The organism is Streptomyces mexicanus (assembly GCF_902506575.1).
Taxonomy (GTDB): Bacteria; Actinomycetota; Actinomycetes; order Streptomycetales; family Streptomycetaceae; genus Streptomyces; species Streptomyces mexicanus.
The window spans coordinates 1386330-1444000 of record NZ_LR732544.1 but is presented as its reverse complement, the minus strand read 5'-3'; the positions used below and the strand labels follow the sequence as shown (position 1 = coordinate 1444000).

At 68.6% G+C, this 57671-nt stretch carries 48 protein-coding genes and 2 pseudogenes (1 of these 50 only partly in view); 38 read left to right on the top strand and 12 right to left on the bottom strand.

The genetic code is table 11. The annotated features are described in order from the left end of the window. The 8 genes from GV126_RS06540 to GV126_RS06505 all read left to right on the top strand — a co-directional run. Positions 1 to 740, top strand: the 3' portion of a protein-coding gene (locus tag GV126_RS06540) for an SDR family oxidoreductase (protein WP_236569902.1). 181 nt of this gene lie to the left of the window's left edge; the window shows 740 of its 921 coding nt (coding positions 182-921); the start codon falls outside the window, past its left edge; its stop codon occupies positions 738 to 740. Beyond that, positions 737 to 1465 carry an SDR family oxidoreductase gene (locus tag GV126_RS06535; protein WP_159663505.1) on the top strand — a complete coding sequence of 243 codons (729 nt, stop codon included), beginning with the start codon at positions 737 to 739 and terminating at the stop codon, positions 1463 to 1465. The genes GV126_RS06540 and GV126_RS06535 overlap by 4 nt, the downstream gene beginning before the upstream one ends. Before the next feature lie 2 nt (positions 1466 to 1467). Further along, entirely contained in the window at positions 1468 to 2235 is a 768-nt protein-coding gene (locus GV126_RS06530; protein ID WP_159663503.1) for an SDR family oxidoreductase, read from the top strand. Between the two features lie 550 nt (positions 2236 to 2785). After that, positions 2786 to 4258, top strand: a complete 1473-nt coding sequence (locus GV126_RS06525) for an MFS transporter (protein ID WP_159663501.1) — start codon at positions 2786 to 2788, stop codon at positions 4256 to 4258. A gap of 339 nt (positions 4259 to 4597) precedes the next feature. Further along, positions 4598 to 5782: a cytochrome P450 gene (locus tag GV126_RS06520; protein ID WP_159663499.1), complete on the top strand. Its 1185-nt coding sequence runs from the start codon at positions 4598 to 4600 to the stop codon at positions 5780 to 5782. A gap of 209 nt (positions 5783 to 5991) precedes the next feature. Further along, positions 5992 to 6696: an ABC transporter substrate-binding protein gene (locus GV126_RS06515; protein WP_159663497.1), complete on the top strand. Its 705-nt coding sequence runs from the start codon at positions 5992 to 5994 to the stop codon at positions 6694 to 6696. Between the two features lie 137 nt (positions 6697 to 6833). Beyond that, positions 6834 to 8108 (top strand): NAD(P)-binding domain-containing protein, encoded by a 1275-nt coding sequence (locus tag GV126_RS06510; RefSeq protein WP_328707327.1) that lies wholly within the window; start codon positions 6834 to 6836, stop codon positions 8106 to 8108. 143 nt (positions 8109 to 8251) lie between these two features. After that, positions 8252 to 9400, top strand: coding sequence for an ABC transporter substrate-binding protein (locus GV126_RS06505; protein ID WP_159663493.1), 1149 nt, complete (start codon positions 8252 to 8254; stop codon positions 9398 to 9400). An 862-nt stretch (positions 9401 to 10262) separates the two neighbouring features. Here the strand turns inward: GV126_RS06505 and GV126_RS06500 are convergent. The 4 genes from GV126_RS06500 to GV126_RS06485 all read right to left on the bottom strand — a co-directional run bounded on the left by GV126_RS06500 (position 10263) and on the right by GV126_RS06485 (position 15147). Next, entirely contained in the window at positions 10263 to 12065 is a 1803-nt protein-coding gene (locus tag GV126_RS06500) for a flavin-containing monooxygenase (RefSeq protein ID WP_159663491.1), read from the bottom strand. Between the two features lie 410 nt (positions 12066 to 12475). Continuing rightward, entirely contained in the window at positions 12476 to 12841 is a 366-nt protein-coding gene (locus GV126_RS06495; RefSeq protein WP_159663471.1) for a putative quinol monooxygenase, read from the bottom strand. An 88-nt stretch (positions 12842 to 12929) separates the two neighbouring features. After that, a complete protein-coding gene (locus GV126_RS06490) occupies positions 12930 to 13949 on the bottom strand; it encodes an acyl-CoA dehydrogenase family protein (RefSeq protein WP_159663469.1) in 1020 nt (339 codons plus the stop codon). Positions 13950 to 13974: 25 nt separating this feature from the next. Further along, positions 13975 to 15147, bottom strand: coding sequence for an acyl-CoA dehydrogenase family protein (locus GV126_RS06485; protein ID WP_159663467.1), 1173 nt, complete (start codon positions 15145 to 15147; stop codon positions 13975 to 13977). Between the two features lie 88 nt (positions 15148 to 15235). On the opposite strand from GV126_RS06485, the gene GV126_RS06480 reads away from it, so the two are divergent. From GV126_RS06480 to GV126_RS06470, 3 genes are read left to right on the top strand one after another with little or no spacing between them, the layout of a single operon-like run. Beyond that, positions 15236 to 16786 carry a class I adenylate-forming enzyme family protein gene (locus GV126_RS06480; RefSeq protein WP_159663465.1) on the top strand — a complete coding sequence of 517 codons (1551 nt, stop codon included), beginning with the start codon at positions 15236 to 15238 and terminating at the stop codon, positions 16784 to 16786. Between the two features lie 17 nt (positions 16787 to 16803). Continuing rightward, positions 16804 to 18042 carry an MFS transporter gene (locus tag GV126_RS06475; RefSeq protein ID WP_159663463.1) on the top strand — a complete coding sequence of 413 codons (1239 nt, stop codon included), beginning with the start codon at positions 16804 to 16806 and terminating at the stop codon, positions 18040 to 18042. 44 nt (positions 18043 to 18086) lie between these two features. Then, entirely contained in the window at positions 18087 to 18941 is an 855-nt protein-coding gene (locus GV126_RS06470) for an alpha/beta fold hydrolase (RefSeq protein WP_159663461.1), read from the top strand. A 116-nt stretch (positions 18942 to 19057) separates the two neighbouring features. Here GV126_RS06470 and GV126_RS06465 read toward each other — a convergent pair whose 3' ends face one another. From GV126_RS06465 to GV126_RS06455, 3 genes are read right to left on the bottom strand one after another with little or no spacing between them, the layout of a single operon-like run. Continuing rightward, positions 19058 to 19855 carry an SDR family NAD(P)-dependent oxidoreductase gene (locus GV126_RS06465; RefSeq protein WP_159663459.1) on the bottom strand — a complete coding sequence of 266 codons (798 nt, stop codon included), beginning with the start codon at positions 19853 to 19855 and terminating at the stop codon, positions 19058 to 19060. A gap of 38 nt (positions 19856 to 19893) precedes the next feature. Then, entirely contained in the window at positions 19894 to 20871 is a 978-nt protein-coding gene (locus GV126_RS06460; protein WP_159663457.1) for a DUF7064 domain-containing protein, read from the bottom strand. Further along, the gene (locus tag GV126_RS06455) at positions 20868 to 22340 is read right to left on the bottom strand and encodes a phosphotransferase family protein (protein ID WP_159663455.1); all 1473 of its coding nucleotides are present in this window, start codon (positions 22338 to 22340) and stop codon (positions 20868 to 20870) included. The genes GV126_RS06460 and GV126_RS06455 overlap by 4 nt, the downstream gene beginning before the upstream one ends. Positions 22341 to 22375: 35 nt before the next feature. Between GV126_RS06455 and GV126_RS06450 the strand changes: the two genes are divergently transcribed. Genes GV126_RS06450 through GV126_RS06440 form a run of 3 tightly spaced genes read left to right on the top strand, consistent with a single transcriptional unit; the run spans position 22376 to position 25698 of the window. Then, positions 22376 to 23353: an SGNH/GDSL hydrolase family protein gene (locus GV126_RS06450; RefSeq protein WP_159663453.1), complete on the top strand. Its 978-nt coding sequence runs from the start codon at positions 22376 to 22378 to the stop codon at positions 23351 to 23353. 51 nt (positions 23354 to 23404) lie between these two features. Next, on the top strand, positions 23405 to 24520 hold the full coding sequence (locus GV126_RS06445) for an acyl-CoA dehydrogenase family protein (RefSeq protein WP_159663451.1): 1116 nt from the start codon (positions 23405 to 23407) through the stop codon (positions 24518 to 24520). A gap of 11 nt (positions 24521 to 24531) precedes the next feature. Next, complete coding sequence (locus GV126_RS06440) at positions 24532 to 25698, top strand: acyl-CoA dehydrogenase family protein (protein ID WP_159663449.1); 1167 nt, start codon at positions 24532 to 24534, stop codon at positions 25696 to 25698. A 611-nt stretch (positions 25699 to 26309) separates the two neighbouring features. On the opposite strand, the gene GV126_RS06435 is transcribed toward GV126_RS06440, so the two are convergent. Continuing rightward, positions 26310 to 27575, bottom strand: a complete 1266-nt coding sequence (locus GV126_RS06435) for an FAS1-like dehydratase domain-containing protein (RefSeq protein WP_159663447.1) — start codon at positions 27573 to 27575, stop codon at positions 26310 to 26312. 245 nt (positions 27576 to 27820) lie between these two features. Here GV126_RS06435 and GV126_RS06430 point away from each other — a divergent pair, with 245 nt between their 5' ends. The 15 genes from GV126_RS06430 (at position 27821) to GV126_RS06360 (ending at position 45231) form a co-directional block, all read left to right on the top strand. Then, positions 27821 to 28639, top strand: coding sequence for a FadR/GntR family transcriptional regulator (locus GV126_RS06430; RefSeq protein ID WP_201299805.1), 819 nt, complete (start codon positions 27821 to 27823; stop codon positions 28637 to 28639). Positions 28640 to 28711: 72 nt separating this feature from the next. Then, positions 28712 to 29338, top strand: coding sequence for a cysteine hydrolase family protein (locus tag GV126_RS06425; protein WP_159663445.1), 627 nt, complete (start codon positions 28712 to 28714; stop codon positions 29336 to 29338). Further along, positions 29335 to 30117, top strand: coding sequence for an enoyl-CoA hydratase/isomerase family protein (locus GV126_RS06420; RefSeq protein WP_159663443.1), 783 nt, complete (start codon positions 29335 to 29337; stop codon positions 30115 to 30117). The genes GV126_RS06425 and GV126_RS06420 overlap by 4 nt, the downstream gene beginning before the upstream one ends. Before the next feature lie 2 nt (positions 30118 to 30119). After that, positions 30120 to 30908, top strand: coding sequence for an enoyl-CoA hydratase/isomerase family protein (locus GV126_RS06415; RefSeq protein WP_236569901.1), 789 nt, complete (start codon positions 30120 to 30122; stop codon positions 30906 to 30908). 329 nt (positions 30909 to 31237) lie between these two features. Beyond that, positions 31238 to 32158 carry a TIGR03619 family F420-dependent LLM class oxidoreductase gene (locus GV126_RS06410; RefSeq protein WP_159663441.1) on the top strand — a complete coding sequence of 307 codons (921 nt, stop codon included), beginning with the start codon at positions 31238 to 31240 and terminating at the stop codon, positions 32156 to 32158. A 121-nt stretch (positions 32159 to 32279) separates the two neighbouring features. Beyond that, complete coding sequence (locus GV126_RS06405; RefSeq protein ID WP_159663439.1) at positions 32280 to 33065, top strand: enoyl-CoA hydratase/isomerase family protein; 786 nt, start codon at positions 32280 to 32282, stop codon at positions 33063 to 33065. 11 nt (positions 33066 to 33076) lie between these two features. Beyond that, positions 33077 to 34285 (top strand): cytochrome P450, encoded by a 1209-nt coding sequence (locus tag GV126_RS06400; RefSeq protein WP_159663437.1) that lies wholly within the window; start codon positions 33077 to 33079, stop codon positions 34283 to 34285. 18 nt (positions 34286 to 34303) lie between these two features. Further along, positions 34304 to 34495: a ferredoxin gene (locus GV126_RS06395; protein WP_159663435.1), complete on the top strand. Its 192-nt coding sequence runs from the start codon at positions 34304 to 34306 to the stop codon at positions 34493 to 34495. Further along, positions 34495 to 35280 (top strand): SDR family NAD(P)-dependent oxidoreductase, encoded by a 786-nt coding sequence (locus GV126_RS06390; protein WP_159663433.1) that lies wholly within the window; start codon positions 34495 to 34497, stop codon positions 35278 to 35280. Before GV126_RS06395 ends, GV126_RS06390 begins: the two co-directional genes overlap by 1 nt. Before the next feature lie 609 nt (positions 35281 to 35889). Next, entirely contained in the window at positions 35890 to 38622 is a 2733-nt protein-coding gene (locus GV126_RS06385) for a branched-chain amino acid ABC transporter permease/ATP-binding protein (protein ID WP_159663430.1), read from the top strand. Further along, on the top strand, positions 38619 to 39341 hold the full coding sequence (locus GV126_RS06380) for an ABC transporter ATP-binding protein (protein ID WP_159663428.1): 723 nt from the start codon (positions 38619 to 38621) through the stop codon (positions 39339 to 39341). The genes GV126_RS06385 and GV126_RS06380 overlap by 4 nt, the downstream gene beginning before the upstream one ends. A gap of 16 nt (positions 39342 to 39357) precedes the next feature. After that, positions 39358 to 40488: a serine hydrolase domain-containing protein gene (locus GV126_RS06375; RefSeq protein ID WP_159663426.1), complete on the top strand. Its 1131-nt coding sequence runs from the start codon at positions 39358 to 39360 to the stop codon at positions 40486 to 40488. A 119-nt stretch (positions 40489 to 40607) separates the two neighbouring features. Next, positions 40608 to 41468, top strand: coding sequence for a mycofactocin-coupled SDR family oxidoreductase (locus GV126_RS06370; RefSeq protein ID WP_202035338.1), 861 nt, complete (start codon positions 40608 to 40610; stop codon positions 41466 to 41468). Then, a complete protein-coding gene (locus GV126_RS06365; protein ID WP_159663422.1) occupies positions 41468 to 42313 on the top strand; it encodes an SDR family NAD(P)-dependent oxidoreductase in 846 nt (281 codons plus the stop codon). Before GV126_RS06370 ends, GV126_RS06365 begins: the two co-directional genes overlap by 1 nt. Positions 42314 to 42804: 491 nt before the next feature. Next, positions 42805 to 45231 (top strand): ATP-binding SpoIIE family protein phosphatase, encoded by a 2427-nt coding sequence (locus tag GV126_RS06360; RefSeq protein WP_159663420.1) that lies wholly within the window; start codon positions 42805 to 42807, stop codon positions 45229 to 45231. 68 nt (positions 45232 to 45299) lie between these two features. On the opposite strand, the pseudogene GV126_RS36270 reads toward GV126_RS06360, so the two are convergent. Both GV126_RS36270 and GV126_RS06350 read right to left on the bottom strand, forming a co-directional pair. Next, positions 45300 to 45443: pseudogene (locus GV126_RS36270) on the bottom strand (NADPH-dependent F420 reductase); the annotation flags it as partial. 21 nt (positions 45444 to 45464) lie between these two features. Further along, positions 45465 to 47009 carry a GMC family oxidoreductase gene (locus tag GV126_RS06350; RefSeq protein WP_268977487.1) on the bottom strand — a complete coding sequence of 515 codons (1545 nt, stop codon included), beginning with the start codon at positions 47007 to 47009 and terminating at the stop codon, positions 45465 to 45467. 458 nt (positions 47010 to 47467) lie between these two features. Between GV126_RS06350 and mftA the strand changes: the two genes are divergently transcribed. From mftA to GV126_RS06310, 8 genes are all read left to right on the top strand, one after another. Then, positions 47468 to 47596 carry a mycofactocin precursor MftA gene (gene mftA / locus GV126_RS06345; RefSeq protein WP_159663416.1) on the top strand — a complete coding sequence of 43 codons (129 nt, stop codon included), beginning with the start codon at positions 47468 to 47470 and terminating at the stop codon, positions 47594 to 47596. Between the two features lie 8 nt (positions 47597 to 47604). Next, entirely contained in the window at positions 47605 to 47883 is a 279-nt protein-coding gene (gene mftB, locus GV126_RS06340; protein ID WP_159663414.1) for a mycofactocin biosynthesis chaperone MftB, read from the top strand. Then, positions 47880 to 49130, top strand: coding sequence for a mycofactocin radical SAM maturase (mftC, locus tag GV126_RS06335; RefSeq protein WP_236569900.1), 1251 nt, complete (start codon positions 47880 to 47882; stop codon positions 49128 to 49130). Before mftB ends, mftC begins: the two co-directional genes overlap by 4 nt. 114 nt (positions 49131 to 49244) lie before the next feature. Then, positions 49245 to 50444, top strand: a complete 1200-nt coding sequence (mftD, locus tag GV126_RS06330) for a pre-mycofactocin synthase MftD (protein ID WP_159663412.1) — start codon at positions 49245 to 49247, stop codon at positions 50442 to 50444. A gap of 41 nt (positions 50445 to 50485) precedes the next feature. Beyond that, a complete protein-coding gene (gene mftE / locus GV126_RS06325; protein WP_236569899.1) occupies positions 50486 to 51274 on the top strand; it encodes a mycofactocin biosynthesis peptidyl-dipeptidase MftE in 789 nt (262 codons plus the stop codon). Further along, positions 51271 to 52752 carry a mycofactocin biosynthesis glycosyltransferase MftF gene (gene mftF, locus GV126_RS06320; RefSeq protein ID WP_159663408.1) on the top strand — a complete coding sequence of 494 codons (1482 nt, stop codon included), beginning with the start codon at positions 51271 to 51273 and terminating at the stop codon, positions 52750 to 52752. The genes mftE and mftF overlap by 4 nt, the downstream gene beginning before the upstream one ends. A 107-nt stretch (positions 52753 to 52859) precedes the next feature. Continuing rightward, positions 52860 to 53465 (top strand): mycofactocin system transcriptional regulator MftR, encoded by a 606-nt coding sequence (mftR, locus tag GV126_RS06315; protein ID WP_236569898.1) that lies wholly within the window; start codon positions 52860 to 52862, stop codon positions 53463 to 53465. Positions 53466 to 53636: 171 nt separating this feature from the next. Then, positions 53637 to 54401: a helix-turn-helix transcriptional regulator gene (locus GV126_RS06310; RefSeq protein ID WP_236570233.1), complete on the top strand. Its 765-nt coding sequence runs from the start codon at positions 53637 to 53639 to the stop codon at positions 54399 to 54401. A 10-nt stretch (positions 54402 to 54411) separates the two neighbouring features. Here GV126_RS06310 and GV126_RS06305 read toward each other — a convergent pair whose 3' ends face one another. Together GV126_RS06305 and acs are read right to left on the bottom strand one after the other, a co-directional pair. After that, the gene (locus tag GV126_RS06305) at positions 54412 to 54990 is read right to left on the bottom strand and encodes an adenylate kinase (RefSeq protein ID WP_159663403.1); all 579 of its coding nucleotides are present in this window, start codon (positions 54988 to 54990) and stop codon (positions 54412 to 54414) included. Further along, positions 54987 to 56918 carry an acetate--CoA ligase gene (gene acs / locus GV126_RS06300; RefSeq protein WP_159663402.1) on the bottom strand — a complete coding sequence of 644 codons (1932 nt, stop codon included), beginning with the start codon at positions 56916 to 56918 and terminating at the stop codon, positions 54987 to 54989. Before acs ends, GV126_RS06305 begins: the two co-directional genes overlap by 4 nt. A 190-nt stretch (positions 56919 to 57108) precedes the next feature. On the opposite strand from acs, the pseudogene GV126_RS06295 reads away from it, so the two are divergent. After that, positions 57109 to 57393, top strand: a pseudogene (locus GV126_RS06295) (Dyp-type peroxidase); the annotation flags it as partial. Between the last annotated feature and the right edge of the window lie 278 nt (positions 57394 to 57671).

Here is a 57671-nt window from a genome sequence, read left to right as displayed (position 1 = left end):
GACGCACCCTCGGCAAGACAGAGAAGGCGGCACGCCGGATCGCCGACGAGACAGGTGTCCGCGCGGTCGGCGTCTGCGGGGATGTGCGCAAGGCCGACGAGGTCGCGGCGGCATTCGAAGCCGTGGAGAACGCGCTGGGACCGATCTCGATCCTGGCGAACAACGCGGGAGCGAACTTTCCCGCGCGGTCGGCAGAGCTCTCCGCGAATGGATTTGCTGCGATCTCGCGGATCGCGCTGGAGGGCACCTTCATCGCGTCGAGTGAGTTCTTCCGGCGTTACCTCGCCGCGGGCCTGACGCGGGGTGCCATCGTGAACAACGGTGCGCAGTATCAGGCCACGGGATACCCCGGCGCCGCGGCGTCGTCCAGTGCGAAGGCGGGCGTGGCCACGCTCACGCGAGCACTGGCGGCCGAGTGGGCGGGCGACGGTGTCCGGGTGAACAGCATCGTGGCCGGATGGTTCCCGCACGACGGGTCGAGAACCGCTACGGCGGAGGAAGCCGACGCGAAGGTGGGGCCGCGCATCGTCGCCGGCCGGGTCGGGCGTATCCGGGAGTACGGCTGGCTCGCTGCATTCCTGGTCTCGCCGTACGCGGCCTTCGTGACGGGCGAGAATGTACACCTGACGGGCGCCGACCACCTTCGTCGACGACCGATCGGCTTCCCCTATCAACCGGTCTCCGAGCGAGAGAATCTCTGGGAGTCGGACCTTGCGGACAGGACAGGTGTGAGGCGATGACAGGACTTCCCACGCCGCCGGCCACCCTTGCGGCCATGCTGCCGCCCGACACGCTGGCCGGCACGGCAGCGCTCGTCGTCGGAGCCGGCTTCGTCGCCGAGACGGCGGCAGCCGGCCTGACGGAGATCGGCGCTGCGGTCTCGAAGATCGACCTGGCCGATGCGAAAGCTGTCCAGCACACGGTCGGTGCGACTGACGCCGAAGTCCTGGTGATCGTTCCACCGGACCTGACCGAGCCGGAGATCGCGGACGGTGTCTCGCTCGGGAGCTGGCAAGCCGGGCCGGGCAGCATGCTCGAGTCGGCTTTCGGAGCACTCGCGGCGTTCGGTGCCGCACGCGCGGAGAACGGCGGTGTCGCGCTGATCACGGTCGATCCGGTGGCGCTCCACGGGGGACCGGGCGCGGCCGCGGCGGCGGGCGCCCAGGCGGCTCTTGTCGGTCTGGTGCAGTCGCTCGCCGTGGAGTGGTCCCCGCGCGACCTCCGTGTCAACGCCCTGGCGGTCGGCCACTTCAGCGGTGCCGGCGGCGCCGGTCTGCCCGGCAACATTCCGGCACTTCGGCTGGGTGAGGCGCGGGAGCTGGCGTGGATGATCGAGTACCTGTGCTCGCCCTACGCGGCGTACCTGACGGGCACGACCATCACGGTGGACGGCGGCGACTCCCTCAAGCGCTACCTTCTGGAGCCCGTGCACACGAGGAACGAGTTCCTGCGCGGCGGGAGGTAGACGTGCGTTTCGAGGGCAAGGTCGCACTCGTCACCGGCGCCAGCCGTGGCATCGGGTTCCAGATCGCGAAGGACCTGCATGCCGAGGGGGCCCGGGTGGCGATCACCGGCCGACGAGAGGACGTGCTCAGGAGTGCGGCCGCCGAGATCGGACGAGATGTGCTCGCGATCGCGGGCAGCGCCGACGAACCGTCGCATCAGGCCGCCACGGTGGCCGAGGTGGTCGACCGGTTCGGAGCGGTGGACCACCTGGTGAACAGCGCCGGTGTGAGCCTCAAGCTCGGCAATCTCGTGGACGTCGATCTCGACCGGGGTCGCGGGATGGTGGAGCTCAACTGCCTGGCGCCCATCGGATGGGTGCAGCAGGTCTGGCATGCCGGCCAGATGAGCAAGAGGGGCGGCTCGATCATCAATGTCGCCTCGGGTGCGGCCTTCCGCTCGTCCAAGGGAAACGGTCTGTATGGCGCGACCAAGTCGATGCTGCTCCACCTCACACGCTCGATGGCCTTCGAGATGGCACCCACCGTGCGCGTGAACGCCGTGGCCCCGGGTCTTGTCCGCACCGACTTCACCAACGCCTACTTCGAGGGCGGCAACAACCCGGGCGAGGGAATCCCGATGGCCAGGGCCGGCGAGCCCGAGGACATTGCCCGCGCAGTGCTCTTCCTCCTGTCCGACGACGCCTCCTGGGTCACCGGGGAGACGCTTCTCATCGACGGGGGCATCGTCCTGGGCGGCAACCCCAAGCGTCCGCAGGATGCTCAGAAGTAGCACGCCGGTGGGCCCCACCGGGCAGAACTTCTCTGAGCTGATGGGCTGACATCACCCGACCGTGCCGTTCAGTCGCGGGGTGCGGGGCTTGATGCGGAGGGGCCCGATGCCGTCGCCCAGTCCGTGTCGGTGGGCCAGGCCCGAGGGCAGGATCAGTGCGACCGCTCCTGGCTGCCGCAGCATGAACCCAACTCGCGCGATCCGTGAAGGAGACGATCCGCCGGGCCACAAATTAGGTTTAATCATCTATCTGTACTTGTCCTTCCGTGACGGTTAGCATCGCACGAGCTGCCGGGCTGATCCCGGGCAGCCGATACGCCGAGGCACCTCGCCACGTGCCTCATCCGGCTGTGCGCTCCTTCGCGAAATCTCCTTCCGGTCAGCTTGTGTCCACGACCTCAGCCGGCCACTGACGAATCCGGTTCCTCCGGGCAGGGCCCGTCCGCCCACCGCCCGTCCCCTCAACACGTACCCGCGGCGACGGCATCGCCGTTCGCGAACCGGCACCGCATCAACACGGTTCATCAGCCGCTTGGTCCCAGGGAGGATCATGAGCGAGATATCGGTCGGCCTGCACCAAGAGGATCCCCACACGGCCGCCCCCGAAGAACGGTCAACGGCCTACTACATGTTCGTCCTGGTCGCGGTGTTGCTGCTGTCGGAGACCATGACCTTCACGGCGATCCTGTTCTGGAATGCACTGCCCTCCATGTCGGCGCTGTTCACGCCGGCCCAGCTGCCGTGGATCGTCAGCGTCAGCCTGCTGGTCGCCGCCGCCCTGCAGCCTCTGATGGGCAAGCTTGCCGACATCTTCGGCTTCCGGCGGCTGGTCCTGGCGGTAGCACTGACCTACGTCGTCGGATCTCTGATCGGGGCTCTCACCAGTTCGTTCCCGCTGATCATGGTGGCGCGTGTCCTGCAGGCCCCGGCCATCGCCATTCCGGGCGTCATCTACTCGTTCTTCCGCGGGTTCTTCCCCAAGCGGATGGTGCCGATCGCGATCGGCATGAGCTCCACCGGCATCGGGGTCGCCGGGATCGCCGCCCCACTGATCAGCGGCGCCCTGCTGGCGGCGTTCGGCTATCACGCGATCTTCTGGTTCTGCCTCATCTACATGGGCGTGTTCGCTCCGATCGTGTTCTTCGTCGTGCCCGGCGGCCCCCGGAACCGGCACCGCGTGGATGTGCTGGGATCGGTGTTGCTCACCGCCGGGGCGGGGCTGCTGCTGTTCGGCGTCAGCGAAGGCCCGGAACTGGGCTGGACCTCGCCCACCACCTTGGTGCTCCTCGTCGCAGCGGTGCTCCTGCTGGTGGCCTTCGCTGTCGTGGAGTACCGGGTCCGCGAACCCATGATGGACATGCGGCTGCTGTCCGGTCCCGCCCTGCGCGCCACACTTGGGGTCTCCCTGCTCGTCGGAGCCACAAGCGGCGGGTGGGGATATGTCATCCCCCAGCTCCTGGAGGCCGAGCGGACTGCCGGGATCGACTACGGGTTCGGCCTGTCCGCCACGCAGGTCGGCCTGGTGACCCTGTCCTCAGGCATCGTGGGCATGCTGTTCGGGCCGTTGGGCGGGTATCTGGCCCGGCGCTTCTCGCCCCGCCTGGTCATGCTGTGGTGCGGCTCGCTTGCGGTCATGGCGACCGTGGCCATGGCCTTCTGGCACAGCCGGCTGTGGGAGTACGTCGTCTTCGGCGTGCTCTACGGCGCCTTCAACGGGTTCTACTTCGCGGCCGGCCCGAACCTCGTCATCGAGGCCGTGCCCGCTCGGCTGACCGGCGTCAGTACCGGGATGCAGGCGTTCACCTCGGCCTTCGCCGGATCAGCGATGCCGATCGTGGCGACGGTCATCCTCTCCGCGAATGTACTGCACACCGACTCGGCCACGCACCAGGTGGTCTATGCCTCCCGCGGCTACACTTACGTCTTTCTCACCCTCGCGGTCGCAGGCATGGTCGGGTTCGTACTCACGGCATTCATGCGTCACGGCAGGCGGCCCGCCACCGGCGGGGCGGCCGCCCACTGACATCCTGCCGGAGGCGCACCGACCGGGCGGCAAAGGCGTGATTCCCTCACCGCTGCCGGACGAGCAGGCGGCAATGGCCGCGCAAACTGGCTTTCGCCATCGGACAGTTCGTGACGGCGCATCCTCCCGCTCTGATCCGCTGCTCGAGAGCACTTGAAGTCGCAACCTAGTGGAAGGGTGTGGCGTGCGCTACAGTCCCTAGCGAACTTATCTAACTAGTTCAACTGATACGGCGATTCGTACTCGTGCGAAGGGTGAAGCCGAAGCCGGAACCAGTAGCCGCCCTCCTTGTTCGTCGACCAAGAGAGACGAAGGCACATGACAGTCACGTGGCCAGTAATGCCGACAGAGCGTCCGACCAAGTTCGACCCACCCGTCATCTACGGCGAGCTGCGTGATGAAGCGCCGGTCACCCGGGTACGCTTCCCCGCCGGCATGGAGGGCTGGCTGGTCACTCGCTTCGACGATGTCGCCGCGGCGTTCCGCCACCCCGCGTTCGCGGCCGCGAGGCCGAGGTACGAGTCCCCGGACGCCGACCCCACGGGCAGGACGCCTACGCCGTTCAGCGGAACATTCGTGCACATGGACGGTCAGGACCACGCCGCGTACCGGCGTCTTCTGGGCGGTCGCTTCACTGTTCCCAGTGTGCGGCGGCAGCTCCAGCCCTACATCGAGCAGATCGTCGCCGAGCGACTTGACGCGATCGAGGCGGGGCCGGAGACATTCGATCTCGTCCACGAGCTCGCCCTGGCGATCCCGTGCCTCGTGATCTGCGAGCTGCTCGGCGTGCCCTACGCCGATCGAGACGCCTTCCACGCGGCGTCGCTCAAGATCATGGACTTCAGGTTGTCGCAGGCCGAGCGGGACAGCGAGCGTCAGTGGATCCTCGACTACATCCGTGATCTGCTCGCCCGCAAGCGCGCCAGCGGCGATCTGACCGGTCTGCTCGGAGAGATGCTCGGCCAGATCGACGGTGGCGACGCCTTCTTCACCGATGAGGACCTCGTCAAGGTCGGCGGACTCCTCCTCGTCGCAGGCCACGACACCACGGCGAACATGATCTCCCTCTCGGTGTTGACGATGCTGACCCATCCCGAGCACCGCCGGTTCGTGCTCGAGAACCCCGACAGGATCGACGTCGTCGTCGAGGAGCTTCTCCGGTTCCTCTCGATCGTCCACTTCGGGCTCGGGCGAACGGTCACGGAGGATACCGAGTTCCGCGGCGTTCGGATGAAGAAGGGCGAGCTCGTGGTGGTGTCGCTCGTGGCAGCGAACCGGGACCCGCGCAGGTTCGAGGACCCTGATGTGCTCGACTTCGATCGGCAGGCGCTGCGGCACTTGGCATTCGGCTTCGGGGCACATCAGTGCATCGGGCAGAACATTGCCCGTGCGGAGCTCAGGGCCGTCGTTCCGGCAATCCTGCAGCGCTTCCCGGATCTCCGCCTCGCCGTTCCGCTCGAGGATGTTCCGATGCACTCGCACTCGACCAACTACGGCGTCGAGGCGCTGATGGTCACGCGGTGAGCCCACCGGCTCGCCGGTCCTGCGCCGGGCCCCGGCGGGCATGCTCCGCGTTGCCTGCCCGCGGTTGCCGAGGGCAGGCAACGAGCGGACTGCTCCAGACACAGCCATACAGGTCAGCTGATCATCCCTGAGCCCCCTGGAAGTGACGTGCACGGCAACAGGGCTGCGGCAGGGATCCGCAGCCGGCATTTCAAGGAGAGGCAATGAGGATGAGGGTCACCGCCGCACTCGTGGCCTCTGGTCTGCTGCTCGCTGCTTGCGGGTCCAACAGCGGGCACGGCAGCGGCTCATCCGGAGCGATCAGGATCACGCAGATCGCGCCGTACCACTCGCGGACGACCTCGCTGCCGATGATGAAGACGTCAGTACAGGCTGCCGTTGACGAGATCAACGATGCGGGCGGCATCAACGGCCGCAAGCTGCGGCTGGAGACCTGCAACGAGGAACAGGACCCCAACGTCGCCCTCCGCTGTGCTCAGACAGCAGTCCAGGACAAGGCGGCGGCCGTCGTCGGCGGTCTGACGAGCGTCGGCAGCACCATGCTCCCGGTACTCGAGAAGGCCAAGATTGCCTGCATCGGCCCTGACGCCATCACGCCCTACGATGCCAAGAGCCCGGCGAGCTTCCTGTTCGACGCGGGCGTCCCCGGCTATGCCGCCATGCCGGCGGTCGCCAAGTCCGCGTTCGGAGCCACGAAGGTGGCCGCGATCCACACCGTTGCAGATGACGCGAACGAGTGGGGCAAGCAGTACCTCGCCGCGGTGGCGAAGTACCAGCCGGACGAGAAGGCGATGTCGGGTGTCGGTCTGCGCGCCTACTGGGCGGCTCACCTCTTCGCCGACGTGTTTCCGGCCGAGATCGTCGACGGCAGGATGGTCGTGAAAGCCCCGTTCGACCCGTTCATGCGGGGATGAGCCGCGGTGGGGGCGGCCCGAGGAGCCGACCCCCCACCGCCTCGGTGTCAGGCCCGCGCCACAGCGCAGCCACGAACAGTTGCCGTCGATGACGTCGGCCTCCTGACGGCATCGGCCGCGAACGCGCATCAGCTGCCGTGAACCAGAGAGGGATCAAGGTGAGTGAGAGCAAGTACGGCGTCGTCGGCCTGGGGCACATCGGTCGGCGCCTCGTTGCCGGTCTGAGGAACGGGGGACACCGCCCCGTCGTCCACGACGTCTCGCCCGAGGCCATCGCAGCGGTCGGCGCGGCCGATGCGGCGAAGTCGGCCGCGGACCTGGCGACGCAGACCGACGTCGTGTTCATCGCAGTCCTGTCGGCCGAGCAGGTGCGCGCGGTCGTCATGGGACCTGATGGTCTTCTGGCAGGGGCGCACCCCGGCTCCGCCGTCGTCGTCATGAGCACCATCGATCTGCAGTCCGTACGCGAGATCGCTGCTGAGTGCCATGCGAGGGGAGTCGTCGTCGCCGACTGCGGGGTGACCACCCTCCCGGGTTCGACGGACGACCAGGTCCGCAGTGTGGTTGCGATGGTCGGCGTGGGCGACGCCGCGCGCGACGACGTCGTGGCCGCGCTTGAGCTGGTGGCACAGTCGGTCGTCGGCTGCGGCGGGGTCGGTTCCGGCATGGCCACCAAGATCGCGCGCAACATCGTGACGTACGGCAGCTGGATCGTCTGCGCTGCAGCCGGCCGCCTGCTCGCTGCCGCAGGTGTCACCGACGAGGGCCTGCGCCAGGCGATCGCGGATGCCGACCCCGACGGTCGCACGATGTTCTTGCTTGAGGACGAGATCGGCTTCGCCCCGGAGAACCGCTCCCGACGTGAGCGGATCTCCGATCTCATCGAGAAGGACCTGGGTGCTGCCGTTGAGCTCGCGCGCACCGTCGGCGTGTCGGCGGCGTTCACCGAGTTCGTCATTCGGGAGCGTGCAGAATTGCTGAAGCTGGTCGAGCGAGGCGAAGCGCAGATCCGGGAGGACATGTCTCGCTACGACTGGGGTCGTCGGTGGATGGACATCGTCTACGGCCCCGGTTTCCACGATGCGAGCGTCAACCGCGACGGCAGTCCGTACAACCTGGAGACGGTCGAGCATCTCTTCGGAGACATATGGAGTCGGCCCGGCCTGTCACTCCGCGAGCGCCGGATGCTCGTCATGGGTGCATCCGCTCAGCTGGGCCGCGCTGACCTGATCGAGACTCAGGTGTACGGCGGCCTTCTCAACGGCGAGTTCTCCGAGGCGGAGCTCGAGGAGATGATGATCCAGCTCACGCCCTATGTCGGTTGGGGCAGGTCCAGTGCGGTCAACAAAGGGATCAAGGCGGCGGTCGGCCGGTGGAAGGCCGGCATCGGGACGTCGGTCACCGCGGACTGACCGGTGGGATCCACGCCGCGCTTCGACGCTTTCGGCCGCCCTGTGTCTTGGCTAAATGCTCACCGGCACATGACTTCGGTGGGGCGCGTAGCCCCGTATATCCCTTTGGAGGGAAAGTGAAGCGGTGCGTAATTTCGATAGGCATGGTGGGATCGCTCGCCTGCCTGACGGCCTGTGGAGGCAATGCTTCCGCGGGTGGCGAAGGCGATTCCACCGGTCCGATCAAGATCATGCAGATTGCCCCGTACCAGTCTCCGTCGTTCTCTCTCCCGTTCATGAAGAGCTCGATCGAGGCTGCCGCCGCGGAACTGAACGAGGCGGGTGGTATCAACGGCCGCAAGGTCACGGTGGTCCCGTGCGACAGCAAGTACGACCCGAACGAAGAGCTCCGGTGCGCGCAGAAGGCCGTCCAGGAGAAGGCAGCTGCTGTCGTCGGCGGGCTGATGATGAACGGTGCCCAGGCGCTCGCCGTTCTGGGCCAGGCGAAGATCCCATCGATCGGTGCCGACGCCATCACTCCGGATGATGCCAAGAGCCCGGCCAGCTTCCTCTTCGACGCGGGTCTGCCGGGCTACGCGGCGATGCCGGCGGTCGCGAAGGAGAAGCTGGGCGCGACGAGGATCGCGACCTTCAACAACGAGTCTGCGACCGTCAAGACGAACAACGACTACTTCAAGCAAGGGGCGAAGCTGGCCGGTGTGAAGATCGTCAGCAGCGTCACCATTCCTAATGACGCGGTGGACTACAGCCAGTTCGTGGCACGGGCGGAGGCTGACGGCGCCCAAGCGATCGTGTCCCCCATGACCTCGGAAAGCAACCTGAAGCTCTTCAAGGCACTGGGGACCGCGGGTTCCAAGCTTCGGGTCGTGCTGAGCGCCAGTTCCGTGACGCCGAATCTGGTGAAGGAGGCCGGCTCGGCTGCGAACGGCTCCTGGCTCGTCCAGGGCACGCCGAACGCGGCCGGCGACAACCAGTGGGGTGCTGCCTACGTGGCCGCCATGGAGAAGTACGAGCCGAAGGAGAAGGTGTACTCGGGCGTCGGCCTGCGCGCGTACTATGCACTCCGGTTGTTCGCGCAGGTGATGGAGAAGGAAAGCCGTCCTGCGACAAGTGCCAACGTCTGGGACGCGTTCTCCAAGGTTTCGAACATGAAGTTCGCGTGGATCGACGACCTCGACTTCACCAAACCGGGACCGGTGCCCAACCTGCCGCGGGTCGTGTCGTCGAAGGTCTTCATGCTCCAGATCAAGAACGGCAAGTTCGTCCCCGCCGGCGACATGAATCCGTTCTGAGATTTGTCCCGTCATCCGCGGTCGAACGGCGCGCGGCGTCGGATGCTGGGGGCACCTCCCACGCCTTTCAGGCAGTGGGGGATCATCGCACGGCGCAGGAGCGTCCGCATACGGGTGTATGCGGACGCTCCGATAACGCGGTGAGGTGCCGTAGCCGGCGTCGCGCGCCCGCCAGGGATGACGGGACTGCCCTTAGCCTGCTGACCGCTGCCGCCGGCGTGACCTGACCGCGGCCGAAGCCGATCACCGAGGCTGTCCGGCCCGCGTTCGACGAGCTCGACCGCACCGTCCCGCACACCCTGACCGGCCTGTTCGATGAGGAACGGAAGCGCCGCAACGGCCATCCGGTGCGCCTGGCCAAGAACCCCACCCGGCCCAAGACCTGGATCGCCACCGCCGACGACGCCTACCAGTGCTACTGGCACACCTACAGCAGCACGGGTCCGGCCGGCAAGCCGGTCTCCACGCCCGAGCCCGGAGAGCAGGTTCTCGTGCTGCCTCGACGCCGCACGCCGACTCCGCCGGCGCACCGCCGACGGGGCGGGGCCGCCCCGTCCACGATCACGGGGCGCTTCCGGCACCGCGGGTGCCGCCGTCGATGTGGTCCGCCCTCATCGGCCGACGATCCGCGCAAGCGGGGACACCCCCGGCGGGCGATCCTCCGCTCGCTCGAGCAGAGTCCGGCGTGGACGCGCGGGGGCACCACAGGCGTGGATCCCCACGTCCCTGCCGTCTCCTTGGTTCGGTGCCCGGCACGGGCCCGGGCGGTGGCTCCGGTGCCGGTGGCAGGAGCGGGACAGACCCGGCAGCCGCCATACGCCGGAGCCGGCGCGATGCTCGCAGATGAAGTCCGAAGGTCGGGTCAGTCCGGGACCACTTCCTCGGCGGGCCGGCCGTCGAACTCGATGCCGTCGAGACCGGCGGTGCGGCGCCACTCCTCGAGCATGTAGAAGAACTGCATCGTGGAGAGAGGGTAGTTCTGAGCAAGCGGAGAGCGCTCATCGAGGTGACCCTCGTTATTGAAGCGTGAGGGTGTGCACTTCTTCTGGAACTCGATGTCGCTGCGCGGCTGGTCGACGACCGTCTGCACCCAGGCCGCCTGCGCGGCCTCGGAGGGCTGGAATTCCTTGTGCCCCCCTGCCTCGGCGTTCCGGATGATGTGGCGCCAGTGCATCGTGTACTCGGTCATCACGTGGACCACATCGACGTTCATGGCGCCCTGCATGTTCGACTGAGGCATGAAGAACAGGTTCGGGAATCCGCGCGTCATGCAGCCCTGGAAGGTGTAGGGGCCGTCCTTCCAGTACTCGGACAGGACGAGGCCGTCGCGGCCGACGATGTCGAACCCGACCCGTTCGTGGTAGGGCGTCCCGTACTCGAAGCCGGTGGCGAAGATGATGCAGTCGACCGGGTACTCGACGCCGTTGACCAGCAGGCCGTTCTCGGTGATCTGCTCCACGCCCCTGCCCTGGGTGTCGACGATCTTCACGTTCTCGTTGTTGAACGCCTGGAGGTACTCGTCGTGGAAGGCCGGTCGCTTGCACAGGTAGTAGTAGTAGGGCTTCAGCGCCTCCGCCTTGGCCGGGTCCTTCACCAGTTCGGCGACCCGGTTGCGGATCATCTCCATGGTCTTGAGGTCGATGTCCTCCATCTTCGCCTTGACCTGGTCCGCGGTCATCTCCGGAGTGCCGGGGTTGCGGATGAGTTCGGCGTAGATGCGGGTCCAGGCGTCCTGGACCTGGTCCTCGTCGACCGGGTCTCCGGAGATGATCGACGTGAAGTTGCGCATGCGCTCGAGCTGCCAGCCGGGTTCGAGAGTCTCGGCCCAGGAGTAGTCGGTCGGCTTCTGGTCCCGCGGACCGACCGTCGACGGGGTGCGCTGGAAGACCAGCACTTCCTTCGCGCTGCGGCCGAGCGGCGGCACGATCTGGACAGCCGTCGCACCGGTTCCGATGACGGCGACCCTCTTGTCGGTGAGGTTCGTCATCACGCTCTCGGAGTCGCCGCCCGTGTACTCGTAGTCCCAGCGGCTGGTGTGGAACGCGTGGCCCTTGAAATCGAGGATGCCGGGCAGGTCGGGCAGCTTCGGGACGCTGAAGGTGCCCTCGCAGACCGCGACGTACTTCGCCCGCATGTGGTCACCGCGGTCGGTGTCGACCTCCCAGGCGCCGTCAGCCCAGGTGAGCTTGGTGACGCCGGTGTGGAAGAGCCCGAGGTCGTACAGCCCGTAGAACTTCGCGACGTGCTTCGCGTGCTCGTAGATCATCGGACCGAGCGCGTATTTCAACGGAGGCAACTTCGCGCCGGTCTCCTCGATCAACGGGAGGTAGATGTAGGACTCCACATCGCACATGGCACCGGGGTAGCGGTTCCAGTACCAGACCCCGCCCACGTCGCCGCCGCGGTCGATGATGCGCACGTTGCGCAGCCCGGCTTCCTTGAAACGGGCTGCGGCGAGGAGGCCGCCGAACCCGGCTCCGACGATGATGGCGTCCACCTCGTCGGCGATGGGTGCACGTTCGGTCGGCTTCATGTAGGGGTCATCCAGGTAGTGAGCCAGCTCACCTTCAAGCTTGACCAGGTCTCCGCGATGAGCGTCCGAACGCCGAAGCCGCTCCTGTTCGTAGCGCCTGCGTATCTCGTCGACATCGATGCTGGACTCCACGTGCTACCCCTTTCGATGTGATACCTAAAACAGCGTAATTATCTAACTCAATCTGGGCTAGTGGCATGCAGTGACAAAAAGATTCGGCCTTCGGGTCGGCACCCCTCCGCCGCCCGTCCTGACTTGCAGTCAGTGGCTCGGCCGGCGTGGAGCCTGCCGACCTCGCCGGTGGGAAGCTTTCGTGGTACGGGGGCCCTCACAGGCCCCGGAGCCCGCCGTGGCCGATGAAGCAAAGGGTCCCGCCGGAGTGCATACCTGTGGCGGGCGGGATGGTGACGCCCCTACCGGCCTGCATCGCGCAGGTGACGCGGCCGACCGACCATACTCCCCGGCGGAGCAGAGCCGGGCGGCGACCGGCGCCCGGGGCGAACCGCGCCGGGGCGCCGGCGGGGGGAAGATCGGCCGGTGTCTCAGGACGGGATGTGTCCGGGCGCCGAGGAGATACTGAAGCCCATGGCGGCACGGCGTTGGGCGTCGAGCGGCTCGGCGTCGAAATAGGTGCCGGAGGGAGGGGCCGACCGAATGATCCTGGTGCTGTCGGCGAGCGCGCGGATGAAGTCGAGGTGATGCGCGGCATCCGCGTGGGCGTTGAAGGTCTCGAGGTCGGCCCACTCCTCGATCCAGTGGAAGGTGCCAGGCCGAGTGATGTCCTCGGAACAGGTGTAGGCCATGCAGCCCGCTTCGGCGAGGCTGAGGGCGATGGTCCCCTTGGCCTCCTCGAGGAAGGCATCCCGGGACTCCGGTGCGACGTGGGTGGTGCCGTGGACGATGATCACAATGGCTCCGAATAGGCAAATGAGCTGGATGTTGTGCGGACGGTGATGCGCGTCATCCTGCGGTGTCCACCGCGGGGCTTCACCCGCGTCACCACTCGACGCGTTGTGCGCTCGCGATGTGCTCGAGCTGCCAGCGCTCGGTGCCCAGCGTCGTCTCCAGCACCAGGGAGCGCTGGGCGAACAGGTGAGCGTCGACCTCCTGGGAGAACCCCATCGCACCGTGGTTCTGGATGTTGTCGGCGCTGTTGGAGCGCGACGCGTCGGTGGAGACGATGCGAGCCGAGGCGAGGTGGTGTGTGCCGTTCGGGTCCCCGGAGCTCCACGCGAGTGCGGCGAACACGGTCTGGAAGTAGGCGCTCTCCGCCCGGACGGCCATGTCGGCGCAGCGGTGCTTCACCGCCTGGAAGGTCCCGATCGGGCGGCCGAACTGTTCACGCAGCTTCGCGTACGCGACCGACTGGTCGCGGGTCGCCTCGGCGATCCCTGTCGAGAGGGCTGCCGTCAGGGCGCAGCCCCTCCACCAGGTTCGGCTGGTCGCCGCGGAGCAGAGTGCTGTCCCGGACTCGATCACCCCGACGCCGATCTCGGTGGTCGGGTCCATCGTGGGGCTCGACCTCACCTCGACGGCCGCCGCATCGAGTATCGCCGCACCGTCGGGAGTCACTGCCAGCACGAGATCGGCCCCGCTCAGGTCCGTCACGCGGAACGTGCCCGAGACGACGCTGCCCGACATCGCAGTCGGGTCCCGGTACGGTTCGGCGAGCGCCACCCGAGCGGCACCACTGGCGATGCGCTCGGTGAGGGCGTCGTCTCCGGCTTCCTCGGCGAGGTGGGCGGCCAGCACGGTGCCCAGAAGAGGGCCGGGCGTCAGGGCGCGTCCGATTTCACGGAAGGTCAGGACCTCTTCCGCGAGACCCAGTCCGACGCCGCCGCGGCCCGGATCGATGCCCAGCCCGAACAGGCCCAGCTCGGCCAGCTGTGCCCACAGGCCAGAGAGGTCACCGGGAGCGACGTACTCGCGTACGAAGTCGAGGGATGCCTGCTCACGCAGCAGCTCGGCGACCGATGTGACGATTTCCGTCTGATCGACGGAAGGGAGGAGATCCATGAGAAGTCCTTTCAGTGCGCCGCGCTCAGCGGTCCTTCGGAAGGCCGAGCACCCGCTCGCCGATGATGGTGCGCTGGATGTCCTTGGTGCCTGCGGCGATCACGGCGCGGAAGCTGTTCAGGTATCCGCGGCTCCACTTGGCGGCGTTGCCGGCCTTCTCGGCCCTGCCGGGTCCGACGACCTGGGCGGCGAGGTGGAACACGCGCTGAGTGAGGAGCCCGTAGTAGAGGCGGACGATGGAGGCCTCCGCGCCTGGCTTGCCCTCCCGTGCCACGCGCGAGACCGTCGCGTAATTGAGCGCGCGCAGTGATGCGACCTCCGCGCGCAGGCGGCACAGCTCGACCCGCAGATGGTCGTCCGACCAGGCGGTGCCCTTGCCGTCCCACGACGGGGTCTCGCGTGCTGTCTCGACGAGCTCCTCGACCGTGCGGCCGAGTTCGACGATGTCCGCCATGAAGGCCGTGCCGCGCTCGAACGAGAGCGTCGACATCGCGACCGACCAGCCGTCATTGATCTCGCCGACCACGTTGGACAGCGGGATGCGCACGTTGTCGTAGAAGACCTCGCTGTAGTCCTGCACCCCGTTGAGGTTGCGGATCGGGCGGATGTCCATCCCGGGGTTGCGCATGTCGTTGATGACCCAGGTGATGCCCTTGTGCTTGGGGGCGTCGGGGTCGGTGCGCACGAGGAGCTCCTGCACGTCGGCCGCCTGGGCGTAGCTCGTCCAGATCTTCTGGCCGTTCACGACCAGGTGGTCGCCGTCGACGACCGCCCGGGTGCGCAGGCTCGCGAGGTCACTGCCGCTGTCCGGCTCACTGAAGCCCTGGCACCAGACGATGTCGCCCCGGAGGATCTTGGGAAGGTACTCGGCCTTCTGCTGCTCGGTGCCTCGGGTGATGAGTGTCGGTCCGGCGTGGGCGAGGCCGACGAAGCAGACGCCGACCGTCGGAGCACCGGAGCGCGCGTACTCCTCGTACCAGATGAGCTGCTGCATCAGGGAGAGGTTGCGGCCGCCGTAGTCCGACGGCCAGTTGATCCCGGCCCAGCCGGCTTCGAACTGACGGCGCTGCCACGCGGTGTCGAAGGGCCGGGCGACGACAGGATCGTCGGGCCGCGCCTCGCGCGGGCGGTTCTCCTCGAGCCAGGTCCGGGCCTGGTCGCGGAAGCTCTCGTCCTCCGGTGTGAAGTGCAGATCCACAGACTCTCCCTGTCGTAGCCGCTGCGTAGGGCAATAGAGTAATATTAATTAGCCGATAGTGAAGACCCGGTCGGACAGGGGCGGACGAATGACCTTGAGCACACCGAGCACTCTGACGGAGCTGATCGCACGCGCGGGCGGGGCGGACGCTCACACGAAGCTCGAGTTCGTGTCGTCGGATTCCATGCGCACGGTGACGGTGGGCGAGCTCCACGCCCGTGCCCGTCGCGTCGCGGGCGGGCTGCGGAAGCTGGGTGTCGAGCCCGGTTCCCGTGTGTCGGTGCAGCTGACCAACCGGCTGGAGTCGGTGGTCGTGCAGTTCGCCGTGTTGATGGCCGACGCGGTGCTGGTGCCGATCGTCCCCGTCTTCGGCGCCCGTGAAGTGACCCAGGTCTTCCAGGACGCGCGTCCCAGCGTCCACATCACCCAGCGCAGGTGGAACAAGTTCGACTACCTCTCCGTCGCCGAGGCGGTTCCCGAGGAGGCCCGGCCGCCGCGGATCGTGATGCTCGACGACACGCCCGAGGGCTACGTTTCCTGGGCGCGCCTCGAACAGGCCGAACCACTGGCCGACGAGCCGACCCATGACGAGAACGCCTGTTGTCTGGTCATCTACACGTCCGGTTCGACGGGCGTGCCCAAGGGGGTGCAGCACTCGCGGCGCAGCCTGCTGGCCGAGGCCTGCGACTACGACTACCGTGCCCACAACGACAGCGCCGTCGACGTCTATCTCCAGGGCTCCGCCGCCGGACACATCGGCGGGGACATGTTCCCCCTCCGTGCCGTGCTGTACCACATGCGCACATTGGTGATGGACGGCTGGAACGCCGAGCTCGCCTGCCGGCTCGTCGAGTCGGAGAAGGTCACCGCGATGGTCGCCACGCCGTTCCACGCGGTCGGCATGCTGGAGCTCGCGGAGGCCGGCAAGTACGACCTGAGCTCGATCCGGATGATGATGTGCGGCGGCGCGCCGGTCTCGCCGAGCCTGGTGCGGCGGGCCGATGCGAGCGGTGTCGGCCTGGTGCGCGCGTACGGCATGAGCGAGCATCCCACAGTCGCCCTCGGCCGCTGGCAGGACCCGCTCGACGTGCGAGCCGACCACGACGGGTATCTCACCGGCGGCAACCGGGTGCGCCTGGTCGACGAGAACGGCGCCGAGGTGCCGCGCGGTGCGCTCGGCGAGATCCAGCTGCAGGGTCCGGAGCAGTTCATGGGTTACACGAACGTGCCCGACGACCAGGTGTTCACCGGCGACGGCTGGTTCCCGACCGGGGACATCGGCGTGCTCGACGAGCGCGGCCTGCTCACCGTCGTCGATCGCAAGAAGAACATCATCATACGGGGTGGTGAGAACCTCTCGGCGGCCGAGATCGAGGGTGTGGTCGCGACGCATCCGAGTGTGGCCGAGGTGGCGGTCGTCGGAATCCCCGATGAGCGGTACGGAGAGCGTGCCTGTGCGTTCGTCGTGCTCAAGCCGGACGCGACGCTCGACCTGGAGCAGCTCGCCGCGCACTTCCTCGCCTCCGGTGTCGCGAAACAGAAGATCCCCGAGCGCCTTGAGTTCATCGAGGCGCTGCCCCGCACCGGCACCGGAAAGATCCGCAAGCACGAGCTGACCCGGATGCGTACCCAAGCGTGAGTCGGCGGCACGGATTCGTGGTGTGGGAGGTCCTGAGCAACGAGAACAGGTTCGGGATCTTCTTTCTGGGCGCGGCGGCGTCGAACATCGGAACCTGGTGCCAGAACCTTGCCACCGTCCTGCTGATCTACCGGCTGTCGGATTCGACCTTCGTGGTGAGTCTGGTCTCGGTCGCCCAGTTCGCGGCGCCCGCGCTGCTGTCGCCACTGTCCGGCACGGTCGCCGACCGGGTGGATCGGCGGATCATCCTCACGAGCACCCAACTGTCGGGCAGCGTCGTGAGTTGCGGTCTCGCGATCGCCACGATGACCGGTCACGTGGCGGTGCCCGGAGTGTTGGTGGCGGTCTTCCTGCTCGGGCTCATCCAGTCGTTCCAGTCGCCTGCCCAGCTGTCTTTGGCGCCGTTGATGACCTGCGACGCCCACCGGGAAATCGGGCTGTCGCTCAACTCCTCCCAGTTCAACCTCGCACGCGCCATCGGGCCGGTGGTGGCGAACATGATCGTGCTCGGATGGGGCATCGGGGCCGCGTTCCTCTTCAACACCGCGACGTTCTTCGTCTACGTGCTCGCCCTCCAGTTCCTTCGGCCGCGGCATCAGGAACCGGCGCAAGGACGTCCGAGGGTCCGGGAGACGTTCGCTTTGGTGCGCTCGGAGCGGCTCCTGCTGCCGCTGCTCCTCGTCGGCCTCGTGGTCAGCGGTGCCACGGACCTCGTGGCGACCTTGGGGCCGGCGCTCTCCGTCCGTCTGACAGGCTCGGACTCCGGCACGGGCTGGCTCATCACGTGCTTCGGCGCGGGTGCGGTCGTCACCGCGTTCCTGCTGGTGCCATGGCTGCGGCGGTTCCCACGGAGACTGGCCGCGCTCGTGGCCGTCCAGGCGGTCGGCATCGCCGTGATCGCCGTGGCGCCGGTCCTGTGGATCTGCTGCGTGGGGAGCTGTCTCGCGGGCGGCGCCTTCCTCGCCGCCTCGAACCGAGCGCTCAGTCTCGTGCAGGCAAGGGTGCCCGCCGCGCTGCTCGGCCGGGCCATGGGCCTGTGGGTCATCGCGTTCATCGGTGGGCGACCGGTCTTCGCGCTGCTGGAAGGAAGCGTGGCCGAGCTGGCCGGTGCTCGGCTCGCCTCCTTGGCGGTCGCCGGGCTGGTCCTGGCTGTCGCGACGACCGTCCGGCTGCGCGGAGCCGGATGGGCGCGTCCGCGTGAGGCCCCAAGGACTCCAGACCCGGCCGTGACCCGGGAACCGGGAAGAACAGCCTGATGAAGACGTCATGAAACGGTCCGCTCCGGACAAGGCGCGACCGTGTGACCTACGAGGTGAAGATGATGTGTGATCTGGGGCGGTCCCTCGTCGTCGAGGGGACGACGATCAAGTGGGACGTCGTCGGTGAGGGACCCGACCTCGTGCTCGTGCACGGGAACGGCGCCAACCATGCCTGGTGGGGGCCACTGGGGAAGTTGCTCGCGGACCGATACCGCCTGACCCTGATGGACCTGAGCGGGCATGGTGACAGTGATCACCGCGGCCAGTACGAGCCGCGGTTCTGGGTCAACGAGGTACGCGCCGTCATGGCGGCCTCGGAGGTGGTCGACCCCATCCTGGTCGGTCACAGCATGGGTGGGCGGGTGGTCCTGACGCTGGCGGCCGAGCACCCTGACGAACTGGCCGGCCTCGTGCTGTTCGACACGAGCATCCGTCCGGCGAGCCGGTATCGCAACTTCCGGCTCCTGGAGCGCAAACCGCCGCCGGTCTACGCGACGAAGGAGGCCGCGATCGCACGCTTCCGGCTGAAGCCGGAGCAACCGCATCCGGGCCCGGAGACGATGGTTCCCCTGGCGGAGAAGGCGCTGAAACGGACCGCCGACGGCTGGACGTGGAAGTACGACCATCGGGCGCTCACACGCTTCACCGACGCCGGAGTGGACGCCGCTGCTCGGCTGGTCACCGTGCCGATGGCGTATGTCTACGCCGGCGGAAGTGCCGTTGTCGACGACGACCTGGCGGACTACGTCCTGAAGGTCGTGCCGGGCCCGGTGACGAAGACACGAGTGGAGGACGCCTACCACCACGTCATCCTCGATCAGCCGAAGCTGTGCGCTCGCTCGATCGACGAGTTCGTCTGCTCGCTGCGGGGGGTGGTGGAGAGAGAGGCCGGCTGAGAGTCGGCAACCCGACGGAAACGGCCGCTGGGGGTTGTCGGGAACCTGACGTGGTTCCCGACAACCCCCAGCGGCCGTCCTGGTGCGGTCAGTTCACGGCCGACTCGCGACCGCTGTCACTTGATCCCCCCGTACTGGTAGAGGCGGCCGGAGCCACCGTCGACGACGAGTGTCTGACCGGTGACCCACTGCGAGAGCGGGGAGAGGAAGAACAGGATGGCCGAGGCGATGTCGCGGGGCTCGCCCACCCGCTGCAACGGCACGAGTTTGCCGCGCTCCTCGTAATAGCCGGGCTCAGGGTGACGAACGGCCATGCGCGGGGTGATCGTCTGCCCCGGGGCGACCACGTTCACGCGTACGCGTGGACCGAATTCGACCGCCGCGGTCCCGGCGAGATTCATGATGCCGGCCTTGGCCGCACCGTATCCCGCGTGGTTGGGGGAGGAGCGGAAGCCGGAGACCGAGCCCACAAGCACGATCGAGCCGGACTCCGCCATGGCCTTGTAGCCGAGCTGTACGGCCAGGAACGCGTGCTTGAGGTTGAGATCGAGGGCGCGCTGCCAGTCGTCGTCACTGCATTCGGCAAGCGGCGTCCACCCGGCCACGCCGATGATGTCGGCCAGCCCGTGCGGGGGGCCGAACCTCTCGACGGCGTTCGCGAACACGCGCTCCATGTCGGAGCGCCGCGTGGCATCGGCGGTGAGGGCCAGACCGTCGATCTCCTCGGCGACGCTCTTGGCGCGGTCGTGCTCGGCGTCGACGACCGTCACGCGCGCACCGACGCTCGCGGCTGCCAGACACGTTTGACGGCCGATGCCCTGACCGCCGCCGAGCACGACGACATGTTTGCCGTCGAGCCGGAGGAGGCCGGGGTAGTCGGGAGTCGACTCGACGTAGGTGGGGTTCTCGGACATGTGCGGCCCTTCTCGGAAAACGGGGAGCGGCGGAATCGCTAGCTGCGGGATCGCGCGGAATCGGCCAGGAGAGCGACCGGCCAGAGATCCTGGTCCTCGCCCCAGCCGACGTTCCCTGCGGAGTCCGTCCACTCCAGCAGGGTGTTGAAAGTGACACGGTGCCGGGAGAGCACCATGGCGCTGCGGGCCTCACCGTGCGCGTGCACGGTACGGCCGAGCTCGTCGTGAAGTTCGAGATCGATCGTGCGCACCATCCGCGTGACGGGATCGCGCGCGGACTTCCGGGAGCCTCCGGTGAGACGGGAGACCTCGCCGTCCATGAGGAGATATCCGGTCGTGACCGACTCGGTGTCGGTGAACGGATCGTCTCCGACCGGGTGGCAGAAGGCAAGCAGCCCGTTGCGGGCGTCCATCGTCGCGAAGGCGTAGCTCATGCGGCCACCACGGCCCCAGTGCTCGGGCAGGGGCCCCCAGGAGCGGTCGCGCAGCGAGAAGCAGTCGACCTCGATGCGTTCGCCGCGCAGATGAAGGGTCCCGGTGAGGCGGCCCGGCTGATCGAAGTGCGAGGAGGCGGAGAACGGCGGAGTGCCGCTGAGGTACGGGAACGGCGGGATGAGTCCATCGAAGCGCAGGGAGGCGACGAAATCGGGCTCGTCGCGGAAGCGGTACCCGAGGGCGTAGACCATGCCGGGCTCGACGCAGTCGACGCTGACACCGCTTGGCAGCCTGGCGTGTGTGAGGTCGAAGTCCGCCGGGAGTCGTTGGTGGTCGAACATGGCGTAGAAGGGCAGCTGCCACGGCAGGGGAGAGGTGGCGTCGTACACGAACGCGCCACCGGACGTGGTGTTCTGGTGCGGGCGTATCTGCACGTAGAGCCAGCCGGCCAGAGCACGTTCCGGAACGTTGAACGACCACCAGCTGGTCTCGGTCCAGCTGTGCTTCTCGCCCGGCGCGTGCAGACGGTCGTCATCGACGCCGAACGACGGAAGGGACGCCCGTCCGGTGGGGGCGGTCATGACGCACCCCCGTCCGCCGGCTGAGTGAGCGGGTCGAGATGCCGATCGCGAAGCCTGCCCATCGCTTCACCGCAGACCTCGTTGTCGAGCCAGGTCTTGAGCCAGAGGTACGCGCGCTGGTCGGCTTTGCTCCATCTGTCCTCGCGGATTCCCCTGACGACCTCCAGCCGTGCGGCGGTGAGATCGCCGACCGCCGTTCCCAGGAGTGCCTGCAGTGCCTGACGCTCGCGCTCCACGGGCTCACCGCCTGCGCGATCGGCCTGCTTCAGCCACTTCAGGGTGCGGGCCACGCCCTTCGCGCGCCGTACCGCGAGCGGGTCGTCCAGGTGCGGCACGACCGACACGCGCTGCTGGTCGAGGGCCATGTCGTAGACCCAGGTGCGGTCTGTGTCGGCGAACCGGATGCCTGGTAGATCGGGCAGTGTCTCGCCGTCGGCCTCGGCCAGCGCCTCGATGAGAAGCCTGCGGTGGAGCTGCTCGAAGACGAACGCGTTCCCGCGCTCGGAATCGCCGAGGCCCGCACGGCTCTTGAGGTGCCCGATGAGCGCGATGGTCCACTCGGCGAGGACGCGGTAATACCGCACGGCGTCGAGATCGAGCTCCTCGCCGAGCGCGTCGGCGTACTCCTGCAGGCGCAGGGCCAGATCAGGAAACGGGTCCTGGGCTGCGCGCATCGAGAGCCAGCCGAGGTCCTCGAACGGGTCGCCGAGATGCGACAGCTCCCAGTCGACGATGGCGGTGACGCGGTCGCCGTCGAACATGAAGTTACCGGGCCCGGTGTCGCCCTGGACGATCGCAAGCCGGCGGTCGGGATCCGGCATCCGCGAACGCAGCCACCGGAGCCCGTGCTCGAGAAGCGGGTCCGGACCGTTCCGGCCGGAGCGGTAGCGCTCGGCCCAGCCGTCGACGAACTCCGTGAGATGCCGGCGGATCGAGCCGTGTGGTTCCAGACCCGGCACCGGATCGTCCCACGGGTCGACCAGGTGCGCGGTGGCGAGGCAGGCCATGAAGTCGCGTGCCACCGCAACCTTGGTCGCGGTGTCGCCGATGCTCCCATAACGGGCGTGTCCGGGGACGTGCTCCATGAGCATGGCATCGATGGTGGGATGCAGCGCGAGCACCGGTGGCACACGTATGCCATCGCGGGCCAGCCGTTGGTACACGTGGAACTCACGCCGCAGGCCGCTGGGGCGGTCACCGGCTGTCGCGTCGCCTGGCTCCATCGCGAGGTAGAGCCCGCGAGTGGAATCGGCCCCGGCAAGGTCGACGGCGAAGCCGAGCCGCCGTCCGCCTGCGGCGACGCGAGTCACGGAGGTCACCGGGTGTCCGGCCTCGGCCTCGATCCAAGCGACGATCTCGGCGGACAGCGGGCTGTCCGGGCCGTGTTCGGCCAAGGGGCGGGCTTGGGAGGGATCAGTCGTCGTTGTCATCAGGTAAATTAATATAACGAAACTTCGGTCAAGCGTCATGAGGGCAGCGTGAGGAAGGGGCCGGGATGGCACCGATGAGCATCAGCGAGTTGAGGGGGCTGCTGCCTGGGGTGGACGCTGCGTCGGGCCAACGCATCCCGGCGCATGTCGCAGGCAAACTTCCGGCCGACACGGTCGGCGCAGGGCGCGTGCCCGCGGGAGTTCGGCTCGCGGTCACAGGTACCGCCCGTGGCCTGCGGCTGCGACTGGAGCCGGGCGAGCCGACGCCGGTGCCGGCCCCCACCGTCGGTGACGAGCTCGCCATCTGGGTCGGTGACGAACTCGTCAGTCGTGTACAGGTGACGACCGGGACGGTCGAGGTCGAGCTTCCTGACCGGGCCCCCGACGCGGTTGTCGAGATCTATCTGCCCGAAGGGAAGGCGTGGCGTGTCGCCGGGGCGACGCCGTTGGCCGGAGAGCTGGCGGCCGCCCCACGCGGACCGCGCTGGGTCGCGTACGGGGACTCGATCACCCAGGGCTGGTCCGTCTCCGCGCCGGGCCTCGCATGGCCGTCGGTCGTGGCGCGCACCCTCGGTCTCGACCTGGTGAACCTCGGATTCGCCGGCTCGGCTCGTGGAGAGCTTCCCGCGGCGGTGGCGGTGGCGGAGTCGCAGGCGGATGTCGTCACCCTGGCCTGGGGGACGAACGCGTGGTCGTCGATCCCCACCGATCCCGCCCACATCGCCGAGACGATGAGGCTGTTTCTCACGGCCGTCCGCCAAGGCCTGCCCGATGTCCCGGTCATCGTCGTCAGCCCGATCGTCCGGCCGGACGCCGAGACGACTCCCAACCGGTTCGGGGCCGGACTCGCACAGTTGCGGACCGCGATCGAGGCGGAGGTGCTTCGGTTCGCCTCACAGCACGGTGATGCTCGTCTGGTGCTGCTGCCGGGGCTCGATCTCGTCTCCGCCGATCAGCTCGTCGACGGCGTGCACCCGGGCGACGCCGGGCACGCCGCCTTCGCCAAGGGAGTCGCGGCCGTTATGGCCGAGGCGCTGGGATCCCAGCATTGAGTTATATTATTTAACTGTGTCTGTGATTCTTGTGGCGAAGGGAATGGTGAGATGGAACTGACCTGGTCAGTGGAGCAGGAGCAGTTTCGCGCCGCGCTGCGCGGGTTCCTCGACGCGAAGGCCACCGTCGAGACCTTGCGTCCGCACCTCGACGAGGACGATCCCGTCGCCGCGTTCGACCGTGGCGTGTGGGAGCAGTTGGCCGTGCAACTGGGCGCTCAGGCACTCGCGATCCCCGAGGAGCAGGGCGGCGCCGGCGCGTCCCTGGCCGAGCAGCTCCTGGTGCTGGAGGAACTCGGCCGCGTCCTGTACGACGGCCCGTTCCTGGCCACGGTGATCGCCACCGCGGTGCTCAATACCATCGGCCCCGCCGCGGCGGGAGCGTTGCTCCAGGGCATCGCCGAAGGCGCGACGGTGGCCACGCTCGCGGAGGCCGAAGGGGACGCGTTCTTCCGGCCACCCGCAGACACGCAGGTGCACATCGCCGGCCCCACGGCACGGGTGACGGGCGTGAAGCGGTACGTACTCGACGGCGGTGTCGCCGATGTTCTCCTCGTCACCGCGACCACACCGGAGGAGCCGGCGCTGGTCGCGGTGGAGACGTCCGCCGCCGGTGTCGAGGTGACCCCGGTCCGCACCCTCGACCGCACCCGGCGGATGGCCACCGTCTCCCTGAAGGACGCGGAAGGCACCGTGCTCGCCGTCGGAGCGGATGCCGCACGTGCCCTGGCCCACGCCTGTGACGTCGCGATCGCCGCGCTCGCCGCCGAGCAGGTCGGCGGAGCCGCCAGATGCCTCGAGCTCACCGTGGAGTACTCGAAGCTGCGCGAACAGTTCGGCCGTCCGATCGGGAGTTTCCAGGCTCTCAAACACCGCTGCGCCGACGTACTCGTCTCGGTGGAACAGTCGCGGTCCGCGGTGCTCTACGCGGCATGGGCATCGCAGGAGGACCCGGCCGAGCTGGGGACGGCCGCCTGTGTGGCAGGCGCACGGGCCTCAGAGGCGTACCTCCAGGCAGCACAGGAGAACCTGCAGATGCATGGCGGCATCGGCTACACATGGGAGCACGACGCCCATCTCTATCTGCGCCGGGCCAAGTCGTCGCACCAGCTCTTCGGGAGCCCTGCCGAGCATCGCCGCAGGCTCGCCGACCTGGTGAAGCTCTGAGGGGAATCGGAATGAAGCTGAACTGGACGTCCGAGGAGGAATCCTTCCGCGCCGAACTGCGGGGGTTCCTGCAGAGCGTGCAGCTGGGCAAGCCGCCCAAGGACAAGATCGGCCGGACCGACTGGGCGCGCCGCTGGAACGCCACGTTGTGCGACAACGGCTTCGCCGGGCCGGGCTGGCCCAAGGAATACGGGGGGATGGCACTCGACCTCCGCCACCAGGTGATCTACCACGAGGAACTCGCCCGCGCCCGCGTCCCCGCCCCTCCGGGCACCGGCGTCGCGATGTGCGGCCCGACGATCATCAAGCACGGCACCCCGGAGCAGCGCGAGCGCTTCCTGAAGCCGATGCTCCGCAGCGACGAGGTGTGGTGTCAGGCCTTCTCCGAGCCCGGCGCGGGCAGTGACCTGCCGTCGCTGACGACGACCGCCCGGCGCGACGGAGACGATTACGTCGTGAATGGTCAGAAGGTCTGGAACAGCGCGGCGGACGTTGCCGACATGGCCTTCACGCTGGTGCGCACCGGCGCCCGTGACAGTCGCCAGAAGGGGATCAGCTACCTCCTCATCGACATGAAGTCGCCGGGTGTCGAGGTACGGCCGCTGAAGGACATCACCGGGGGAGCGGCGTTCTGCGAGATCTTCTTCGACGACGTCCGCGTGCCGGTCGCCAACCGCATCGGTGAGGAGAACGAGGGCTGGAAGATCACCCGCACCACGCTCGGACACGAGCGGTCGGCAGGAGTGCTGAAGCAGGCCGCGTTCTACCGCAACATCGTCGACGAGATCTACGGCCTCCTCCGTGAGCGGGGTACGACCGAGGACCCGGTGTCACGCGACAGGCTCGCCGACCTCGAGGTGCAGACCCGCATCCTTCAGGTCAACGCGTTGCGGATCCTGTCCCACATCCAGGAGTACGGCGAGCCCGGCCCGATCGCGTCGGTGAACCGGCTGATCAACTCGACCTTCGAGCAGCGCCTGCACGAGATCGCACTGGAACTGCTGGGGCCGGCCGGCCTGCTCGACGGGGCGGACGGTGTGCAGGGACGCCGGTGGACCTACGGATACCTGCGCACGCGGGCCTCGACGATCGGCGCGGGCACGATGGAGATCCAGCGCAACGCGGTGGCCGAGCAGGTCCTCGGCATGCCCTTCGACCCGGCGATGCCGCCGCGGTGAGACATCGGCGCACGACTCGGCTTCGCGTGAGGAGCCGGAGAGGACAAGCCGCAGAGGACAGTCCGTGACGAGTCGCGTCTCGACACCGTGGTCGGCGCGGTGCTGATCGGGTTCGGTGGGACGGCCACGCGGCCGCGGCGCCGCGCACGATGAGGTGTCGGAGATCAGGATCCCGGCGAAGCCGCGCCCGAACAGGCCGACAGCACGTCACGCGTTGCCGGGCAGGTGTGGAACGGCCCCGCGGACGTGCGGGCGACAAAGGTTCGCCGCCGACCGTGCGTGACTGTCCGCGCACGACCGACTCGGGGGGCACCGGGGGGCTGTGCAACACCAAAGGCGTGAGTGCCCCGCACCGAAGTTCGGTGCGGGGCACTCACGCCTCCTACGTCCAGACGGCGATGCAGAACACCAGGACGCCGCACGGCGGTGAAGACCCGCCGGCGAAGGACGACGACTCCATTCCCGCCGGTAGCGACGGACGCCGGTTCGCCGATGAGGCGGTCGCTACCGGCACGGCAACACGAGTGGCCACGCGCCGGACGGTGCGTGGCCACTCGCGACGGCGCGCGTCGCTACGCTCACGGCCGCCCCGCCTCGGTCGTGTCGTGCGGTCAGCTCTTGGCCCTCTGGGCCAGGAGCTCGTGATGCCGGTCCATCATCTGCTGCGCACGTGCCGCGATGTCCGCCGGCACCTCCGGCAGCGTGACGTCGCCACCGGTCCTCGAGGGAAGCGCGATCGTCGCGGTCGCCGGGCACGTCACCTCGTCACGCTGGTTGGTTCCGCGCAGTTCGATGTCGACCAGGAAGTTCCCCTTGAGCTCACGCTTGCCGACGACCTCGCCGGTGAGCAGGTGGTAGTCGCCCATGTAGTTGAACTTGCGCATCTGGCTGCTGTAGCTCACCAGCCAGCCGTCGTCCCCCATCCAGTCCGTCAGGAGGTGGGTGAGCCAGCAGTCACGAAGCATGCCGTAGTCGTAGGGGCGAGGCACGCCGATCTCCCTTGCCCAGGCCTCATCCCAGTGAACACGCTGCGCGACATCTGGAACACCCTCCGCGTTGGGGACATAGAACGGCCCGATGCGCTTGCGGTTTTCGTAGGCGATCCGGCCGGTGCAGATCTTGTACGGGGTGAAGCCGTAGCCGCCGGCGTGGAAGACGACGATGTCGGTGATCGTCAGTGGTCCCTTCGCCATCGGTCCGAGCTTGTCGCCGACCTGGACATCCTCGAAGTAGCGCTTCTCCGCCCCCCGGGGTTTCTCGGAGGCGTAGATCTCTTCGATCGCCGCGATGTCCTTCGGCGTGTAGGTCTTGAACTCGAGACCGTTGTACTTGCCGTTCTCCCTGGAAGCCTTCCGCTCGACGTGAATCGCGATCACGCGCGCGACGGAGACGACCTCGGCGTCCTGGTTCATGCGTACGTGGCGACGGGTGATGATCACCGACCGGCCGGCGAACTCCGACTCCTTGACCTCGACGTTCTCGTAGCCCTCGAACTGGTACAAGGTGTCTGTGGGGACGACCGGTCGGTACAGGTCCCACGAGCTTCCCGAGACGAAGACGTGGATACCGCGGAACGACGGGCGTTTGTGCTCGGGTCTGCGGGGGTCGCCGAGCAGAGGCTTGTTCACCGCCACGCCGATGAGTGGTGGTGCGATCTGCGTGCCCCACCGGGTCGACAGTCCGTAGGACTCATCCGTGTACAGCGGGTTCGGGTCCCCGTAGCTCTCGGCGAAGTTCCTGATCGTGTCGAAGGTCACCGAGGTCAGGTGTTCCTGCGTCGTGGTGGCGAAGTCGAGCCCGACCAGGTCCTTCGCTCGTTGGATGTCGCGATCGAGGAAGGTCCCCGCTGCCTGCTCCACTGCCTGTGGCTGTGCCATCAGCCTCTCCGAACTTCTCTGCGGCAGCGGGAGCCGTTCCCGACCGCATCTCCCAACTCATGGCCGGTGCTTGGCCCGGCGTAGTCCGGTACTGTAGACTCAATCAGGCATACAATTCAACTTATTCGCCTGAATAGAGGGAGGTCTTTGATGTAAGCCGCGACGGCGCGGTGCATCGAGTCGCGGGTACGGGTCAATGAGTCGTACGATTGCGTTTTGGATGCGCCAAGTCCCGAGGAGTCGTTGTGACCTATGCCGCTCAGCCGGCCGATCCGGTGTCTCCCCAGTTCGCCCGGGCCCGAGTCCCGAAGACTGCGGAGATCATCGCGTCGAACATCCGCCGGCAGATCGTGTCGCGCGAGCTGAAGGAAGGTGACACGCTGCCTTCCGAGATCGACCTGATGCAGCAGTTCGGCGTCTCGCGGCCCACGCTGCGCGAGGCGTTCCGCATCCTGGAGGCGGAGTCGCTGATCAGCGTCCGACGCGGTTCGCGCGGCGGTGCTCAGGTCATGGCGCCCAGCCTCGGTGTCGCGGCTCGGTATGTCGGACTGCTCCTGCAGATGGAGGGCACGACGATCGGTGAGGTGTACGAGGCTCGTGCGCTGATGGAGCCGATCGCCGCCGGCATGCTGGCTCAGCGCCGGACGCGGGCCGATGTCGCCGAGCTCACCCGTATCGTCGACGAGCTGGACGAACTGACCTCGGCGATCGCTGAGGCGAAACCGGCGGCGTCGGCGGACCAGCTGCGGTGGGCGGGACTTTCCCGGAGCTTCCACGAGCAGGTCGTCGAGCGGGCCGGCAACCGTGCCCTCAAGGTCCAGTGGGGTGTCCTCTGCGACGTCACCGACACCCACATGGCATCGCAGCTCAACCAGAGCTGGTCGAAGCCGCCGACCCTCACGACGCTTCGCAAGTCGGTCCGCTCCTACGCACGGCTCGTGAAGTTCATCGAGGAGAAGGACGTGACCGGTGCCCAAGAGCACTGGCGCGCGCACATGAGCACCGCAGGCAAGATCCTGGCCGGCGCGGCGCAGGCGAAGGAGATCGTCGACCTCTTCGAGTGACCTCCGTCACTGCTGCATCCGGCGTGGGCAGAGGGAAACCTCCGGTGAATCCCCAACACGAAAGGACGCAGTGTGACGATTCGTGGACTCGGTACGCCGTCGACGACGGCGCTTGTGATCAGCGAGTGCCAGAACGGCATGACCAATCCGGAGCACGCGACGAACAAGCCGCTGGTGGAGCAGGTGACCAAGCGGCGCACGATCGACAACATCGCCGAGCTCGCCGATGCCTTGCGGCAGCTCGGTGTACCGATCGTGCACTGTACGGTCGCGGCGTACCCGGACTACCGCGGATGGCGTGCCAACAGCCTGCTCTCCGGCGTCTTCACCAAGCGCCCGCTCGTCGAAGGGCACCCCTCGGTGGAGATCCACCCGAAGCTGGCACCGCAGCCCGGTGACTACCGGGTGCACCGCCACGTCGGACTCACCGCGTTCCACGCCACCGAGCTCGACCAGCTGCTGCGCAATCTCGGCGTCTCGTCGATCATCATGACCGGTGTCTCGGTGAACGTGGCGGTGACGGGCAGCTCGCTGGAGGCGGTGAACCGCGGATTCTCCGTTGTGGTCCCAGAGGACTGCGTGGCCGGCGCGACCGACGAGACGCATGACTTCATGCTCGCCCACATCACTCGACTACTGGCGACGATCACCACGAAGGACGAGATCGTGAGCCAGCTCGCGGCGGCGGTGACAGCATGAGCGCAGAGGTGCTGGTGCGTGATGTCGAACGGCATCGCGAAATCACCATTAACCGCCCGAAGCGGCGCAACGCGCTCACCGTAGAGGTCGTGGACGCACTGGTGGCCGCCGTCCGCGGGGCCGAGGAAGCCGGCATGCGGAGCATCGTCCTCACCGGAACCCCGCCCGCGTTCTGCGCCGGGGGCGACCTGCCGTCCCTCTCGGCACTCGCCTCGCAGGGCAGTGCCGTCGCCACGGACGCGATCTACACCAGCTTCCATGGGCTGGTGCGCGCCTTGCGGGACTCGCCGCTTCCGGCGATCGCGGCAGTGTCGGGGCCGGCGTTCGGCGCGGGGCTCGATCTCGCGCTCTGCTGCGACCTGCGGATCGCTGCTCCTGACGCGTTGTTCGAGAGTACCTGGATCAAAGCCGGCCTGGTTCCCGGCATGGGGGGCGCGCACCACCTGCCGGCGCTGGTCGGCGGTGCCCGTGCCGCGCAGATGCTCCTGCTCGGGCAACGGCTCGACGCCGCATCGGCGCTCGCCTGCGGGCTCGTGGGCGAAGTGGCCGAGGAGGATCTTGCCGCTCGGGCAACCGAGGTCGCGGAGTCGCTCGCGGACCTCCCCAGGCTGGCACTCGCGCGGACGAAGGCGTCCTTGAGACGCTACCTCCACGTCGGCCTCGACAGCGAGCTGGCGGTGATGGGGGCACAACAGGGACAGTTGCTCGTCGGCGAGGAGTTCCTCGAGGCCACGGCACAGCTGACGGGGCGCAGGCCTGTGCCCGCAGGGGAGGAGTGACCGTGCTGTCGACCCACGGCTATGAGACGGTGCTGGTCGAGCACGGCGAGGACCATGTCGCCACCATCACGCTCAACCGGCCGGAGGCGATGAACTCGTTCAACCAGCAGATGTGCGACGAGTTCGCCCGGTTCTGGCAGGAGGTGAGGCTCGACGACGACGTCCGTGCCGTCGTCCTTCGGGCTCAAGGTGACCGAGCCTTTTGCACCGGCGTCGACGTGAAGCAGGGGATCGTGAAGCCGGCCAACAAGTGGTCGCAGGTCGACCCCGGCGACCGGCTCGGGCCGAAGGCCAACAAATGCTGGAAGCCTGTCGTCGCCGCGGTGAACGGCATGGCCGCGGGTGGCGCCTTCTACTGGATCAACGAGAGCGATGTGGTGATCTGTGCCGAAGACGCCACCTTCTTCGATCCGCACGTCTCGTACGGGATGGTGGCTTCGCTCGAGCCCATCGGACTCTCACGGCGCATTCCGCTCGGCGAGGCCCTGCGCATCGCGCTGATGGGACTCGAGGAACGAGTCACCGCCGACACCGCGCTGCGGATCGGGCTTGTGTCGGAGACCGTGGCACCGACGAAGCTCTGGGAGCGCGCCCGCGAGATCGCCGCGGCGATCGCGAAGAACCCGCCTGAGGCGGTGCAGGGTACGGTGCGTGCGGTCTGGGAGTCGCTGGACCACGGGCGTTCGGTCGCCATGGCGCAAGGACTCGCCTACACCCAGATCGGGAGCCCGGAGGGCATCCGTTCGGCCGCGCGGGCCGTCGCGGTGAAGCCGACTCCACGTTTCCGCTGACGGACGGGGCCGACCTGAAGGGCCGGTCTGGCCAGGCGGTTCCGTGAGTTGCTCGCGAACTTCCCACCATGTGGCGTCGGCCGGCCGCGATGGACGTGGCCGGAGACCCCGCCGGGCCGTCGGGCCGGTGCTCCACCTCGGTGTCTGTGGCGCCGCCCCTGGCGGTGTGGCCGCCGGCGCAGACGTGATCGCGCACCCGGGCAGGTGCGGGCGTCCTTCTCACGGATTCCTGGCGCCCGACGAGTCCCGGCGTGTACCGCGGGTGTTCGCCGCCTTCGCCAAGATGCCGCGAACACCACTTGCGACGTGATCCACGTGGAGGAACAAGGATGAAGTTCAACCTTTCGCTCCCGAACAACCAACAGGTCGCCGCGATCACCTACCCCTGGATGCGAAAGCTCGGCGGACCCGAGTTCCAACGCATCCTCGCCACCGCGGACGAGCTCGGCTACCACAAGGTCACGGTGGGCGAGCACCTGGCGATTCCCCACAACCACGTCGCCGACTCCGGCACTCATTACATGCAGGCGACCACCATCCTCGGATACCTCGCAGCGTGCACGCCCAGGATGCGGGTCGGGTCGAACATCACGCTTCTCGCCCTGCAGAACCCGATCGTCCAGGCGAAGATGTGGGCCGTCCTCGACTGGGTGAGCGGTGGCCGCGCCGACATCAACATCGGCGTGGGCTGGCTGAAGGAGGAGTTCGACATCCTCGGGGTCGACTTTCGCAAGCGGGGCCGGATCGTCGACGAGTACGTCGAGGCGATGATCGAAATCTGGACGAACACGAGCGCGAGCTACCACGGTGAGTTCGTCTCCTTCGAAGGAGTGGGCTCGGATCCGAAGCCGACGCAGAAGCCGTACCCGCCGCTGTGGTTCGCCGGCGACGCTCCGGCTGTGATGGAGCGGGTCGCCCGGTGGGGGAGCGGGTGGTCGCCGTACCAGACGCCGTTGGAGCGGTTCCCCGAGCAGATCGACCGGATCACCTCCAGCCGCCACTACCAGGGTCGGCCGATCGAGATCTACTACAACCTGCTCAACCTCGAGCTCGGCCTCAACCACGTCGCCAAGACATCGGAGCACAACCTGAGCGGGTGGAACGCCGACTGCATCGCGGAGCGGATCCACTGGCTCGGTGAGCTCGGAGTGACGGAGGTGTCGGCGCCGCTCACCAAGACCGACAGCATCGAGGAGTACCTCGATCGGCTGCGCTGGGTCGCCGAAGAGGTCTTCCCTCTCGTCGGGTGAACCCGTGGCCCCGTGGGCTTGCGTCTGCGGAACGCCGTCCGACGGAAGCGCGTCAGGCCTTGTGGCCCGCGCCACGCCCACTTATCTTATTGATCTAACTAATTGGTCGAGAGGGCCGAACATGGGCAAACCTGACTATTTCGACAGTTACCCCACGTTCGCGATGTCGCGTGACGCGGACGGTATCCTCCTCCTCAGGTTCAGGGCGAAAGACGGTGATGGGCCGGTCGCCTACAGCCCGCAACACCACACCGACTGGAGCCGTGCGTTCCTCGACATCGCCGAGGACAGGGAGAACCGCGTCGTCATCCTGACCGGCACGGGCGACTCCTTCATCGACGACTATGCCTGGGACCGGCCGACGGTCGATCCTCAGATGTGGGATCAGATCATCTACGAGGGCAAGCACTTGCTGCGCCGGCTCCTCGACATCGAGGTCCCCGTCATCGCGGCGGTGAACGGGCCGGCGACCGTGCATGCGGAGCTCGCCGTCATGTCCGACATCGTGCTCGCCTCGGAAACGGCCACGTTCCAGGACAAGGCACATGTGCCGAGCGGCTCGGTGCCGGGCGACGGTGTCCACATCGTCTGGCAGGAGTTGCTGGGGATGAACCGGGGCCGGTACTTCCTGCTCACCGGGCAGACCCTCTCGGCAGCCGAGGCCAAGCAGTTGGGCGTGGTGGCGGAGGTGCTGGCACCGGAGAAGCTGATGGACCGGGCCTACGAGCACGCGCGTGCGCTGGCGGCCCTCAACCCGCTGGCGGCCCGGTACTCCCGCGTCGTCCTCACCCAGCGGTACAAGCGGTTGATCGACGAGCAGCTCCCCTTCGGTCTCGCCCTGGAGGCCCTTGCCGGACTGGACAACGTGCGTCTCCGCCGGCTGGCGGGGAAGAGCACCGCACTTTAGGAGGAGAAGACATGAGCTACGCAGGAGCGGCTGCTCTCCCGGAACCCGTGCGCCCGGATCACGTCCCGGTGGAGCTGCTCCGGGACTTCGACCACCACACCGACCCCGAGTTCCTGGCGGAGCCGTTCGAGTACCTCGAGCGGTTCCGTGACCAGCGCGTGATCTTCAGTACGGCCTGGGGCGGGTTCTGGGTGCCGACGCGTGCAGAAGACATACGTGAGGCGTATCAGCGGCCGGATGTGTTCTCGAACTATCCCGGTGGCCTGCCGGTGCGGGAGGGGGCGCCGCCGATGATCCCCGAAGAGCTCGACCCGCCGGACCACACGAAGTACCGGCGAGCGGTCTCGGGCATGTTCTCCCCGCGACGGGTCAAGGAGCTCGAGGACGGCATCCGCAAGCTCGCCGCAGAACTCGTGGACGAGGCCAGCGGCAAGGACTCCATCGACCTGGTCGACGACTTCGCCGTGCCGCTGCCCACGCGCATCTTCATGGCCCGGCTCGGACTCCCGTTGGAGAACGCCGACCTTTTCGTCGAGTGGAACAACACGCTCCTGCACGCGCTCGGTGAGGACAAACAGCGCGCCAACCACGAGGTCGGCGACTTTCTGCGCAAGCTGGTCGCCGAACGGGCGGCGAACCCGCAGGACGACTGGATCAGTGAAATGCTCGCCACCGAGGTCGACGGCGTGCCACTCGACCCCGACACGGTCGTCGGAATCACCTTCCTGTTCTTCCTGGCCGGTCTGGAGACGGTGACCGCCGGTACGACCTTCGCGTTCAACTTCCTGGCCCGCAGCCCGGAGCACCGCGCCAAGCTCGCGGCGGATCCGGAGAGCGCTCCGAAGGCCGTGGAGGAACTGCTGCGCTACTTCTCCTTCACCAACATCGCGCGCCGGGTGACCCAGGACGTCCACTTCGCCGGCGTCGACATGAGGGCCGGAGACCGCATCCTGCTGTGCAACTCGCTCGTTTCCCGGTCCCCGTCGGAGAACGACAGGCACGACGTCGTCGACTTCGATCGTGCCGCTCCGCGCCACTCCGCGTTCGGCATGGGACCGCACCGCTGCCTCGGGTCGCACCTCGCACGGCTCGAGCTCGGCATCGCGCTCGAGCTCTGGCACAAGAAGATTCCCGAGTACACCGTCGCCGACGGAGCCGTCATCGACATGTGGGGCGGGACCAACATGGCGATCAAGCACCTCCCCCTCAAGCTCGGCTGACCAGAAGAGGATTGACTCATGAAGATCGAGATCGACCGGCCCAGGTGTGAGGGTCACGCCCGCTGCAACGCCATCGTCCCGGAGCTTTTCGTGCTGGACGAGGACGGCTACATCGACACCGACGGGTTCGACGTGCCGCCCGCGCTCGAGGACGACGCCGAGGTCGCCGCCGCCTCGTGCCCGGAGCGCGTCATCACGGTTGTCCGCTGATGGCGGGCGTCTTCCAGCTCGAAGGGAAGGTCGCGGTCGTCACCGGGGCCGCCAGCGGCATCGGTAAGGCGATCGCGACGACGTACGCGGCGGCGGGCGCCAAGGTTGTTTGCGCCGACCTGGACGCCGAGGGGGCGCAGCGCGTCGCGAAGGAGGTCGCCGACGGCGGCGGCACCGCGCTCTCGCACGGGGTGGACGTGAGTGATGCCGACCAGGTGACGGCCCTGGTGGCACGGGCCGTCGAGGAGTTCGGCGCACTCGACATCATGTGCAACAACGCCGGGATCCTGATCCGCCGGCCGGTCCTCGACATCACGCCTGAGGAGTTCCAGAAGGTGCTGGCGGTGAACCTCCACGGCGTCTTCTACGGATGTCAGGCCGCGGCGCGGGCGATGAAGAGGGGTGGGGTCATCATCAACATGGCCTCGGCCATCATCGACCGGCCGAGCACCGAGCGGGCGTCATACGCGGCGTCGAAGGGCGGTGTGCAGCAGCTGACGCGCGCTTTCGCGGTCGAGCTCGGTGGGCTCGGCATCCGCGTCGCCGGAATCGCGCCCGGCTGGGTGGTCAGCGGGATCACGCAGCAGGACTATGTCCGCGAGGACGGGGCGCTGGACGAGGCCCGATTCACCGACCGCGTCAACGACCGCGCTTCGACGTCACCGTTGAACAGGATCGTCGATGCGCAGGAGATCGCGCACGCCGCGCTGTACCTCGCCTCGGATGCCGGTGCGGCGCTGACAGGTCAGATCCTTCGCGTGAACGGCGGCACAGTGCTGGTTTGACGGGCCGGCTCGGCCCGGTGGGATGTGGCTGTCCCGCCGGGCCGCACCGTGCGACCGTGAGGCCGTCGCGCGGGTGGCCACAGGCCGTGGCCCCGGGCTGTGCGGCGGCGCGCGGATGGGGCCGCCGTGCCGCAGTCTTCGACGACGTGCGGCGGCTGCGCCACTTCACGCGCGGCAGGCCCCGCCGCGTTGGTCTCACGCGGGACAACCAGAAAGACGAGTGCCAGGACGGGGCCGGCCCCCGGTGCGCGGCGGCCACGCGGATGCGGTCGACGCAGTGAGCGTGAGCTGCGCGTGCGCCGGCAGCCGCCGGCGCCACAATCGTCGATCACCGGAGCACGACTCAGGTTCGAGTGACAACGGCGTCGAGACGACGGGCGTCGCCGGCTCCGGGCATGTCGCCATGGAAGGGGTTGCCCGGTCCGTGGGCTCATGCGGCCGGAAACCAAACCATGGCGGACCTTGCACATGTGTTGACACCAGTCGAATCATCTAATTAATTTGCCGGTTACTGCGTGCCCTGGGTCACTCCGGCCTCGAGGCCGTCGGAACGTCTCACTCCCGAGAAGGGGTCGACTCATGGAGACGATATTCATCGGCATCCTTTCCTTGGGGCCGGGTGCCATGCTGGGACTCCTGGCGCTGGGCATCGTGCTCGTCTATCGGGGCACCGGTGTCCTCAACCTCGGGCACGCCTCAATGGCCTCGCTCGGAGGTTTCGTCTACTGGGACCTGGCCACACGAGCCGGGGTACCGAAGATCCTCGCCCTGGTGGCCGCCATCCTGGTGTCCGGTCTGGTCGGCGTCCTGGCCCAAATCCTCGTCATGCGCCCGCTGCGCGACGCGTCGCCGCTCGCCCGCCTGATCGGCTCGCTCGGCGTGCTGGTGGTGGTGCAGTCGGTGCTGCAGGTGGTGTACGGCGCGGACGGTCGCAACGCGCCCTCGCTTCTGCCGACCGACCGGGTGTCTTTGTGGGGTGACAAGGCCATCGGCGTCGACCGGCTGCTGCTGATCGCGATCGCGGTGGTCGTGGCGCTCGGGCTGTGGGCCGTCTACCGGTTCACGAACTTCGGCACCGCCACGGCGGCGGTGGCCGAAAATCCGACCGCCGCCGCCGCGCTCGGTCACAACGCCGAACGCCTGGCCATCGGCAACTGGTTCCTCGGCGGCTCGCTCGCGGGTCTCGCGGGGGCGTTGCTCGCTCCCGTGAGCGGCCTCGACCTGGTCACGATGAGCAACCTGATCGTGCCGGCTCTCGGTGCCGCTCTGGCCGGCAGCCTGGTGTCGTTCCCGCTGACGGTACTCGGGGGCATGGGGATCGTCCTCCTGCAGTCGGTCGTCAGCGCCCACGTCGACGTGCGCGGTGCGGGTGCGATGTCGACGTTCGTCATCGTCGTCCTCCTGATGGTGCTGCACGGTCAGGGGATCGCGTCGCGGGGCTACATCGGCGCGCGCCTCCCGAGCCTCGGTTCCGGCCGGGTGCGCTGGCAGTTGGTGGTGCCGACACTGGTGGTCGCCATCGCGTTGGTGTGGTTCGTGCTGCCGGTCGAGTGGAACCAGGCGCTGCTGGTGTCGTTGCTCGTCGCGATCGTGATGCTCTCCGTCGTGCTGGTGACGGGGTATGCCGGCCAGCTCTCGATGGCGCAGTTCGCGATGGCAGGCGTAGGGGCGGTGATCGCTTCGGAGATCGCGTCCCGCAACCCGGGCATCCCGTTCCTCATCATCCTGCTGATCGCGGCGGTCGGAGCCGTCCCGATCGGCTTCCTCCTGGCTCTTCCCGCCATGCGGATGCGGGGTGTGAGCCTGGCGATCGTCACGCTCGCCTTCAACCTGCTGCTCTTCGCCGCGGTCTTCAGCCGTTCGCAAGTCGTGATGATCCCCACTCCGTCGATCTTCGGGCTCGACCTTTCGGCCCTGCTCGACCCGAGGCGCTACCTGATCTTCGCGATCATCGTCTTCGCCTTGCTCGCCCTGTTTCTGGCGAACCTCCGCCGCGGTCAGACCGGCCGTCGCCTGATCGCCACGCGTGGCAACGAGCGCGCCGCCACGTCCATCGGCATCCCGGTCGGCATGGCGAAGGCGATCGCGTTCTCGCTCGGGGCGTTCATAGCGGCCGTCGGAGGTGTGCTGATCGCCTACCGCACTTCGGCGGTCACCTACACCAATTTCGACGTCTTCTCGTCGGTCAACCAGCTCGTGTGGACGGTCATCGGCGGTGTCGGGTACGTGACCGGCCCGCTGCTGGGGATGAGCTTCACACCCGGCGGGCTCGGGACCGAGATCGCCGCCGCCGTCTACAGCGCGGACTTCCAGTACCTGCCGCTGATCGGTGGTGTGCTGCTCATCCTGACGATGATCCTCAATCCGAACGGTGTCGCGTCCGTCATGGTCGCGCAGTCCCAGGAACGGCAGAAGAAGCGCACGTCACTGAAGCCGATCACGCTCCCACCCCGGGAGAGCAGCGCGCGGCGGGCCCGTGCCGGCAAGAGCCTCTCGGTCACCGGCATCAACATGTCGTTCGGCAACGTGCATGTGCTCAAGGACGTCAGCCTGACGGTCGAGCCGGGCCAGGTCCACGGCCTCATAGGACCCAACGGTGCGGGCAAGACCACGCTGCTCGACGTCATCAGTGGCTATGTCAGGCCGCAGTCCGGCTCCGTGGCGCTCAACGACACGCCGATCGACGACAAGTCCACCTGGCGCCGGGCACGGCTCGGCCTCGGCCGCTCCTTCCAGAGTCTGGAGCTCTTCGAGGACCTGAACGTCTTCGACAACCTGCAGGCCGCATCGGAGATCCACCGCAAGGCCAACCTGTTCCGCGACCTCTTCTGGCCCTATCCGCCGACGCTGAGCGACGCCGCACGAGACGCAGTGGAACTGCTCGGCCTCGAAGACGACCTCGGCCGTAAGATCTCCGATCTCAACTACGCCAAGCGCCGGCTGGTGGCCATCGCGCGGGCGATGGCGACGAACTCCGACATCATCCTGCTGGACGAACCGGCCGCCGGCCTCGACGAGGTGGAGACGAGCGAGCTCAAGGACCTCGTCCGGCGGATGGCGGACGAGTACGGCATCGCCATCCTCATCATCGAGCACGACGTCGACCTGGTGATGAGCGTGAGTGACGTGATCACGGCGCTCAACTTCGGATCCGTCATCGCGCACGGTTCGCCCGAGCAGGTCCGCTCCCACCCGGCGGTCGTCGCGGCTTACCTCGGTGAGGAAGTCGACGACGCTCCGGTGGGGCCGGAGGCGGAAGTCGTGGGACTGGTCGGAGCACCGGCACCTGACGAGTCACAGCCCCTCACCGTCAAGCCTGCCGAGAAGGAGACCCGCGCATGAGCGCCACCGCAGCCCAGAAGACGCCCGCGACGCCGGCGACGGAGCTCGCCATCGCAGCCCGCGGCCTCTCGCTCGGGTACGGCTCCCTCCCGTATGTGACCGAGCTCGACCTGGAAGTGAAGCGCGGTGAGATCGTCGCCGTTCTCGGTGCCAACGGCGCCGGCAAGTCGACGACGATCATGGGTCTCGCGGGTGCGCTCAAGCCGTATGCGGGGCACGTCGAGATCAACGGCGAGGTCACCACGGCACCCATGCGGATGCGCGCCCGGCAAGGTCTCGCGGTGGTGACGCAGGAACGTTGTGTCTTCATGGGCATGACCGTGCGGGACAACCTCAGGGCAGGGGGCGTCACCGTGGAAGCGGCGCTGGAGTACTTCCCCGAGCTCGAGGAGCACGTGGGACGTACGGTCGGGTTCCTGTCCGGAGGCCAGCAGCAGATGCTCGCGGCGGCACGTGCGATCGCCCGCCGCCCCAAGATCCTGCTCGCCGACGAGCTCTCGCTCGGCCTCGCACCCAAGATCGTCGATCGCATCCTCGAAGTGCTGGAGCGCGCCTGTCGGGAGGAGAACCTCGGCGTGCTCCTGGTCGAGCAACAGGTCGTGAAGGCGCTCTCGGTCGCGCATCGCGGCGTGGTGCTCCGCCGCGGACGACTGGAGCTCGAAGGCACGGCCACCGAGCTCAAGTCACGTCTGGACGAGGTCCAGGCGCTTTACCTCTGACCGCGAGGAGAAGGCAATGAGCAGACTCACCACCCCGCGGATCGAGGCTGCGCTGCAGTCCGCCCTGTCCGCGGGGGAGGTCGGCGTCCAAGTCGCCGCCTGTCTGGGCGACCAGCTGGTCGTCGACACATGGGCCGGTGAAACCTCAGCAGGGTCGGGCGACCAGGTGACGGGCGACACCCTCTTCCCGGTCTTCTCGGTGACCAAGGCGCTGACAGCGACCGCCGCACATCTCCAGGTCCAGCGAGGCCGGCTACGGTACGACCAGCCCGTCGCCGAGGTCTGGCCGGACTACGCGCAGCACGGCAAGGACTCCATCACCCTGGAGCACGTTCTCGCCCACCGCTCAGGAGCGCCCCCCATCCCGGCCGGCACCAGTGTGCAGCAGCTGCTCGACTGGGAGTGGATGTGCGCGGGCATCGCCGCCGAGCCACCGGTCGCACCGCCGGACACGATGAACGCCTACAGCCCGTACGGGTTCGGCTTCGTCGTCGGGGAGCTCGTGCGTCGTACGGACGCGCGGAAGCGTTCGTTCCAGGAGTTCGTGCGTGCGGAGGTCCTGGAACCGGTCGGTGCGCACGACTTCCATCTTGGTCTTCCGGCGTCGGAACGCGGCCGCGTCGCGATCCTCACGGGGGAGGAGCCACCACTGCTCCACCCGGCCGGCTTCGGGCCCAGGGCCTCGCCGCCGGACCTGCCTTTCGGTCCGAGCCTCTACAACCTTCCCGAGGTGCAGGCCGCAGGGCTGCCGTCCGCGGGCGGGGTAGCGACGGCGAAGGCGACCGCGAAGCTCTTCGCGCTGTACGCCGGGCGCGGGCGCGTCGACGGCGAGCAGTTCCTGAGCGATGCGGTCATCGAGCAGTGCCGCCGACCGCGTCCGCTCGAGCCGGACCAGACCTACGGCTATGTCCTGCCGGTCGGGTACGGCGGGCTCTGGCACGTCGCCCCCGGCGTGAGCAACTCCCGTGCCGGTGGTGCGCTGACGGACGGGATCCTGTCGCACACGGGTGCCGGCGGCACGGTGGCCTGGGCAGAGCCCGATCGCGGTCTTGCCGTGGCGATCCTCCACAACCGAAGCTTCTTCGGTCCGCAGGCAATGGCGCCGTTCGGCGAGATCGGTGACGCGATTCACGACCTCGTGGGCTGACGACCGTTCATATCACCACCTGCGCCGCTGCCCTGGGGTGCCGTCTCACCGACGGCCCGTGCATGGCTCCGTGGAGGTGGTCGGACCGCTCGCATCCGAACAACGAAAGGAGCCCAGTGATGGGCAGGGTCGAGGGAAAGGTCGCGCTCGTTACCGGCGCGGCTCGGGGACAGGGGCGCTCGCACGCGGTCCGGCTCGCACAGGAGGGCGCGGACATCATCGCGGTCGACATCGCCGCGCAGATCGACACGGTGCCTTACAGCATGAGCACGCCGGCTGAGCTTGCCGAGACCGTCGCTCAGGTCCAGGCGACGGGTCGACGGATCGTCGCCAGCCGCACCGATGTACGTGACCTCGCCGCGCTCACCGCAGAGGTGGATCGTGCGGTGAACGAGCTGGGAGGACTCGACGTCGTCGTTGCGAACGCGGGCATCTCGCCCCTGGGCAAGCAGCCTGCTGCGGTTTTCCTGGACGTCGTCCAGGTCAACCTGAACGGCGTGGTCAACACGCTCTCCGCCTCGGTTCCTCATCTGACCGCCGGAGGATCCGTCATCGTCACCGGTTCGGTCGCGGGGCTTCGGCTCGGTCGGGCGGAGAGCGATCAGTCGGGCACGGGGCCGGGCGGTGCAGGGTACGGGTTCGCCAAGCGCACCGTCTCCTCGCTGGTCCACTCGTTGGCGCGCGAGCTCGGACGCGAGGGCATCCGGGTCAACGCCGTGCACCCCACCAACACGGCGACCCCGATGCTGCTCAACGAGATGATGTACGGGGTGTTCACCGGTGGCGCTCCTCATTCGACCCTGGCCGACGCCGAGCCCGCGATGCGAGGCATGCATGTGCTGGACACCGCCATGGTCCAGCCCGAGGACATCTCCGCTGCCGTTCTCTTCCTCGCCTCGGACGAGGCCCGCATGGTGACGGGTCAGCAGCTCAAGGTCGATGCCGGGTGCCTTGTGCTCGAACCCTACTCGGGCGTGTGATGGCTGCCGCGGTCGGACTCGGTGACGACAGTGTCTGGCTCGTCACCGGTGCGTCGACGGGTTTGGGAGCGGCGCTCGCCCATGAGCTGGTCACCCGCGGCCACAGGGTCGTGGTCACTGCCCGCGACGTCGGCAGGCTCAACGGGTTCCCCCGCAGCGAGCGCATCCTGCCGGCCGCACTGGATCTCACCAAGCCGCAGACCTTCCAGGAACTGCTCACCACGGTCGAGACAGAGTTCGGTCCGGTCGACGTCCTCGTCAACAACGCCGGCTTCGGTCTGCTCGGCGCGGTCGAGGAGACGAGCGAGGACGAGCGGCGCCTCGTGATGGAGACGAACTTCTTCGGGCCGACGGAGCTGACCCGGCAGCTGGTCGCCGGCCTGCGCGCCCGGCGTCGCGGTGCGGTCGTCAACCTCTCATCGGTGAGCGGGGTGAAAGGACCTCCGGGGTCCGCCTACTACGCGGCGAGCAAGCACGCGCTGGAGGGGTGGTCGGATTCCCTGCGCCACGAGCTCGCGCCCTTCGGGGTCCATGTCATGGTGGTCGAGCCGGGGGCCTTCCGGACCGACTTCTTCGGGCGGTCGCGCGTCCAGACTGAGGCCCGGTTCGGCATCTACGGCCCCGTGGAGCGGCGTCGGGACTCGCCGGCCGAGGCCTACGGGGCACAGCCCGGAGTGCCGGAGCTGGGGGCCCGGGCGATTCTCACCGCCCTGCTCTCCAAGGCGCCCCCCGACCGGTTGGTGATCGGACGGACCGCCGTCGACACCGTTCGTGACACCTACCTCGCCCGCGCCGAGGAGATCACGCGATGGGAAGCGGTGTCGCGCGCGACCGACAGCCGCTGAGAACGCGAGGCGCCGGACCGCTCGGGTCCGCTGGAACTGTGTGCGTCGGCGACCCGGGCGGCCTTCGTCGCGGGATCGAGCTCTGTCCTACGGCTCACGGGGGCTTCGGCCGAAGACGGCCGGCACGGAGCAGGGCGGCCCGTCTGCACCTGAGACGTTCGGCGCCGGACCTTTCGGGGAGCACGTCCCCAGGGGATGTCCGCTTCACACGACAGCGGCGGAACTTCGTCCGCCACCCCGCCCCGATCTTGGCGGCGGGCGTGTGTGAGACAGCCGAGCGCAACGTGACCGCGCCGTCCGTTGTAGTACGCCATCCGGCGGGCCGTTCCCCAGGTGAAAGGAGAGGGCGCCGCTTCACTGGCTGCGCAGTGGCGGAGAACCGGGAGCCGAGACCGCACCATGCCACTGAAGCACCGAGCACCGGGTTTCGAAGCGATCATAATGGGTGTAACGCATCATTTTGGCCCATTCGATTGCCGACGAGGAGCACCATGGGCGCGTCCACCGATCACGTCGGTGACTGGGCGTTCTCCTTCGGCGCCCTCACGGCGGTGATCCTCGACGGCGACGGCACCGTGCTGCGGTGCCCCCGCTCGGCGGCGGAACTGCTGGGGCGGACGGCCGCGGAGGTGTGCGGTCGCCCGGTCCGGGAGCTGCTCGCCGACGGTTCCGGCGGCGTACGCGGTGGGCCCGCACCGTGCAAGGGCGGGATTCCGGCGGCGGGCCGGGCGCGCCTGGGGCACCGGTCCGGCCGCGCGGTAGAGGTCGCCTTCCGGGTGGTGCGGCTGGAGGACTCCTCCGAGCTCCTTGTCCTGGCGGCTCCTGCCCACTGGGTGACGGAGTGGGGACAGAGCGTCTCCGTGCTGCGCGCACTGTTCTCCCAGGAGCGGGTCGGGATCGGCATCCACGACGCGGATCTGACCGTCGTGCGGACCAACGTCACCCCCGAGATGTTCGGCGGACCGCCCCTGTCTCCCGGCAGCCGACTGGCGGAGGTGATGCACACCGAGGACGCGCAGGCGACCGAGGCGGCGCTGCGAGAGGTACTGGAGACGGGCGTGCCGCTGGTCGGGAGGGAGCAGCGGATGCGGTCGCCGCTCCTCCCGGAACGGGAGCGGACCCTGGCGCTGTCCGCCTTCCGGCTGGAAGACGCGCGCGGGCGCCCAACGGGTGTCGCCGCACTGTTCATCGACGCCACCGGGAAGCGGCGTGCCCGCGGTCAGCTGGATCTGCTCCGCGAGGCCGCCGCCCGGATCGGTGGCTCCCTCGATGTCGTCCGCACCGCGCAGGACCTGGTGGACGTTCTCGTGCCCGCCTTCGGGGACCTGGCCTGGGTGGACCTGGCCGAGGCGGTGCTCGAGGGGGAGGAGCCTGCGAAGATGCTCGGCGGCGGAGAACCACACCAGCGCAGGGCCGCCGTGGCATCGGCCAACGGCACATGGCCGACCGGTCTCATCCAGCTGGGAGAGACGGTCCCCGTACTCCCGGACGTACCGAACCTCCGCATGATTCAGCGCGGCGCGGCCGTCATCACCGACCGTGAGGGGGCAGGCGCTCCCCTCGGCGACCCACGGCTGGTCAAGATGTACGTCCCGGAGGGCGGGCATTCGCTGGTGTCGGCGCCCTTGTACGCGCGGGGTCTGGTCCTCGGTGCGGTCGCGGTCTGGCGGACCGAGCGGCCCGAGCCCTTCGACGCCGACGATGCGGACCTGTTGACGGAGATCGCCTCCCGCGCCGCGCTGAGCGTGGACAACGCCCGCCGCTACACCCGCGAGCACCGCTCGGTGCTCGCGCTGCAGCAACGCCTGCTGCCCTCGGCCGCGACCGAGGCCTCGGCGGGGGAGACATCGGGCTTCTACCTGCCCGCACGGGGCGGGGCAGAGATCAGAGGCGACTGGTTCGACGTCGTTCCCCTGCCGTCCCTGCGGGTGGCCCTGGTCGTCGGTGACGTCATCGGCCACGGCCTGCAGGCCACCGCCACCATGGGACGCCTGCGTACCGCCGTCCAGACCCTCGCCGACCTCGAGCTCGACCCCGACGAACTCCTCACGCACGTCGATGACCTCGTCCAGCGCCTCGCGGCCGAGGCACCCCGCGGGCAGCGGGACACGGTCGGCGCCACCTGTCTGTATGCGGTCTACGACCCAGTGGCCTGTCACTGCACCCTGGCCAGCGCCGGCCACCCGCCGCCCGTGCTGGTCCGACCCGACGGCACCGCCAAGGTGATCGACGTCGCCCCCGGTCCGCCACTGGGGGTGGGCGGCATGCCGTTCGAGACCACGACGGTCGACCTGGAACCCGGCAGCCTCCTCGCCCTGTACACCGACGGACTGGCCCGACGCGGCGACCAGGACATCGACGGTGGAGTGCGATGGCTGACGGACCGCCTCGCGGCGCTGTCCGGTCCCGGCCGCACCCCGGAGGCCATCGGAGGCACGTTGCTCGCCGACCTCGGCGACAACCCGCGCGACGATGACATCGCCCTGCTGCTCGCCCGCACCCGGGCCGTCCCTCCGGAGAGCACGGCGAGCTGGGAGTTCCCCGCGGACCCGGCCGTCGTGGCCGACGCCCGCCAGGCCACCACCCGTCAGCTGGCCGCCTGGGGGCTGGAGGAGTTGGCGTTCACCACCGAGCTGATCGTCAGCGAACTGGTCACCAATGCCATTCGCTACGCCGGCGGCCCGGTCAGCTTGCGCCTGATCCGTGAGAAGGTGCTGATTTGCGAGGTCTCCGATCCCAGCAACACCCAGCCTCGCCTACGCCGGGCCCGCTGGGCCGACGAGGGAGGCCGCGGCCTTTATCTGATCGCTCAGCTCACCACTCGCTGGGGCAGCCGCTACAGCCGGCAAGGAAAGACCATCTGGACCGAACAGCCCCTCGCCGGATCTGTCCCGGGCCGTCCATCATGGGTGCATTGAGCGGAACAACTCGGTTTCCGGCCACTCTGATACGCGCTCAGGAGCGCGGTAGTACGTCACACGTCGGTGGCGGCCAGCGCCTGCTCGACATCGGTGTCCGCGCGTGTCTCACCCAACACCCCCACATCCGTGTCGATCTCGTTGATCGCCGGGTCCTGCAGCAGGACGGCCGACAGGTGGTGGAAGGCCGCTGTGACCCGTGAGTCCGGGACCGTTTTCCGGTGTTTCAGCTGTCACCCAAGGCCGCGACGCATGGCATCGGCGATGAACTCGCCGATCAGGACAGCGGTCGCCGCGGGTCCCCGCTGCGGAGCGTCGGGCAGGATCGAGGTGTCGGCGACGCGTAGGGCTCGCACGCCGTGGACGCGCCCGAACTGGTCCACGGCGCCGCCTCCGGGATCGTCCGCGGGTCCCATCGGCACGGTGCCGCAGGTGTGCTGGGCGGTGCCGACGTGTTCGCGAATCCAGTGGTTCAGGGCCCGATCGTCGTCCAGTACTTCGGGACCGGGGTCGAGCAGGCCGTGGGAAACGTCGGCGAAGGGTGGGGTGTCGATCAGGGCCGCGGTGACGCGGACGACCTGGCGCAGGCGGCAGAAGTCCTCGGCAGTGCTGAGGAAGTTGTAGTCGATGTCGGGTGGCGTGCCGGGATCGGCCGCCCGGATGCGCAGCCGGCCTGTCGGCCTGGGCGTTTGGACGGAGGCGAGGAAGGACAGGGGTGCTCCGGGGACGCTCACGGCACCGCTGACGAGCCCTGCCATGGGGACCAGGGACTGGAGGACCTCCAGGTCTCCTGGAATGCCGGCATGATCGAGGCCGCCTTCCGCGTGGGCGAGGTGGAGACAGCCGCCGAGCCAGGACTCGGCCGGGTCACCCATGTCCTCGTGGGGCGTCCAGTCGAGGACGACTTGCGGGTGGTCACTGAAGCAGGCGCCGACGGCGGGAGCGTCACGAATGACGGGTATGCCGAGTCGTTCGAGGTCGGCGCGCGGTCCGATCCCCGAGAGCTGCAGCAGATGCGGGGTGGACAGAGCGCCGGTGCTGAGCACGACGCTGCCGGCGTCGACGGTGGTGCGCAGGCCGTCGCGTTCGACGACGACCCCGGTGGCACGGCCGTCCTTGATGACGACACGGAGGGCCCGCCCGCCGCCGATGGCGGTCAGGGTGGGCCGGTCGAGGATCTCGGGGGGCAGATAGGCGAGGCCGGTGTTGTGGCGTACCCCGTCGACCGCGTTGGAGGGTACGGGGCCGAAGCCGGGCGGTGCCTGGTCGTTCTTGTCGGGCTCGGCGGGAAAACCGAGGCGCCGGGCGGCGTCGCGGAAGGCGACGGCCGCCGGGTGCTCGATACGCTGGTGCCGTATCCGCATCGGTCCCTGATCACCGTGCAGTTCGCTCGGACCGAAGTCGAGATCGTTCTCCAGAGTGCGCAGGAGCGGCAGCACTGCGTCGTAGGCCCAGGCCGGATTGCCCGCGGCGGCCCAGCGGTCGAAGTCCTCACGCCGGGCCCGTATGAAGTAGCCGCCGTTCACGGTGGTCGAGCCGCCGAGGATGCGTCCGCGGGTCACCAGCCACGGTCGCTCCGGCGTGAGACGTACCGGATGGGCCGTCGTGGCGGGGTGGTTCGGCTGTGCGCCCGGAACCAGTCGGGCATCCAGCAGCGCGGGGCCGAATCCGTCCGCGCCGCGCGGTATGGGCCCCGCATCCAGGAGCAGCACGTGCCGGCCGGCATCCTCGGTCAGACGCGCCGCGAGCACCGCACCGGCGGCTCCGGCACCGACCACGACGACATCCGGTCGGCGGCTCACGAAAGCCGTGCCGCGGCGATGCGAAAGGGGAGACGGATCTGTTCCATGAGCACGCAATCCTGCGGCCCCCGGTGGCGGAACGCAAGCCCTCGCGATCGTCGCGAAACGAAGTCGGCGGCCGCCCCTGCACCGGCGTCAGTTGGGTTTTCGCTGGTCGGACCGGTTGGGGAGAGGGGCGTGCACGCCCGACGTGCCGCGGTACGCGAAATTGCCGCTGCTCGACACCTTCCTTTTGGCACCCCATGCCAATATTCTCGCCGGTGTCTGAACGACGGGGTCGGCGAAGCTTCTCACCCCGAGCGGGCTCGGCTTTCCTGCCCGCAGTTCGCTCCACGCACGCGGACTGTGTCGCACGCAGGTTCCGCGATCACTTCCTTCCGCACCCCGAGATCGAGAACCGCCCGTACAACTTCCGCACTCCGAGGGAGAACCGCATGAACGAGTTCAACTCCGCCGAGGCCGAGCAGAACCACGCCGACCAGACCACCTCGCCCGAGGCGCTCATCGAAGGCGATGCCCTGATCGAGGAAGTCTCGATCGACGGCATGTGCGGCGTCTACTAGGCCGCGCGATGGCCACATTGGACCTGGATCGTGCCTGGGACCTGCACCCGCAGGTCTCGGTACGGCCGGAACCCTTCGGTGCGCTGCTTTACCACTTCGGTACCCGCAAACTCTCCTTCCTCAAGGACCGCAGGCTGCTCGCCGTTGTGCAGGCGCTTGCAACGGCCCCCAGCGCGCGAGCGGCCTGTCTGGCCGCCGGCGTCGACGACCGGGAAGTGCCCCGGTACGGGCAGGCCCTGACCGCGCTCGTCCAGTCGTCGATGGTCATCGAAAGGGAAACTCCATGACCGCAGCTCCGCAGAAGGCGATGCCCGCGCCGGCCGCGTCGCGCCTGGTGGACCTCTTCGAGTACGGCCTTGACGCACCGATCTGCCTGACCTGGGAACTCACCTACGCCTGCAACCTCTCGTGCACCCACTGCCTGTCCAGTTCCGGCCGGCGCGACCCACGCGAGCTGACCACGGCAGAGGCCAAGGCCGTCATCGACGAACTGGAGGCCATGCAGGTCTTCTACGTCAACATCGGCGGAGGCGAGCCAACGGTCCGCCCCGACTTCTTCGAACTGCTCGATTACGCCACCGCGCACCACGTCGGCGTCAAGTTCTCCACGAACGGCGTGCGGATCACGCCCGAGGTCGCACAGCGGCTGGCCCGCAACGACTACGTGGACGTCCAGATCTCGCTGGACGGGGCGACCGCCGAGGTCAACGACGCGGTGCGCGGCCCGGGTTCCTACGACACGGCGCTGCGCGCGATGCGCAATCTGGCCGACGCCGGAATGAAGAACTTCAAACTCTCCGTCGTGTGCACCCGGCACAACATCCCGCAGATGGACGAGTTCAAGGCCCTCGCGGACCGCTACGGTGCTCAGCTGCGGTTGACCCGGCTGCGCCCTTCCGGCCGTGGCGCGGACGTGTGGGACGAACTGCATCCGCTCCCGGAGCAGCAGCGGCAGCTGTACGACTGGCTGGTGGCACACGGCGACCGTGTGCTCACGGGTGACTCCTTCTTCCACCTGTCGGCGTACGGGAAGGCGTTGCCGGGTCTGAACCTGTGCGGGGCCGGCCGCGTGGTGTGCCTCATCGACCCGGTCGGGGACGTGTACGCGTGCCCGTTCGCGATCCACGACGAGTTCCTCGCGGGCAACGTTCGCCGGCCGGGCGGCTTCGCCGAGGTATGGCGGGAGTCGGAGCTGTTCCGGAGCCTGCGCGAGCCGCAGAGCGGTGGCGCGTGCGCCTCGTGCGCGTTCTACGACACCTGCAAGGGCGGCTGTATGGCGGCGAAGTTCTTCACCGGGCTGCCGCTGGACGGCCCCGACCCCGAATGCGTCCAAGGACATGGCGAGCACTTGCTGGCTCGACGCCCGAAGGAGCGAGGCCACCTTCCGAAGCCGTCCGGCGACCACTCGCACCGCACTGCACCCCAGCGGCGTCCCGGCGCCGTGGATCTGGTTCTCACACGCCGCCCGGGTCTGAACCGGCCGCCGGTCAGCGACTGCGCCGAGGACCCGCTGGCCGGCACGAGCTTCACCTAGGGGTCTCGTCGATCACGCCGGGCTCGCGACGCGTGGCACCGCTCCCCCTGTCGTTCGGGCAGGTCGCCGAATCGTCACTGCCCCGCACATCCACTCCCGAGAAAGAGCCGCATCATGGGCCGTAATCCCTGGTTCGAAACCGTCGCGGAGGCTCAACGCCGCGCCAAGAAGTACCTGCCGAGCACCGTGTACGGGGCACTGGTGGCCGGCTCGGAACGAGGCCGTACCCTCGACGACAACACCGGAGCCTTTGCCGAACTGGGCTTCGCCCCGCGCGTCGTGGGGCACCATGCGCAGCGGGATCTTTCCACGACCGTGCTCGGGGTGGAGTCCGCGATCCCGGTGGTGATCTCGCCGACGGGCGTGCAGGCCGTCCACCCCGACGGCGAGGTCGCGGTCGCCCGCGCCGCGGCGAACCGCGGCGTGATCATGGGTCTGAGCTCCTTCGCCAGCAAACCGGTCGAAGAGGTCGCCGAGGCCAACCCGAACACCTTCTACCAGATGTACTGGACCGGTACGAGGGAGGCCATGGCGCAGCGCATGGAACGGGCGCGGGCCGCCGGGGCGAAGGCGCTCATCGCCACCCTGGACTGGTCCTTCTCCCACGGTCGTGACTGGGGCAGCCCGGCGATCCCGGAGAGGATCGACCTCAAGACGATGGTCAAGCTGGCGCCGAACGTCCTGCCTCACCCGCGCTGGCTGTGGACGTTCGCCAAGTCCGGCCGGATCCCGGACCTGACCACGCCGAACCTGCAGCCGCCCGGTGGGAAGGCGCCCACGTTCTTCGGCGCGTACGGGGAGTGGATGCAGACGACGCCGCCCACGTGGGACGACGTCAAGTGGATGCGTGAGGAGTGGGGCGGCCCGTTCCTGCTCAAGGGCGTGTCCCGGGTCGACGACGCCAAGCGGGCCGTCGACGTCGGCGTGTCCGGCATATCGGTGTCGAACCACGGCGGCAACAACCTCGACACCACACCGGCGTCCATCCGCTTGCTGCCCTCCATCGTCGAGGCTGTGGGCGACGAGATCGAGGTCCTCCTCGACGGCGGTGTCCGCCGCGGCGGCGACGTCGCGAAGGCACTGGCCCTGGGCGCGCGGGCGGTTCTCATCGGCCGCGCCTACCTGTGGGGTCTGGCCGCCAACGGGCAGGCGGGCGTGGAGAACGTCCTGGACATCCTGCGCGGCGGACTCGACTCCGCCGTACTCGGCCTCGGGCACTCCTCGGTCCACGAACTGTCGCCGGACGACCTGGTCATCCCGGACGGCTTCACACGTGTCCTCGGCGCTCCACGCACCGCCGGCTCCGTGGGCTGACCATGCCGTCGCACCGGAAACCGCCGGAAGCCTCACGGCACTTGGCGCGCTCGGCGTGGCCGGCCGTCACAGCCGACGCGCTGGTGCTGGTTCCCGTCGGCTCGACCGAGCAACACGGGCCGCACTTGCCGCTGGACACCGACAGCGTCATCGCTCACAGCGTGGCGCAGACGACGGCGGAGCGGCTGACGGCAGGCCGACCGGACCAGCCCGTGCTGTCGGCACCGACCATCGCCTACGGCGCCAGCGGCGAGCACGCGGACTTCCCAGGAACGGTCTCCATCGGGCACGACGCGCTGCGCGTCGTCCTGGTGGAGACCGTGCGGTCGTTGTCACTGTGGGCGGGCCGCACCGTCTTCGTCAACGGCCACGGTGGGAACGTACCCACGCTCGACGCGGCCGTCGGCCAACTCCGCGACGAGGGCCACGACGTGGCGTGGCTCGGCTGCGAGACACCGGGCAGTGACGCGCACGCAGGCCGCACGGAGACCTCCGTGATGCTGCACCTGGCCCCCGGCGACGTCCTTCTTCACGAGGCGGTCATCGGCGACACCCGTCCTCTGGCCGTCCTCATGCCGGAGCTGGTGTCGCGAGGCGTCCGTGCGGTCTCCCCTTCGGGAGTGCTCGGAGACCCGACCGGTGCCACGGCCGAGGAGGGCCGGGCCTTGTTCGAGACGATGGTGACCACCGCTGTGCGTCGGATCGCCGCAGGCCGAACGGATGCGCGGGGCCGACTCACCGATCCCGCATCGCGCCGCACTCCGCACCGCGACCCGGCTTCGTACCGCCCCGCCCCACCTGCTCCATGCACGGAAGCCGCGCGCCCATGACACTTCCCCACGGATTCGTGGTCGTCCTCGACCGGCACACCCGTGTGCTCGACGACGGCCGGGCCCTCCTCGGCGGAAACCCGACCCGGCTGATCCGGCTCGCTCCCCGAGCGCGACCGCTGCTGACCGGGCGCACGGTGTACGTGCGGGATGCGGCGAGCGCGGCCCTCGCCGACCGTTTGCTGGAGTCCGGCCTGGCCCATCCGGCCGTCCACGCCCTGCCGTGCCACCCCGGACGCCGCGATGGCGACGATCCCAGCTGCACGTATGTGATCCCGGTCCGCGACCGTGCCCACCAACTGGCCCGGCTCCTGGACAGCATCCCCTCGGGCAGCCCGGTCATCGTCGTGGACGACGCCTCACGCCGCCCGGACCTGATCAACGCCGTCGCCGCACGGCACCACGCGCACATGGTCGCCCTGCCGGTCAACCTGGGACCGGCAGGTGCGCGCAACGCCGGGCTACGCCATGTCAGCACCCCCTATGTGGCCTTCATCGACTCCGACATCGTGCTGACAGCCGAGACGGTGCCCACCCTGCTGCGGCACTTCGCCGACCCCCAGGTCGCCATGGCCGTACCCAGAATCACAGGGCTGGCCACCACCGAGGCGCCCGGCTGGCTCGGCCGCTACGAGAGCACCCGGTCATCCCTCGACCTGGGGGCGCATCCGGCCGCTGTCCGTCCCGGCACACCGGTGTCCTGGGCCCCCAGCGCCTGCATGGTCGCGCGCGTCGACATCCTCACCGAGACCGGCGGCTTCGACGAACGCATGCGCGTGGGCGAAGACGTCGATCTGTGCTGGCGCCTGGTCCGGGACGGCTGGCCCATCAGGTACGAACCATCCGTCGAAGCCGCCCACGAACACCGGGCACACATGGGCGACTGGTTCGCACGGAAGGCCGTCTACGGCACCGGTGCCCACCCTCTCGCCCAGCGTCACCCACAGAACATCGCTCCCGTCGTGCTGGCCCCGTGGAGCACGGCACTGGTCCTCGCCCTGTTCGCCCAGCGCCGCTGGTCCCTGCCCGTCGCCGGCACCGCCTGGGCCGTCGCCACAGCCCGTATCGCCAGGAAGCTGAAAGACCCCGCCCATCCTGCCCGTCACGCCACACGGCTTACTGCCGACGGCACCGTATCCGCTGTGGCGCAAGGCTCTGCGCTGCTCACCCGCCACTGGTGGCCGCTCACCGTCATCGGCTGTCTGGCCTCACGCCGTATGCGCCGTGCCACGGTCCTGGCGGCGATCACTGACATCGCGCTCGAGTACCGCCGCGGCACGACCCGCCTCGACCCGATCCGGTACGGCATCGCCCGCCGCCTCGACGACCTCGCCTACGGCGCCGGCGTCTGGATCTCCGCCCTCAGGGGACGCTCCACAGCAGCCCTGCGCCCCCGCATGGTCCTGAACCCCCGGACGCCGCAACGGCAGCCCGCACGGAAGGCTTCTCCCCAGGGGCGAACGAGCCAGGCTCGGTAAGCTCACTCTGCCGGGAGGATGACAGCGGTCGCCGGATGCGAAGAGGCCGGGTGGAGCGTGGTCAGAGGGGAAGAGACGGGATGGCTGCGTCAAGATCGACCACGAGAGTGGGCACACCCGCGTCGCGGATCGGGCGGCCGTCCGTTACGTCTCGTGACCGGCTCGAGGCTCTGGCGTTCGAGCTGTTCGCGAGTAAAGGATTCGAGCAGACCACCGTCGACGACATCGCAGCAGCTGCCGGGATCAGCCGTCGTACCTTCTTCCGGTACCACGCGTCGAAGAACGACCTGGTGTGGGGAGACTTCGACGGCCAACTGGCGCGCCTGCGCGAACTGCTCGGCGCCTGCCCGCGCGAGGTTCCGATGATGGACGCCCTCCGTGAGGCGGTGGTCTCGTTCAACCGGTTCGACCCTGCCGATGTGCCCTGGCATCGCCGGCGCATGGAACTCATCCTTCGCGTGCCGGCACTGCAGGCCGACTCAACGCTCCGGTACGCCTCCTGGCGGCAGGTCGTCACTGCCTTCGTCGCAGATCGGACCGGTCAGCCACAGGACGCGCTGCTGCCCCGACAGGTCGGGTACGCCACCCTGGCCACGTGCATCGCGGCCTACGAGCAGTGGCTCGCCGACCAGAACGCTGATCTGACCGAGCTGCTGGATACCGCCATGCGGGAACTCCAAAGCGGCTTCCGCGGCTCTCCACCCCGGGGATGAGGCTGATGGCTTCCGCCATATGGCGAAGCATGAGGCGGAAGGTCCCGCCATCTGACGCTTTCCCCTGCCGCGGCCATGCCCGAAGGTGGTGAGAGCCGCCTTCGCGCCTGCCCTGTCGACGGCAGGCTGTGGTGCGGAAGCGGCCCAGGTCCTGACGCAGCGGTGGTGATCATGTCTCGAGTCTCGGACACGCATCTGCTCGCCCACGCCGCCGGTTCGCTTCGCAGCGGCGAGATCACTTTGGTGTTCGGCGGATTCGGCGACACGTGTGTCCCGGTGTCCGTGTGTGCGGGGGGTGCCACGACGGCCCTGACGTCGATGATCATCCGGCCGCTAAGGGGTCTGGGCGGTCGAGTGCTCGCCGAGCGTCAGCCGTTGGCCGTCCGGTGTTACGAGCACGATCCCGGTATCACGCATGACTACGACGGGCCGGTGCTCGGCGAGGGCGTGGTGGGTCTGGCTGCCGCGCCGCTGATGCGCGGGGACCGGATCTGCGGCCTCCTGTACGCGGCGACCCGCAGGCCCGCGGCGCTGACCTCGGCCACGGTCAGGCGCCTGGTGACCGTGGCCGACTCGATCTCGCTGCGGATCACCGCCCGCGAAGACCTGGACCGGCACCCGGATGCGTTGCCCACTCACCACGCGCAGCGCATCCGTGAGATCGCACGCTCCACGAGGGATGCCGAGACCCGGGCGGCACTGCTCGCACTGCTCGGCGAGTCGGCCGCAGCGCCCGTCCCCGGTGAGCCGCTCACGCCACGTCAGCGTCAGGTCCTGCTCCTGGTGGAGCGTGGCCTGCGTAACGCCGAGATCGCTGCCCATCTGGGCCTGACCGAGCAGACGGTCAAGACGTACATGCGGGCACTGATGGCGCGCCTCGGCGCCCGCACTCGACAGGAGGCTGTTCACGCCTACCGCCATCGGACCGCCGACTGACGTTCCGCCGTCAACCGGCGCACAGGGCGGTCAGGGCGCCGTCGATCCGATCGGCGACCTCCTCGACGGTGCCCGTACCGTCGACCTCCCGCAGCTTGCCACGCTGCCGGTAGATCCTCAGGATCGGTGCCGTCTGCGCGAGGTAGACAGCCTGCCGCTTCCGGATGACGTTCTCCGTGTCGTCGGAACGGTTCTCCAGCAGAGCCCGGCGGGCGAGACGACGGACGAGTTCCTCCGTCTCGACGACGAGTGTGACCACCGCGGGAGCCTGTCGGCCGGACTCGGCGAGCAGCATGTCGAGGAACGCGACCTGCTTTTCGGTGCGCGGGTAACCGTCCAGCACGAGCGGGACAGCAACGTCCTGCTGAGTGACGGCGTCACGGAGCATGCCGTTGGTGACGTCGTCGGGCACGTAGCGGCCGGCGTCGAGGTAGGTTCGTGCCAGCCGGCCCAGTTGCGTGTTCCGGGCCAGATGTTCGCGGAAGAGGTCGCCGGTCGAGACGTGAAGGCCACCGAGCCGCTTCGCCAGTGCCGAGGCCTGCGTGCCCTTGCCGGATCCCGGCGCGCCCGCGATCACGGCGACTGTCATTTCTCCTCCTCCTGCCGCTCTGCTGCGGCCATACCCACCCGGATCTGATCCATCACGGAGCTGTCGGCGAGCGTGGTGGCGTCGCCGACAACCCGGTTCTCGGCGACGTCGCGCAGCAATCGCCGCATGATCTTTCCCGACCGCGTCTTGGGCAGCTCCGCGACGATCAGCACCCGGCGCGGCTTGGCGATCGGACCGATCTCCTTGGCGACGTGCCGACGCAGCTCCTCGGCCAAGGCCGCCTGGTCCGAGTCGGCACCGGACTCACGCAGGATGACGTAGGCGACGACGGCCTGCCCGGTCGTCTCGTCGGACGCGCCGACCACTGCCGCCTCCGCCACACGCGGATGGGACACGAGAGCCGACTCGATCTCGACGGTCGACAGACGGTGCCCCGATACGTTCATGACGTCGTCCACCCGGCCGAGCAGCCAGATGTCGCCGTCCTCGTCGCGGCGGGCGCCATCACCGGCGAAGTAGTACCCCGGCCAGCGCGACCAGTAGGTCTCCCGGAACCGTTCCGGATCGTTCCAGATCGTCCGGGCCATCGCCGGCCACGGCTCGGTGAGCACCAGATAGCCGCTCTCACCGGCCGGAACCGGCTTGCCGTCGTCGTCCACCACATCCGCGCTGATACCGGGCAGCGGCCTCATCGCCGCGCCGGGCTTGGCCGACGTGACCCCGGGCAGCGGGCTGATCATGTGCGCGCCGGTCTCGGTCTGCCACCAGGTGTCGACGATCGGGGCACGGTCACCACCGATGTGCCGCCTGAACCAGCGGTAGGCCTCCGGGTTGATCGACTCACCGACCGTGCCGAGCACGCGCAGGCTGGAGAGGTCGTGGTCAGCGGGGTACTCCTCGCCCCACTTCATGCAGGTCCGGATGGCGGTCGGCGCGGTGTAGAACAGTGAGACCCGGTGCCGTTCGATGATCTCCCACCACCGGCCACGGTGCGGGGTGTCCGGTGTGCCTTCGTAGAGCACCTGCGTCGCGCCGGCCGCGAGCGGCCCGTACACGACGTACGAATGGCCGGTGATCCAGCCGACGTCGGCCGTGCACCAGTACACGTCGTCCGGCTTGTGGTCGAACACTCCCCAGAACGTGAAAGCGGCCTGGACGAGATAGCCCGCCGTGGTGTGCAGGATCCCCTTCGGCTTCCCCGTGGTCCCCGAGGTGTACATCACGAACAGGGGATGCTCGCTGTCGAACGCAATCGGCGTATGCGTCGCCGGCACATCGCCCAGCGCGTCGTGCCACCACACGTCCCGGCCCTGGACCCATCCGACATCCTGGCCGGTCCGGCGCACGACGAGCACCGTCCGCACCCGTGGGCACCGCGGCAGCGCTTCATCGACCGCCGGCTTGAGCGGCGACGCCGCACCGCGCCGGTAGCCGCCGTCCGCGGTGACGACCACGGTCGCGCCGAAGTCGAGGATCCGGCTGGCGAGCGCGTCCGCGCTGAAACCACCGAAGACCACGGTGTGCGGCGCGCCGATGCGGGCACACGCCAGCATCGCCACGACCGTCTCCGGAATCATCGGCATGTAGATCGCCACCGGATCGCCGGCCTTCACCCCCAGCCTCTCCAGGGCGTTCGCGGCGCGGCACACCTGTTCCTGCAGCTCGCGGTAGGTGATCGTGCGCTCGTCACCGGGCTCGCCCACGAACTGCAGCGCCACCCTTTCGCCCAGGCCGGCTTCCACGTGCCGGTCGACACAGTTGTACGCCGTGTTCAGCCGGCCGCCGACGAACCAACGAGCGAAGGGCGCCTGCGACCAGTCGAGGACTTCCCTGAACGGAGCGTCCCAGTCCAGGCGCCCGGCCTGCCGTGCCCAAAAATCCAAGCGGTTCCGGGCCACGCTGTCGATGGTCTCGGCTGTCACATTCGCCGACCGGCGCAACGCTTCCGGAGGATCGAACCGTTCCAATGTCTACTCCCGCTCCAGCCGTTGAGTGGGATCAGGCTAGGAAGGCCCCAGCGCCACCGATAGCCACCAACGTGGGTAACCACCGGATGATCCACCGGCGAGCGGCGGTCCGCACGGCGCGTATGCCGTCGACCGCGCTGTCCTGGGGAGTGCTGGCCGCCCGCTCCGTCGGGTCAGGGCCGGGGAGCAGGACGGCCGCTATCTCGTTCCCGCGGACGCCCATGCGCGCAGGGCCAACCCCACCGTGGTCGGTGTCGGCCTCATGCTCCGCCGCTCCTACAGCATCGACGAGCCCGCCCCCGGCTTGCTCTTCATCAGCTTCCAGAACGACCTGCGGACCTTCACCGCCACCCTCACCCACATGGAAGCCTCCGACGCACTCCTGCGATTCACCACCACGACCGCCAGTGCGACATTCCTCGTCCTCCCCGGCTTCGACGGCCGACACCCGCTCGGTTCCCGACTGTTCGGCTGATCGGGCCCCGCCGCGCGGCGTCGTAGGGCCCTACGGGGCGTCGAGCGACTGCGGCTGCCTCCGGAGCCGACCAGGAGTGCGGGACCGGTGCGCACCACACGCATGAGGGCCAAGCCGCAGGCCGCGCGGGCGTAGCCGATGACGAACTGCGTGACGGGCGCGGTCGACGATGACGGCCACCGGGGTGTCCGGGCGCAAGGGGTCTCCTTGTCGGCTCTCGCGCGTCTCTGGCAGCGCCTGGGACGGACACGGCTGGTGGCGGGGTGGTTCACCGGCCC

What these genes read in the sequence shown, in the direction of transcription:
- GV126_RS06480 (WP_159663465.1), top strand. Translation starts at nt 15,236, where the DNA reads ATGACCTTGAGCACACCGAGCACTCTGACGGAGCTGATCGCACGCGCG.
- GV126_RS06370 (WP_202035338.1), top strand. Translation starts at nt 40,608, where the DNA reads ATGGGCAGGGTCGAGGGAAAGGTCGCGCTCGTTACCGGCGCGGCTCGG.
- GV126_RS06420 (WP_159663443.1), top strand. Translation starts at nt 29,335, where the DNA reads ATGAGCGCAGAGGTGCTGGTGCGTGATGTCGAACGGCATCGCGAAATC.
- GV126_RS06305 (WP_159663403.1), bottom strand. Translation starts at nt 54,990, where the DNA reads ATGACAGTCGCCGTGATCGCGGGCGCGCCGGGATCCGGCAAGGGCACG.
- GV126_RS06460 (WP_159663457.1), bottom strand. Translation starts at nt 20,871, where the DNA reads ATGACCGCCCCCACCGGACGGGCGTCCCTTCCGTCGTTCGGCGTCGAT.
- GV126_RS06525 (WP_159663501.1), top strand. Translation starts at nt 2,786, where the DNA reads ATGAGCGAGATATCGGTCGGCCTGCACCAAGAGGATCCCCACACGGCC.
- GV126_RS06400 (WP_159663437.1), top strand. Translation starts at nt 33,077, where the DNA reads ATGAGCTACGCAGGAGCGGCTGCTCTCCCGGAACCCGTGCGCCCGGAT.
- GV126_RS06440 (WP_159663449.1), top strand. Translation starts at nt 24,532, where the DNA reads ATGAAGCTGAACTGGACGTCCGAGGAGGAATCCTTCCGCGCCGAACTG.
- GV126_RS06445 (WP_159663451.1), top strand. Translation starts at nt 23,405, where the DNA reads ATGGAACTGACCTGGTCAGTGGAGCAGGAGCAGTTTCGCGCCGCGCTG.
- mftC (WP_236569900.1), top strand. Translation starts at nt 47,880, where the DNA reads ATGACCGCAGCTCCGCAGAAGGCGATGCCCGCGCCGGCCGCGTCGCGC.
- GV126_RS06465 (WP_159663459.1), bottom strand. Translation starts at nt 19,855, where the DNA reads ATGTCCGAGAACCCCACCTACGTCGAGTCGACTCCCGACTACCCCGGC.
- GV126_RS06520 (WP_159663499.1), top strand. Translation starts at nt 4,598, where the DNA reads ATGCCGACAGAGCGTCCGACCAAGTTCGACCCACCCGTCATCTACGGC.
- mftB (WP_159663414.1), top strand. Translation starts at nt 47,605, where the DNA reads ATGGCCACATTGGACCTGGATCGTGCCTGGGACCTGCACCCGCAGGTC.
- GV126_RS06435 (WP_159663447.1), bottom strand. Translation starts at nt 27,575, where the DNA reads ATGGCACAGCCACAGGCAGTGGAGCAGGCAGCGGGGACCTTCCTCGAT.
- mftA (WP_159663416.1), top strand. Translation starts at nt 47,468, where the DNA reads ATGAACGAGTTCAACTCCGCCGAGGCCGAGCAGAACCACGCCGACCAG.
- mftF (WP_159663408.1), top strand. Translation starts at nt 51,271, where the DNA reads ATGACACTTCCCCACGGATTCGTGGTCGTCCTCGACCGGCACACCCGT.
- GV126_RS06365 (WP_159663422.1), top strand. Translation starts at nt 41,468, where the DNA reads ATGGCTGCCGCGGTCGGACTCGGTGACGACAGTGTCTGGCTCGTCACC.
- GV126_RS06410 (WP_159663441.1), top strand. Translation starts at nt 31,238, where the DNA reads ATGAAGTTCAACCTTTCGCTCCCGAACAACCAACAGGTCGCCGCGATC.
- GV126_RS06450 (WP_159663453.1), top strand. Translation starts at nt 22,376, where the DNA reads ATGAGCATCAGCGAGTTGAGGGGGCTGCTGCCTGGGGTGGACGCTGCG.
- GV126_RS06505 (WP_159663493.1), top strand. Translation starts at nt 8,252, where the DNA reads ATGGTGGGATCGCTCGCCTGCCTGACGGCCTGTGGAGGCAATGCTTCC.
- GV126_RS06515 (WP_159663497.1), top strand. Translation starts at nt 5,992, where the DNA reads ATGAGGGTCACCGCCGCACTCGTGGCCTCTGGTCTGCTGCTCGCTGCT.
- GV126_RS06535 (WP_159663505.1), top strand. Translation starts at nt 737, where the DNA reads ATGACAGGACTTCCCACGCCGCCGGCCACCCTTGCGGCCATGCTGCCG.
- GV126_RS06395 (WP_159663435.1), top strand. Translation starts at nt 34,304, where the DNA reads ATGAAGATCGAGATCGACCGGCCCAGGTGTGAGGGTCACGCCCGCTGC.
- GV126_RS06405 (WP_159663439.1), top strand. Translation starts at nt 32,280, where the DNA reads ATGGGCAAACCTGACTATTTCGACAGTTACCCCACGTTCGCGATGTCG.
- GV126_RS06375 (WP_159663426.1), top strand. Translation starts at nt 39,358, where the DNA reads ATGAGCAGACTCACCACCCCGCGGATCGAGGCTGCGCTGCAGTCCGCC.
- mftD (WP_159663412.1), top strand. Translation starts at nt 49,245, where the DNA reads ATGGGCCGTAATCCCTGGTTCGAAACCGTCGCGGAGGCTCAACGCCGC.
- GV126_RS06310 (WP_236570233.1), top strand. Translation starts at nt 53,637, where the DNA reads ATGTCTCGAGTCTCGGACACGCATCTGCTCGCCCACGCCGCCGGTTCG.
- GV126_RS06490 (WP_159663469.1), bottom strand. Translation starts at nt 13,949, where the DNA reads ATGGATCTCCTCCCTTCCGTCGATCAGACGGAAATCGTCACATCGGTC.
- GV126_RS06380 (WP_159663428.1), top strand. Translation starts at nt 38,619, where the DNA reads ATGAGCGCCACCGCAGCCCAGAAGACGCCCGCGACGCCGGCGACGGAG.
- GV126_RS06455 (WP_159663455.1), bottom strand. Translation starts at nt 22,340, where the DNA reads ATGACGCTTGACCGAAGTTTCGTTATATTAATTTACCTGATGACAACG.
- GV126_RS06360 (WP_159663420.1), top strand. Translation starts at nt 42,805, where the DNA reads ATGGGCGCGTCCACCGATCACGTCGGTGACTGGGCGTTCTCCTTCGGC.
- GV126_RS06390 (WP_159663433.1), top strand. Translation starts at nt 34,495, where the DNA reads ATGGCGGGCGTCTTCCAGCTCGAAGGGAAGGTCGCGGTCGTCACCGGG.